The following is a 57,671-nucleotide window of genomic DNA, read 5'->3' on the forward strand; positions in this document are numbered from 1 at the left end:
ATAAAGCATAACCCATATAAAATAGGCCAACCAGTAATCACTACTAGTTGACCTTATAATACGAAAGCGCCCGATTGCTTAATACTTTAAAATCCATAAGTACTGTAAAAATGGTTTCCAAGTTATTTTACTAAAGTCACCCTTTAGCAAAATAAGTTCATATTTATTACCAAGTTATCAAATAATATTCAAGATGCAGAAAAATCGAAAAGGGTGACAAGATGGAAAAGGAAAATCTAAAACTCACATCATCGGAAATAGGAAGTTTGTGGGGAGAGTATGTAAATGGAACAGCTGTTGATATTGTAAATAGATATATGGTCTCTATTATTGAGGATGAGCAAATTAAAGCTATTTTTGAGGATGCTATTAAGACATTCGAAAAGCAAAAACATCAAATCGTTACTTTTATAGAAAATGAGGGATTTCCAGTTCCAATTGGATTTACTGAATCTGACCTCTTTAAAGGGAAACAGAGATTGTTCACCGATATATTATGCCTGAACTATTTACATATCATGACATTACATGGTTTGCTGGGGCACAGCACATCATTAGCTGTCTCCGTTAGAAAAGACTTAAGGGATTTTTACGATTCTTGTGATAATGATGCAAAAAAGATGTATCATCAAACCATTGAATTATTACTTGAAAAGGGAAGTTTCCAAAGAGACCCTTTGTTTTATCCTGCGGAGAACCCTGAATATATCTCCAGCCAAGATTTTACAAATGGGCTTTTTGGAACGGATAGACCATTATCTGCGACAGAAATCATAAGTATTTCATTCAATATTAAAAAAAATATTATGGCTAAAACTCTTTCTATTGCATTCGGTCAAGTCACTCAAACCAAAGAGATAAGAAAGTTTTTAACGGATTCCGAGAAAATTGCAGATGGACAAATAAAATCATTTGCAAAAATAATGCAAACCGATAATTTGCCAGTTCCTAAATCATGGGAAACAGAAGTGACAACTTCAACGGACTCTCCTTTCTCTGATAAATTAATGTTGTATCATACTGGATTCCTATTCCAAGCTGCACAAGCGTATCACGGGGCAGGTTTAGCATCAGCTATGCGAACAGACCTTGTTGCCACTTACGAAAGCACCATTCTACAAAATCTTATGGTTACTAAAAAGTGGTTTAATCTTATGGTAAAAAATAAATGGTTAGAACAGCCGCCACTTGCTCCTAATAGGAAAGAAATTGCTAAAGAAAAGTAAAAGAAATGCAATATGAGTATTTATAAATGAATAGGAGTCCATTTGAAAAACTAATGTGGAGCATTGCCCTTCCAGGGTTTGGGCAGTTTTTAAACGGAAAATATTTTAAAGGCACAGCATTATTGATTCTTGAATTTCTGATCAATGTATAAGCAAATTTTAATCAGGTCATAATTCTAAGTTTTCATGGGGAAATTGATGATGCCATAAAACATGCAGATTATCAGTGGTTGATGTTTTATCCTTGTCTGTACTTTTTTTCTATTTGGGATACAGTAATAGATGCAGGTGGAGGAAAAGACACTTATTCTTTTCTTCCGTATTTGTTCGCTGCGTTTTTTGTAACAGTAGGATTGATTTTTTCCTCAAGCTTAACGATATTTGGAGTTTTATTGGGTCCTGTATGTTGTTTTTCCTGGAACAATAACCGGATTTATTATTAAAAAAACATAAATATCACTTCTTAAAAAACCATCCTCTATCTACTTTTAAAAGGAGGATGGTTTTTATGTGAATAAGCAAGAAGTATTTCATTAAATGGCTCGTTTGTTGAATAAGAAAAATCCTGCATATCAACACAGGATTTTTTTAAAACTTTCTTATAAATGATCAATCTTTTTTACAATATTACATCTATGTTTTATAAAATTAAGTATGAGTTATCTGGAGGTTACCATATCTGCAAAGGGATTATAGTTAATAACGGTCTCTAATATTTGCCTAACGTACTTTTCTACTTCTTCTTGTGTTGGTACAATCTACCTTAATTCTTGTGATGCAAATAAAGCAGCTGCCCAAATGGGTGCCGGTGAATCTTTATCCGGTCTTATTGCGTTACTTCCAGGGGGAGCAGCAATAGCTGGTATTGCGACCAGTATATACATATACCTCAACCCAGAACAATCATCTGTTCAATCTTTATTTTTAATCACTTCAGTATTATTGATATTATTGATTCAAATAATATTAATATTCAAAAATCAAGAAGTAATTAAAGCGAATCTTTTCAAAAAAAAGTCATCAATCTCCCGAATTATTGATACTAAATTGCTAAACCTTATTTTTGTGAATATATAACAAAGTCTTTGATATTAAAAAGACGAATTAAAAAGGAGTCCGTTTAATAATCGGATTCCGTTTCTCTTTTACTTAAGTATTCTCGTAATTAGACATCATTTCTTCTCCATACTATTATTTATTTACAATATTTTGGTACAATGATGAAAATAGAACCTTAAAATTAATAACCTTGATTTATTCAACGGTCGGGCATAATTGTAGAAAAATTAAATCCCAATTTCCATTTATGTCAGTGAGAGATTGGGATTTTCCACTTCCATAATATCCTAAATGTTGTAAATTCGCGTTTTGCTGATGTACCCCTATTCGTTTCTTTAATCCATTTAGTTATAGTGTCAAATTTCGCATCATTTATTGGATTCTTTTTACACTAGTAAATTTTCTTATATTCTTGCTCTAAGTATGAGGTTGTAGCTATTACAGTTCTATCAGCATTCTTGTCTACCATATCAAAATAAAGTGCTTTTACATAGTTTACACTTACTTTATTACCAAAAATAAGCGTTAATTCTAAAAATAAGCGTTAATCCTTATTGGATCAACGCTGCTTGTGATTGAATTTATTTTTTATTCTTCTTTCCATACGGTTTAAGACGTTCCTTTTCAAAAATACTTTAAGGATTAAACCCGTTACTTCAATTGTCGAACATTCCCTCATTGAAGTATTTTATCCCTATATTCGCTATTCTTAACGATTTCCTTAGCATTCATTTTTGTCCAATCTAAAACTGAATGATTCGGATTATTTTCAATGAAACTTTCAGTTATTTGATAACCGATTTTATAATTTGACCATCCTGGAATTCCTTTAGAATAATTCCCTATAAAAAAATCATTATAGATTTTCCAATCCGTTGAATCAGCATTCTCTCTTAGTTCTTTTAAAACTTTCGCCTCTACATCCTCTGGCAGTGGTTCTGTCCAAGGAGGCTTTGCCTCAGGATAAAGAATGTTCGCAAAGGATTCTGCTTTCCCTTCTGTGATCGTTAAATCTAGTACGCTATTCATACTTTGCTCGCGATTATAGAATAGATTAACGGTATGATGATATTCGTGTGCCACAACACGTTTAAGATCCATTTCTGAAACAGTCGGGGCAATCATGAAAACAATTTTTTTTCCAAAATAAGTGAGAGCGTTTACTCCTCTCATCTGATTAATGACAAACCAATCATCAGGATTAACTGGGAATATATAAAGCTTTGTTTCAGCCCCTGATGATAACAGTCCTGCTGATTCTGTTATTGCTTCCTCTATCCATTGATTGATTTGTTCTTGATTTTTAAGTAGCTTCTTCGTGTTTTTTTCTAGCTGCTCTATTTCTGTTGTGGTGGAAAAAGGGTTACCTAATGTAACATCAGAAAGAGCGGACTTTTCTTTAAACGGTTCTAATACAATTTCCGTAAAAACCTTTTTAATGTCCAGCTTAGGATTTTCATTCATGATCTCTGTATATGTAAGTACTTCCTCATAAAAGGAAATGATTTCAAATTCCTGCTTGTTATGTAAAAATCGGTATGTCGTTTGATTAAGTGCACTTTCTTTTTCCTCTACCTCTTTGTTTTGTTCTGTATGGTTTGAACACGCTGAGATGAAAGTAATAAATAGTAATATAACTGATAAATTGATGAAACGTCCCATTGATTCACCCCACAAATTAGTGCCATCAGCATTTAAATTCATACATGAACAATCTATTTTTTACTTGAACATAAGAATCCATTTCAGTTTAAGATTGTTATTCCTTAATTTGTTCCTATCCATAAGAAAGAGCGTAATTCTTCCTGCAGAATTGCGCTCAATCGCTGAATAGGCATAGGATATCTTTCGCTTATATTCAGACTGCAAATTATAATTCCGCAAAATCATGCCATTTGTCTTCATCATTCCGAATTTGTCATAATACGGAACTAAGTCATCATCACAGCATAAATCAATCATATATATCATCAAGTTCCTTTAGTATTCGATTGACCAATTCCCTTCCTATCCCTTGATTTTTGTAGGTTGGCAGCACTTCAAGAAGTGGAATATAGGCTGAGAGAACCCCATCACTAATTGCGGTAATGAATCCAATTACTTGATTAGTTTGTTCATCTATCGCAATAACCACTTTGCTGCTATTTTTTAATAATTTTAGATGCGTATCTGGTTTAGGCGGATTGGGCCAATCTACAAAAAAACCTTTTAACATGTCGGATGAAATCCCATCGAGTGAATTCGTATAGATCATCATATATCAGCTCCTAATGATTAATAACCTATTAGACAGATGATATATATATCAAAAGTAAACTAGCAAAAAATGACCTCCAAGCATTCTAATGAATATCTAAAATATTCTATTTAAATTTCCAAAATCCTTCCATTTGGGTTTAATATAAGAAATATTTTATTAAATAGCTCTGCTATTACTCATTGTTGATATGTATGACAATTCAATAGGCGGAGAATTTCCGCCTATTATAGTAAAAGGAAGCTGAAAAGCAGAAATAAGCGGAGATATTCCGATTAACTGCTCTAAAAAAGACAAAATCCAACGATTTGGATACAAAAAGCGGAAAAACTCCATTTATTTTTAAGGAAATATGGATATTTCCCAATTTAAACGGAATTTTTCCGTTTATTTTTCAAACCAAGTAAAATCCATCCAAAAACACCTTTTATCCACATTAATGACTTATCTCTTTTTTCAGCTGTTAACCAGGTTTCACTATCGTATTTCAAAAATAATCAACAACAAGACTACTCTTTAAGTTTGTATTGTTGCGAATTAGTTCAAGAATATATGTTATGATAGCTTGAAAGACATCTATCATAGGTGATTCTGATGAATAAAAAATCGAAAAAAATACGATCACAACAGCTCGTGCAAGCAGAAAATGTCTATATGAACTCTCCTCGCTTATACCTCGCTTATTTTTATGAGTATAACTTAAAGATGGTTTCCAGAGAGAAAATGCCCAATATACTAAAACAACTATTGCAGCTAGATTTACTAACCCCCTTTCCCTATAACGATACTTCTAAATTACGTGCTGATTTTAAAGAACACTTCCTTGAAGACGACTGCATAAACGGTGACTTAAATACATACTGGATGACTATCTCCGGAAGTTTAAGTTATATTTTGAGGGGATATCCAAAAGAAGTTCCTCAAAGTCAGATAGAGTGGCTCGGATGGTCCTTCTTCGATAGATATAAACAATATCGATTTTTGGAACCGCACATTCATAACTATCCCGTTTTTTATGAAGAATACTGCAATCATGAAAAAGCGCGGATTGTCATCTTGTGTTATTTGTTTCTTGAATCTAGTAATTGCTAAACTATAAATGTGTTGATCCACGATGGATTAACGCATTTTTTTTGTGGATGGTTATTAATCATCTTAGCTATTAAACAATGAATGCTTGATGTTAATCCCTTTCCCAAAATAATATGCCACTGTCATCTGCAATGACAAAATAATTGCCGCTAAATGAAAATCCATAGCAATACAAAAAACCACGGTAAATACGAACACAGTTTTTATTGTATCCTTCAAGAAAACAGTCCTCAAATGGAGGCTGATAGATGATGTCTTCACAAGGGTAAAGAGGAGATACTCTGCGTAAACGATCCCCGGATTTACTGCCGATTGGCAGAAGACTCCCTCCATACTTGCTTGCTAACTTAATCGTTTTATCTTTTAAAATGTCAAACCCTTCACAAATTAACAGCGTTTCATCTAGTTGAAAGTCTTCTGAATAATCTCGAGCAATCTTTTCTGCTTTTGTTAGATCGATAAGTCCTCTGCCATTCGAGGATACGACCAGGCAAAAATCAGATGATTCATCAAACCCAAAATATTCTAGTCCACCAACATTCATGCTCCCCTTATAGGTCCAGCCAGACGGACTTTTAACAGAAGGTATTTTTTCTAATAGGTTAGTAATTTTATTTCTATGTTTTTCAAATGCCTCGCTTTTAAAGTAATCCATTTATGCCCTCCTTTTGTTCATTATTTAATTCATCATAGCAAAATTGCTCCTATCTATGTAGATGACACTCCAGCTTGTACCCTCTCAATCATAGAATATCATTCTAGGAGGTTATTTAGTCCTTTATGACAAAAAAGGGTTGCAAAAAAGGTGATTCATATTTTATATTAGAGTTTATGATTTTTTTTTAACACTCCTAAAATCATAGTCAAAATGTAAGTCATCAGGAATTTTAGGAAGGATGTAGTAGTATGAAAATGTATCTCTATCCTCTGCTAGTCATTATTGCAGCTAGCAGTTTTGGTGTTGTTTCCACCATCATTAAATTGGCCATGCGCAGTGGCTTTTCAGTATCGGAGGCCGTTACTAGTCAATTTTTTATTGGTTTTTGTATCGCCTTATGTATTTTCTTAGTGACAAATAGATCAAAATTTAGCTTTAATGGAGTTAAATTTCTTATTCTTGCGGGGATTTTAACGGGGTTAACCAATATTGTATACGGTCATTCACTGAACTTTTTGCCGGCTTCTTTGGCGGTTGTTCTGCTGTTTCAATTCACATGGATTGGCATGCTGATTTCTTGTATTTCCAAACGGCAATTTCCAAGCCGGATTGAATCGATATCCTTACTCGTATTAGTAGCTGGAACGATCCCAGCAGCTGGGTTGATGGATGTTGATTTATCGCAAATTCCTTTTCAGGGGTGGTTATGGGGGCTAGCTGCTGCTCTATGTTATTCCTTCTTTTTATTTGTGAATGGAAAGGCAACTGCAAGTATGACAGCCTCAAACCGTTTAGTATGGGTTTCTTTTTCTGCGTTTATGATTACGGCCGTCTTTCAGTCTCCAGAAATTATTTGGAACGGTACATTATTCAACGAAGGACTTTGGATGTATGGATTGGCATTAGGATTATTCGGCATGATAATCCCTGTTTTCTTATTCACGATGGCCGTTCCTAAGGTTGGGTTAGGGATGTCATCGATATTGAGTGCGATTGAATTGCCTATCGCTGTAATGGTATCCGTTATCTTATTAAGCGAAACGGTTTCACCTTTGCAAATCGCAGGGATTATAACTATTATTATCGGTACATGTTTACCGACATTGCTAAATAAAAATGGTTTGTTAAGTAAACATAAAATGTCAAAACAAACGATGGCAGGTTAACACTAAGGGACGGTTCTGCTGCTTCAAGGAAGCATGAGAACCGTCCCTTTTCCTTACACAAACCTCCCATATTCCTTCTCAAACAACAGCTTAACCATTCCAACTGGCCCATTCCGGTGTTTTGCAATATCGATTTCAATAAATTTGTTTTCGGTGTTGTCTTTGTTGTAGTATTCGTCCCGGTAGAGAAGCATGATGAGGTCGGCATCTTGTTCAATGCTTCCGGAGTCACGAAGGTCGGACATTTTCGGGCGCTTGTCCATTCTTTGCTCGACTCCTCTTGATAGCTGGGAAAGGAGAATAATCGGAACCTCATATTGCCGGGCAAGCTGTTTTAACTCCTTTGTGATGCTGGCAATCGCAAGGTCATGGCGATCATATTTTCTGGATACGGCGATGAGCTGAAGGTAATCAATCACAACAAGATAGTCTTCATCAGGGAATTCCCGCCGCATTTTCTGGATTTGGGCTCTTAGACCCGAGACGGTTTTCTGTGATGGATCATGAATCTGGAGATGCCATTGATGGAAGACACCTAGAGCCGTATTGGCTTTTGCCTGATCTTCCTCGGTAAATAGTCTGTAGGGATTTTTCCATTTGGCTCCGTCAATTTTTGATAGGCTGCTTAAGATTCGTTTGGCAAGCTGCTTTTTCGGCATTTCAAGTGAAAACACGTCGACAACGCCGCCATTTTTACAGCAATTCATCGCTAACGACAAGGCAAAAGCTGTTTTTCCCATGGATGGCCGAGCTGCCAATACAATTAAATCTCCTTTGCTCCAGCCGCTTGTCATCCGATTGAGAGAGTCGAAACCCGTATCAATCCCATTCAACTCACCTTGGTCCTCATACATTTCGTTAAAAATGTCCATGATCAGATCCTGCTTCGTTTCTTCCTGCGTCATCCCAATTTCCTGGAGCTTGATAAAAGTCTGATAGAATTGCTCCGCCTCGATCAATCTCCCATCATTTAAAAATCTGGCTGCTGCCCGTTTTAACTCGCGAAGCTTATAATGCTCAAGCACGATCTCCTGGTAGTCTTCCAGATGAACGGTTGTCGGGCAGCTTACGGCAAGACTCGTCAAATAGCTGACACCGCCGATTGATTCAATCTGACTGCCAAGCTTATTGACTACTGTGACCACATCAATCCCTTGTGATTCCTGACGCAGCTCAGCCATCGGTTGAAAAATAAGCTGGTTTTTCTTTTGAGAAAAATGATAAGGTTCGAGTATGAGTTCAAATATGCAGTCTGGTTCTAAAAAGACAGCCCCTAGAATCATATTCTCCGCTGCAATCTCCTTACTTTCGGATGGATGGGGATAGCCATTCAGGCGTTGGTTTCCTTCTGGCCAATTGCTGATCTCGTACAATACGCTCCCTCCCTTCCCGCTCCCATTGTTTTGTTTGCTGAAGAAAGTGATTTTTTCTCTCCTGTAACACTGCAATCTCTGCCAGAACCGGCGGAAAGGGATGCCTCGCAATATGAGCGGTCAATTTTTGCATGACAAGCTTACAATCCATTTCCTTCATCACCCTTAGCCACATGAGCACTGTTTCATCGCTGATTTTGAATTGCGGATATACTGATTCAATCGTCGCTAACACTTGAATGACTTCTTTCTTATCCATTGTCCTCAACCCTCTCTATTGGAGGATCCCTTGCATTTCGAGCCGGGCAATGCGGTCCAGAAGGGTTTCTCTTTGAGGTTTCTTCTTTTTCCCTTTAGATTTCTCAAGGCGTGTGACAATCGCCGCCTCATAATAGGCCATGCTGTTGATGCGCTGATTTGGTGATTTTTTCTGATAAGTCGAATAAATATTTTCCATCCAATTAAGAATATTTTCTAGCGGGACGTCAAGCATGGCGACTTTTTCAATTGCATACATGTCCTTCGCTGACAAGAATGCCCCATGATTGCGGAGCTGCAGAAATCGCTCCGTGATGGCATGAGTTCTCGCGGTTTTGTCCCTCTTTTCCTCAATCTGGGGCTCTCCTAGCTGATCCTTCTCTTTTACTACCTTTTCCTCTTTCTTCTCTCTTTCTTGATTTTGTTCCACCTTCGTATCGTCCTCGTTTTCAGATGGTTCTTCCGTCGTTCCGCGAAAAGAAGGGCAAAAAAAATCTACGAATCCTTTTGTTTGAATTTCTTCACAGTTTATTAAAGTAAACAACGTTTCCACATTCGTTTCCTCAACAGTAATTAACCGTTTTTTCACGAGCTTATCCACCGACCGCTTGATAGTGCTCTTGGAATACTGCTTCTCACCTCTGCCTTCACGGTACCCCAGATCCTCCACTAACTTCGAATAGGCCCTTATGTATTGCCCGCGTTTTAACGGGACACCGCTTACCATCCGCCCATCCTCTCTTGTTGCTCGTGTCAGCAGCAACAAATAGAGCCGGAACGGAACAATTTCGTTCCATAAATCAACCTCAATCACATCTCGATTCAATTTCACCCAGCCGCACATATATTTACCACCCTTCCATTTATATTCTCACCTTTTATATATAGAAATGTAGCCAAATTGGACAGGGTCATTCTGTTTACTAAATAAAAATGACCAGGTGCTGTGAACACCTGATCAACGCCAGCTGGAAGCCGTATATGAAATGACTGCCTATAAGGCAAGAATAAATTTAGCCCAAATTTGGGAATATAATATAAATTGTTCCGAAGGTGGATGACATGAACAACTATACAAATGATAACACTGCCAGACGATATAAAGCCCATGTTAGTATTTTTGGAACAACACAATTGCATTTAAGAAATCCTTATATCATTGCATGGTGGTCCGCAGCGTTTCCTGGGTTCGGGCATATGCTTTTATCTAAATACCTTAGAGGCTACGCATTATTTATTTGGGAAGTTATTGTTAATGTTAATGCGCATGTTAATTCTGCAATGATTTATTCCTTTCAAGGGAATATTGACATGGCAAAGGATGTATTAGACACGAGATGGCTTCTTATGTATATTCCTGTTTACCTTTTTGGCATTTGGGACAGCTATCGGACAACAGTAGATATGAATCGAATTTACCTTTTAACAGACAGAGAGGATCACCGTTTTAATAGTTTTGCTATTGGGGCATTAGAGATTAACTACTTAGATAAACGGAATCCAATTGTTTCTTTGATGTGGTCACTGTGTATTCCTGGTCTAGGTCAGTTATATATTCATCGGATTTTAACAGCTATATTTGTCATCGTATGGCTAGTAATTTTTTATTATTTTTCTCATATTCAAGAGGCGATCGTACTTTTGATTTTAGGGGATGTAAAAGAAGCTACTTCCGTGCTGCATTCAGACTGGCTTCTATTTATTCCTTCGCATTATGGGTTTGCTATTTATGATTCCTATATTAATACGGTAGAAAATAATAAACTTTTTGAAAAAGATTTAAGAAAACATTTAACCTTGAATTATCAATCGAAAAAGTTCCAAATACTTAAAGGACAAAAAGTGAAGTGACACATATGCAGCTTTTTTCAACATTTGAAACCACTGGATACTTAGAAATGGCCATTTCAACTTTAGAAAAGAAAGGGATACAAAAAGAAAACATATTTGCTGTTCCACTGGATAATCGAGCAGAAGACAGTAAACTTTTTGATACCCTGCATCGCTCAGACGGTACAAGTCTTATTGATATAGGCATGGCGTTAGCCACAGCATTTTCAGTGATTGGAGCAAGTATCGGATTTAAATTAGCGTGGGGTCCTATATATTGGGGGCTTATTGGCGCATTTGCTGGGTTCGTTCTTGGCTTTTGTATACGCCTTTTTGTGGAATTGGTTGTAAAGAAGAAGAAGAGAGTTTTAAAAGGAAAGCATGCTGAAATCATCTTAATTGTTGATTGTGAAGAATCAAAAGCCGAATTAGTTGAGAATATCCTTTGGAGTCATTTTGCGTTAGGAGTAGCAAAGGTAAAGTGATTAGCACCATGATAATTGTTGAACACTCTGATTAGGTAAAGGTGTTCTGTTTTTTATACATAGAATAAATATAGTCAAAGATAGAAAGCGACAAAATTAACGGCTCCCTAACAATAAGAGAAAGAACAACTCTTACTTAAGGAAAGGAGAGCAGTTCTTTCTTTTTGTGGTGACAATAAAGATTAACGAATTACTAGGCAATTTCATAAATGGTAGATGTTATGTGGTTTATTCCTTGCGCATTAGAATTCGAGAGTATATATTTAAAACCTCTATAGTATCTAACCTTTAAGTGCGGTTGCTATAAATGTCTGCATTTCGGCAAATGTCTTAAACATTTCCTGCCCTTTTCCTCGATCATGTGAGCCATTTGCAAGTACTCGAAGAAGGATTGGATTATCACTCTGATTCAGTTCCTGCATTTTTGCAGCAAATTTTTTAGCATGATAAGGAGGAACATTATTATCAAATTCACCTGTTTGTAAATAAATTGCAGGATACTTGGCTGGTTTTATATTGTGGTACGGTGAATAGGAGAGCATATATTCAAATAAATCTTTATCCATTGGATCGCCATATTCTGTTATATACATGGGACCTCTATCGTCATTTTTAAATCTAATCATGTCTGTATGCGGAACGGATGCGATAACAGCTCCCCATAGGTCGGGGCGAAGTGTGATCAAGGCTGTCATTAATAGTCCTCCATTTGAACCTCCACAAATGGCAATTTTCTTAGGGTTCGTCCAACTTTTCTCGATTAACCATTCTGTTATATCAATAAAGTCAAAAAACACGTTTTTCTTATTCTCCAAATTCCCTTCCCTGTGCCATTGAGTACCATACTCATTTCCCCCACGTATATTGCAATTTACATAGACATATCCCTTTTCTACCCATTCATGAATATCCAAACCTATGAAGAAGTTTTGAAAAGATGGGGGCATTGCATAATTGTAACCACCATATCCATACATTAGAGTAGGGTTATTGCCATCCAATTTAATATCCTTTTTATGAACAATGAAGGCAGGAACTTTAGTCCCATCACGAACTACTATAAACTCTCTTGTAATTGTTATATCATCTTTAACATCTGATTCATCCGTTACAAATACCGTTTTAAGTTCATCGGTTTTCAAGTTATATTTGAGTCTACTTGGAGGGGTTAAGAAAGATTCAAATCCAAAATATACCGTGCCTGACGGTGAAACCATTGTTGAAAGAAACCCTCCTATTCCAGTTACAGTACCCATTTCCGATGGTAAAGTTAGATTTTTAATCCACTCACCCTGATAATCAAACACAGCTAACTCTGAAACAACATCATCCATATAAGAGACTAAAATCATATCCTCATCTGCAATCGCGCCTTGGATAATCTTTTTACACTCAGGGATTACAACTTTTGCATTTTCACAGGTTCCTCCATTCCTTTCTATAGCAATGATATTCCCAAAGGCGCACTTATGGTTCGTAAGAATCAAATGGAAATCGGAGGTTGTACCTATATATTCAAAACCAGCCACGATATTATCGGTTAAGGTTCGTACTTCCCTTTTATCAATATCGATCATTAAAAGCTTACTGTTGACATAATCAGTACATATTTGGGCAAATATGTATTTACTATCCTTCGAAGCAGTTAAGATGATGAAAGGAGAGTTTTCTTTATAAATGAATACTGTTTCTGTGATATCTGTTTTCCAATTATACGTCTTAATATAATTGATATTTATGCATTTATCATGATCAACCTTTGCATCGGAGAAATAAATGGTCTCTCCATCATCCGACCAGACAGCGGAAAAACAATTATCTATTTGTTTTAATAACACTTTTGTTTGATAGTTGTAGACCAATATGGATGGACGTGCTGCACCGTGAGGATTTACAGAAACAATGCAAAATCCATTATCCTTTGGTGAAGGTTTTACACCATATACATTAAATTTTTTTCCAAACATATTGCTATCGGCTACAGTTTCAAGTTCATTATATTCTAAGTCTAAAATAACCGCAGAAAATTCCCCATTCTCATTCATTTTGCCAGCAAATATTTTGTCTCCAAGTTCATATTCACCAGAGTAATCAGGTTTTTTCATTTTATCCATCATCTTCTTTTGAAGTCCTTGAACATTCTCCTTTGTGGAATAGGCAAAATAGTTATCTGTAAAGTTATTTTGTTGTTCGACCCACTCCAATACACCTGGATCCTTTGCATTTTCAAGCCAAACATAGGGGTCAGACAAAATTGTCCCATGATAATTTTCTTTAAATGCTATTTTTGTAGTATGAGGATAAATTGTATTCATTGGGTATACTCCTCTCGATTAAGATTCATTAATAAAGTCCTTTAGAATAACTTTCATCAAGATCTTCTTGAATAGATTCTACACTTTCATTAGGTAGTTTAGAGTGTTCTAATAATATTTTAGAAGCGGATGGTAATGATGCTTTATCCTCCCAAGAATTTGGTTCCCATAGATTTGAACGTTTAAAGGCTTTTGCACAATGTATAAAACATTCCTCAACCTCTATTCCAATACCCAAAAGCGGCTTTTTCCCTTTAAACGACATCTTTTCAAGGAGTTCATCGTCCGTTACTATCATTGCTTTTCCATTTACTCTTAGTGTCTCTCCTATGCCTGGTATAAAAAAGAGAAGACCTACCCTAGGGTTTGATAATATATTTCTTAATGAATCTATTCTCTTATTCCCAGGTCTTTCCGGTATAATTAATTGCATCTTATTTAATACTTGAACGAACCCTTTATTGTCTCCTCTCGGTGAAACATCGCAAAATCCGGATTCATCTGAGGTGGAAATAACTAAAAACGGGGATTTAGAAATGAAATCAGCACAGTTGTGATCAAGGTATGAAATCACTTTCCTTCTTATCAATTCACCTGGAAGTCCTATAATCGATCGTAGTTCTTCTTCCTTGTTAACCTTTTTTAGAAATTGATAGTCTCCCATATTCTCCCCCTAAAATATATCTTTATCTAGAACAAGACGGTATTGTATCAATAATTAACTTTTCACATCCTAAACTTCACCTAAAACAGGTCCACCGCCTTCTGTACAAAAGTACAGATAAGCGACGGACCATTCACATCCTTTTAGCTATGAACTTTATTCTTCTGTAAATAATCCGCAACTAACAAGCCGCATTCTAATTGAATGGCAACAAGCTTTTTAATAGGTACGACCTGGTAATTGATCTTTTCCTCTAATTCCTCACTAAGGTCTTTTAAATGTTCCAATGCACTATCAAATGCTTGTTTTAAAGTACTTTTTTTATCTTGATTTTCTTCGTTGGTTTCTTCCATTTTTGTTAATTCCGTTTCACTTGCCCTCACTAATAGACCATAAGATAGCATTTTATAAAACTTTGTAACTAATAAATTGTCAAATTCTTCAGCCACTGTAGCATTTTTTAGGAAATCGGGATTTTCCGATACCATTGCTTTCGTTGCAGTATTATTTTCTGCGTTATCAGTAAACGCCTCTAATGCGAGTCGGAAAGGATTTCTTTCATCTGAATACGGTTTGATTATATTTAACGTCTTTAAAATATATTTATCTGATTCCTCAGTAAACTCCAAGCTCTTTAAGACTGCATCTTTCCGGCTTAAATCTGATTCTGAAAGATCCTTGATTCTTTCATCAAAAAAGTAGGGCAACTCTGTCAATAGGGTAAATGATCCCCATTTTTCCAGTGCATAATCGGCGCTGCATGTTCCAACATTTATACTTTTTTCAGGATTTTCAATGCCGTATTTTTCTAGATAGTCATAGTTTTGGCGAATTCCCAAGCTTTGATAAATGGCTGGGTCATATGCCACACAATATGGAGCTTCAGGTTCTCCCAAACTAAGTGGAACCCCTTGTTTCGTTGCCGAATTTCGTAAATCATCATAGATGTCTCGAGTTTCTCCAGTAATGTACCAGTACGCTCCTCCAAAACCTGCATTATGCAGCGAATAAATAAATTTTGGTTTTATCTCATCAATGAGATTCATCATAGCCTTGGTTTCAGGGATAGGATTATGGAAATGTAATTTCTTGTAATCAATTGGAAAGGTCCAGTCAACCTGCTGATGTCCAGCAGGTCTGAAAAAGTTTCTTGAGTATTCATATAGTGTGAAGGGACCTTTAAACCAATTTTCGTTTAGCTTTGTACCATCTGCGTCCCATGATTTGACGACATACCATGTATAGTCCAATTCTTTTCGTAGAGCTTCATTGCTAGCAAGTTCCCTTGTAAAGTATTCCAACATCATGGCACCAATAGGCTCATTCGGATGGGGTAATCCGAACATAAGTGCATTATTAGAACCATTCCCAATTTTCAGACAATATAACGGATGGTTATTTCTTGTTCTCCCCATTTCAAAAATATCTACAACTTCTGGAAACTCTTCGGCCAACTTATGGCTGCTAGCATCCATTTCATCGACAGTTAAAAATACCTTATAGTCAGGGATATTATTGATTACATCTTCAAAAAGCTTATTCATTCTATACCTCCTCGTATTTTAGCCAAAGGACAAGCTGCCACTTTATAGAAAGGGATTATTGAATATCAGTATAGGTATACTCTTGCCACCCCCATTTACCGGCCCCATCAATCGGTAAGTTCACATAGGCAGCATTATTGGCGTCATACCCTGCATAAGTGACAATCGGTACAAAAGGCAGATCCTCGGCAAGTAGTGTCTGTGCTTCTTTATAGTATTGAGCTCTCATTTCCTGGTCTCCAGTTGCTGCTCCTTTTGCAGTTAATTCATCAAATTTAGGGTTACTATATTCACCATAGTTACTTCCTACCCCTGTACCATATCGTTTGGCAAGAGCTGCAGGATCTGGACCCATAAACCCACCTTGCATTTCAATCATAAAATCTCTTTCTACGCTAACCTTTTGATTCCATGCATTGAATTCACTTACCTTGAGCTCTATGCCAATTCCTGCTTCTGCTAAGGTTGCTTTCATCAGATTGGCCATATCTGGATAACCACTTCCTTCAAATACATCAAGGGTAATCCCTGTTACATAAAAACCATTAGCATCCTTCTTATAACCTGCATTCTCAAGAATTTTTTTGGCTTCAACAATATTAAATTGAGGGGAGACCTCTTCTGTATTCGCTGCCCAGTCAATTAAGGATGGATACATGCTATACTCCGGTACCTGGACGCCATTATAAACCTTTTTAGAAATTTCCTCCTTATTGATTGCCGTTGCAATAGCTTTTCTCAAATGTACATCTGCCAATGTCTCATTTTTTAGATTAAAAATTATTCGGGCAGGTGAAGGATATTCATTTAATGCCATTCTAATTTTGCCATTTGCCTTCATTTGGTCAACACTGGATGATGGAACATTTTCATAAACATCAATCTCCCCATTAATAAGTGCCTGAATCGCAGTTTGTTCATCAGGTATTATAGAAAAAACAAGTTTATCTAGCTTTGGTTCGCCATCATGATAGTCCTTATTCGGTATCAAGGAAATGTTAACCCCTTGTTTAAATTCAGAAAACTTAAATGGACCAGATCCAATTGGCTCTTTTGAAGCTGGATTATCCTCCCAGCTTTGGCCATTATTAAAGACATGTTCCGGTAAAATGAAAGTAGCATACCAGCCTAGATCAGCAATAAATGAAACATCAGGATCATTTAATTTAAAGACTACGGTGTGATCATCTGGTACTTCAATAGAATTGACGATATCTAGTCTAGAATTAAAATAGTAAGTTTTATTTTCCTTAATAGTGTCGAACGTGTACTTTACATCTTTACTTGTTACTGGCTTTCCGTCATGCCATTTGGCATTATCTTTTAAATGAAAAGTAATAGCTAGCCCATCATCACTTACTTCCCAATCCTTTGCTAAGTCAGGAATGATTTGTTTGGATGCATCTAATTTGACCAATCTATTAAAGATATTTTGCACAATTGCATATGCATTATCATCTGCTATCGTATCAGGGTTAAACGACATTGGATCTCCCCCCGATCTCACAATCAATACTTTGTCACTTTTTGACTCTTTCCCTCCTGTTTCTGTTGAAGTGCCTGAGCACCCTATAGCAATTATTGAAAAGAAAGCTAAGATTAAGATTAGGATATAAATTTTCCTCTTCATACTATCTCTCCTTGTCATAAAATGCATGGAAAATCCTATTAATTTAACCTAAACATTCCATCTCATTCCTTATTAATCATATCAATTTACTTTTTAACAAGTTGAAGGGCCAGAGGTTTCTGTAATCTTACTAATTACCTATTAATAACTTTTCCCATTAATCAACTCCTCACCATTTAATAGTCTATTATTCTAGTAATTAATACCATCTATCACAGGCTACTATGTGTCCCTCACTAACCTCTGTAGCAGCCGGATATTTTTGGAAACATTCTTTCGAAGCCTTAAAACATCGTGAAGCAAAATAACACCCTGGTCCCGGATTAACCGGAGTAGGAGGTTCTCCCTGAATCTTAATAATCTCCCTCTGTTCATCTGGATCAATAGATGAACAGTTAGATATTAAAGCTTGAGTATAGGGATGCTTAGGATTGTTTATGATTGTATCGCTATCCCCATATTCCACCACTTTTCCTAAATACATGACAGCTATTTTGTCTGAAACGTATCGTGTTAAGGCAATATCATGACTGATAAAAATAACAGTGGCATTCTTTTCCTTACTTAATGTTAGGAGCATATTGATAATTTCTGATCGGACGGATACATCCAGCATTGAAACAGGCTCATCAGCAATGATAAATTTAGGTTCAAAAAGCATGGAACGCAGTATGGATATTCGCTGCAATTGTCCACCTGAAAGTTCATGAGAATATCTCTTCATGATCTCATCTGCAGGACGAAGACCACCTGACTCCAATGCCTTTATACATATTTCTCTCCTTTCTGCATTTGTTTTTCCAATCCCATGAATTTTTAAAGGTCTCAATAAAATTTGCTCGATTGTATCTCTTGGGGTAAACGTATCAAAAGGATTTTGAAAAACAATTTGAACCATTCTTCTAAATTTTTTTGTATCTTTCTTCATCAATTCTTTAGTGGAAACACTATCAATATATACATCGCCATTTGTAGGATTTTCTAGTCTTGCTAGAACCTTGCCTAAAGTAGATTTTCCACAACCACTTTCCCCAATCACCCCTAAGATTTCCCCACGTTCCAATTCAATCGAGACCTGATCTACCGCCTTTATCCATTTTCGTTCCTCCCGTATCGACATAAAAAGATTTTTGCTTTTTTGCGGATACCACATGGAAATCTTATCAATCTTTATAAACGGGCTTTTGGTCTTCATTTATTAACTCACCTCCGCTTGAATACAAGTGACACCATACTGTATTCTCATTCATTTCTACACCTAATGGTTTCTCTTGTTTGCATTTTTCCGTAGCCTGTTGACATCGTGGAGCAAAAATACATCCCTCTTGTTTCACTGACAAATTAGGGAGATAACCGCTTATACCAGTTAGTTTTAATTTCTCCCCCTTAAGGGAAGGAAAAGACGATAAAAGCCCTCGTGTATAAGGATGTTTGGGATTCTTTAAAACATCTTTAACATATCCAATCTCCATAAATTCCCCAGCATACATGACTGCAATTTTATTGCATGAAGCGGCCACTACTGATATATCATGGGTAATCATAATTCTTGTTACATCCAAGGTCTGTTCCATTTTTACAATTTCATCTAATATCTGTCCTTGTGTTACTACATCAAGTGCAGTCGTTGCTTCATCCATAATTAATAATTTGGGATTATGGACTAAGCTTATGGCAATTGATACCCTTTGCAGCATTCCTCCTGATAATTCGTGAGGATACAGCGTATACACTCTTTCCGAAAGATTTACCAATCTAAGCAGATAAGTAATTCGGCTGAAAATTTCTTCTTTGCTCGCATTTGGTTTATGCACCCTATAAATATCTTCAATTTGCGGACCAATCCGATGCACAGGACTAAGTGCATTCATGGACTTTTGAAAAACAACCGCAAGTTCATTCCATCTAATGTTTTTCAATTCCTTCTGATTTAATTGAACTAAATCCTTCCCAATAAAATTTGCCTTCCCCGTAATTTGCGTATTTTTTTCAGGCAATAATCTTAAGAGCGCCATTGCTAAAGTAGATTTTCCTGAACCCGATTCTCCTACTATTCCTAAAGAATCACCTTTATTAATTTTCAAGTTAACATTTTTCACTGCATAAACTTTTTTACTTTTATTCACATATGTTACGCTAAAATCCTTGATCTCTAATAATTGATTCATTATTCTCCACCCTTCCCGTTGCTATGTTTCGGGTTCAGAACGTGGTTTAATCCATCACCTAGCAAATAAAATACTGTTACTGTTAGTACTATTGCCACCCCAGCAAAAGTAGCAATCCACCAAGCAGATGTAATATATTGCTTGCCCATAAAGATCATTTGTCCCCAGCTAATTACATTAGGGTCACCAAGCCCTAAGAAGCTGAGCCCTGCTTCTGTTAATATTGCATTTGACATGCCGATTGTCGTATTTGCTAGGACTGGAAAAATACCATTTGGAATAATGTATTTAAATAGAATTTGAGTCTTGCTCTCCCCCATGGTTATAGCGCTCTTTACAAATGTTCTTTCCCTTAAAGAAAGTGCCTGCGCTCTTATGAGCTTGGCATTGCTAGGCCAAGTGGTTAGACCAATTACTATCATAACGTTTGTAATACTATTATCAAAAAGGGCTATTACTAGAAGGATAAGAAAAAATGTAGGCACCATCATGAACGCATTAATACACTCTGAAACAATTAAATCTAGCTTACCGCCAAAGTAGCCAGCAATTCCGCCAATTAAAATACCTAAAACAGCGGATATAAGAGCAGATATAACAGCTACCATCAAGGAGGTTCGTACCCCGTAGATAATCATGCTGAAGACATCTTGGCCCAAATGATTAGTTCCAAGCAGATGTCCATTTACTCCTAGACCATTTAAAATATCTTGACCATAATGATATGGGTCTAACGGAGCAAGAATTGGTGAAAGAATCCCAACAAGCAATAGAAATAGTATGCCGAATACTCCTAATTTGAGCTGTATATCACCATTGATTACTTTAAAGGTTGCATAAGTATTCTTCTTTACGCTTAACATGGCAGGTCCCCCTTTTAGAATCGGATTCGTGGGTCAAATGTGGCATAAACGATATCTACCAGAACCATGACAACTGCAACCGAAATTGACATAATCAGATAGATTCCCATAAGGGTTGGATAATCGCGCTGATTGATTGCAGTTAGCATTAAACTGCCAGTTCCAGGCCAAGCAAAGACGGTTTCAATCAGAGCAACCCCTGTAATTAAATAGGCTAATGAAATGCCAAAAATTGTGATAGTAGGTAAAATAGCATTACGGAGGATATATTTATTAAATATTTTCCTTTCACTCATTCCCGTTGCTCTTAATGTGACGATAAAATCCTCATTAGTCACTTGCAAAATAGATGATTTTGCAATTCTGAAATATATAGGGATTTCCACAAGCACTAATGTGCACACTGGCAAAACCATATGTACGATTACATCCAAAATATAATCGAATCCGGTATGAGCATCACGTGTATTGATCATTCCATAAGAGGGGAGGAGACCCAACACAGATGAAAAGATAATTATTAAAATCAAACCAAGCCAGAAAGCTGGCATAGAGTTAAAAATATATGCTGCTCCTGAAAAGATAACATCAATTTTTGATCCTTCATTTTTGGCAGCATACATACCCATTAATGTTCCAATGATAACAGCCAAAATAGCGGCAGTAAGTACTAATAGAAGAGTTGGAACAATTCTCTCAGTAATCATTGCCATAACCTCTTTATTGTAAATAATTGATATTCCTAAATCCCCCGTTAGGGCATTTTTCAGATATATGGCATACTGGGTTATCATTGGCTTATCAAACCCATATTTTTCTTCCAAAGCCGTACGTAGAATAGGATCATCGTTATCTTTTCCCATAATCGTAGATATAGGATCTCCAGGAGCTAATCTGATAATAATAAAATTTATTGTAAAAACAACAAAAATCGTTAATAGCCCCATGAATACTCTTCTCGTAACATACTTTTTCACTCTATTTCCCCCCCTGTTAAACTTCTTTTTATCTAGAAGTTATAAAAAATATCAAATTCCCCTTCCGATATGAACACGTTCATATTATAATCAAAATATTAGCAACAATTTTTGATAGTGTCAACAGAATATTCTGTCTATTCTAAATTTTTATTTTATGATTCAAAAGACTACTATTTAAGGAGTGAGTTCTATTCCTAAACAAACATTTTTCAATTTGCCAGATGAAAAAAAGCAAAAAATAATAGATGCAACATATAACATTTTTATTTATGAAAAATATGAGGATGTAAACATCCGAGATATCGCTAAAAAAGCCGGTATTTCGATTGGTAGTTTCTATCAATATTTTCATGACAAAGATGATTTGTATTTATACTTTTTTACTTGTATCGAAATGAAATATATGGACAAACAAAAGGAAAAAACAAGCAGTATTTTATTTGGAAAGGAAACAATACCCATCGAGGAAGTATGTACACAAATTGAAGTTGAATTTAATCGCACATGGTATAAGGTCCCTATGGAAGTTATGCAAAAGTTTTACTTTGGGGAGTATAGTAGAGAGCTACATGCTTGTTTAATGGATGAACTTATGGAGTATAAAAATGCTGGAAAATTAAAGGATTCTGTTGACACACAATTTATTTTCCATTTATACACAACATCTATGTTTAATATATTGAACTACTTTAGGGATAACGATATTACGGATGAAAACGAAAGATTGGAAATCAAAAAAAAGTATTATCAAGATATATTTCTTAATGGAATACTAAAAGATTTAGAGGATAAGTGAACATACAAAAAGTTCAACTATAAAACAAAGAAACGGTTCTCCCTGCTTCTATGGAAGCATGAGAACCGTCCCTTGTTTGATTACTCACTCATTATCTACTAATTTAATATTCTTCGATAATGAGTAATAAGCGTATAATCATCTTCATGAACAATCATTATTGCTGTATCAAAAACCTTCCCCAGTAGTGATGCACACATTAATTCTAGAATTCTTCAAGTTCACCTTAGGAAGAAAATAAGAAAGCATAATAGAATTATTTCATATAATAACCTTGTTTAAGCTAACTGATCGATACCTCAATAATGACATTAACCTTATCAAAAAATTGGTTCCTAAGATTTAATCATCAAATTCCAAAATTCTATTTTATTATAACTACTTTTGTATTTTTAAATTCCCTCATCTACATCCAAACTCTTTTTTTATTTTTAATAAATTTCTCTTAATGGACCTGATTTATTTTTTTAGTAAGGCTTGAGTTGTATAAAACTCCCAGTTCCCTTCCCTGTCACCATAATATGACCCTAAAATAATAATCAGCGCACACCCTTGTTAAGATCTGACACCTTTCAAGTATACAAAAATAAGCGCAGTTCCTGAACCTGGCTTCTATATTCGATAGAAGTTAAGTGGATGATGGCTCAGATTCAGTTGAAAACCATGAGAAACGTCCTTCATCAAATGAATGATGGCCTAAAATCGGTTGAAAACCATGGAGAACCTCCTTCATCAAGCAAATGAAGGACCAAACTCGATTGAAAACTATGGGAAACGTCCTTCATCAAGTGAATGAAGGCCAAACTCGGTTGAACACCATGAGTAACCTCCTTCATTAAGTGAATGAAGGCACAAATTCAATCAAAAACTTATCATTTATGGGTTTCAGCTGCTAATTGAGCGTTCTAGAAAAAGGTTTACTGTTAAATTTTAAAGAATATGACAGTTCAAAAGGTACTCAACAATCTGCTAGTAAAAGCGTTATTCTGAACAGAGCCAAATAAAAAGAGATGGCAGCCGCCACCCCTTTAATGTTTTGTGCCACAATCATGCCCGTTTAAGTGAGCATTTGATTTTTACTATCTATCCTTCACGTCTTAAAAGAGGGTGAATGCTGCAACTAAAAGACCAGCAGAAACTTCTTGAAATCCCAGGAGTGATTATTTCCACATTATATTTATTTAATACTTTCTTTAAGTTTTCCCTTTCAGCTTCCCATTGCATCTGTCTTTTTCGGAAAAACTTCTTTATAATTTTCACCTAAGATAATTCTCTCGTTTCTTCTGTTAAGAAATCGTCATCACTTTGATCTTCCTTCGCTGGAAATACAAATTCAGATTGAGCGATAACGACTCTTTTCAAAGGAGCAAATTCACTTTTCACAAAAACATTGCTCACATCAATTCGAATTGCAGTTACGATTAATTTTCTATTACTTCAAAAATATAAGGTGTATTCCGGTAATGGTGGCCATAGTTCAGTCCATATCCCGCTATAAACTTATCTTCTATTACAAACCCTGTATAATCTACATTCATATCCACTTGTCTGCGTGAAGGTTTATCGAGGAATGTACAAGTCTTCATACTTTTTGGGTTTCTTTTTTTCAGAAAATCATAGACTGTTTTCATCGTATGCCCTGAATCTAGGATATCATCTACGATTAAGACATCATAATCGGAAATATCTATCGTCAAACCAGATACAATTTCTACTTTTCCCGTACTTTCTTTTCCGAATCCGTAACTTGAAGTTTCCATAAATTCAATTCTAACAGGAACGGTTATGTGCCGGACAAGGTCTGCTGTGAAAATAAAACTTCCTCTTAATAACGAGATAATAAGGAGATTTTTATCCTCATTTTGGTAGTCACTCGATATCGTTAAACCTAGTTCTTTCACTTTCTCCTCTATTTTTTCTTTACTATACAAAATATTTTTTTTCATTGTTTTCACCTTCCTAGTCATTTTCTATAATTATATGTGTTTCATTTAAAATACGTACTGAATAACCATATTGCTTATAAACAGAATAGCAATCATATATAGTGCTGGGTGAATTTCCTTCCCTTTCCCCATTAAGAGCTTTATTAGCGGATATAAAATAAAGCCGACTGCCATCCCATCTGCAATGCTATAGGTTAATGGAATTAATACAATAATTAATAGTGCTGGAAAGCTCTCTGTTAAGTCTTCCATTGAGATATGAACAATATTTTGCAGCATAAGGAGCCCGATTAATATTAGAATTGGCGAAACGGCACTAGCCGGTACGATTTTAATAACTGGGATAAACAGGATCGAAAGAAGAAACATACATCCAGTAACAATGCTCGTCAATCCTGTTCTTCCACCGGCTGTAATGCCTGCAGCTGCTTCCACTGATGCTACAGTAGGGCTTGTACCAAAAATTCCAGAAGAAAGTACTGAAACAGCCGTAGCCTGGAGAGATTTCTTGCTGCTTTCAGGCCGGTTTAACATGTTGCTATGCCCATGTATCAATCCGATATTTTCAAACACAATGACCATCGCAAAAGAGAGGGATGTTAGCCAGAAAAGAATATTTCCTGCTTATCCCCACGATATTTGGCCAAACACCCCTAGGTATTCATGAAAAGATGGCATTGAAAAGGATACCCCCTCAAAGTTGGCTCCTCCTAGCCATATGGATAGAAATGAAGTAATGATTATGCTTAATAATAGGTTACCTGGTACATTTTTTATAAATAATAAAATAGTAATAAGTAAACCAATAAATGTTACGATCACTGTCGGACTACTTAAATCCCCTATTGCAAGAAGCGTGTGATCAGAACTTGTAATGATCCCAGCATTTTCAAATCCTATTAAAATCAGCAGTATTCCAATTCCAATAGTAATGGCTTCTTTTAAGGAATTAGGAATAGCTGAAGTGATCACTCTTGCCAACGGAGTAAAGGCAATTACAACAAAAATGAGTCCAGAAACAAAAACCATTGCCAGCGCTTCCTGCCAGGAAAAGCCCCCAGATTGAACAATTGTATAGGTAAACATCGCATTAAGACCTATTCCAGGAATAATTAGCAGAGGCGTATTGCTCCAGATGCCCATGATTAAACATCCAATAAAACTGGATAAGATCGTTGCAATGATCCCTGCCTCCATCGGAATTCCTGCTACAGCTAAAATCGTCGCATTAACAATAATGATATAGGCCACTGTTATATATGATATAAGACCAGCAGAAATTTCTTTCCCCATCGTCGTATCATATTGATTAAATTTAAAAAAACGCTCCATATTAATCACCTTCTAACTATGAACATCAAATGAAAACATGGAAGTAATCATAACATGGACTTAGCTATTCGAAAAATATATAATTTATATAGAAACCATATATTTTTTGTATTGAAGGAGAAATAAATGGACATTAAACAATTGCGGTTTTTTATAGCCATAGCTGAGGAAAAGAATATAACAGCGGCTGCCACAAGGCTGCATATGTCGCAGCCGCCTCTAAGCATGCAGTTAAAACAAATAGAAAATGAGCTTGGTGTTCAATTGTTTGAACGAAGCGGGAAGGGTATGGAATTAACGGATAAAGGCAGTGTACTCTACCAAAGAGCATTACATTTGGTGAACAGTATAGAAGAAATAAAACATGAATTAAAGGAAACTGACGAGGGAAAAAGAGGTGTCATTTCAGTAGGGATTAACACCTTATCTCTATCAGGTTTTTCAGAGGTGCTACAAGTCTTCCACAAAAAGTATCCCTTTGTTTCGTTAAAAATTGTTCAAAATGACTCTTTTTATTTAGCAGAAATGATAAAAACAAGAGCGATTGAATTGGCATTTGTACGCCTTCCCTTGGAACATCGTGGACTGACTTACCATCATCTAATGAACGAGCCATTTTTTTTCGTTACAAATAAAGAAACACACACGATTTCATTAGAGGAGATTTCCCATACCCCTCTTATCATTCCAAGTACAGAAGGCTTGGGGATATATAGTACGATTCTTGAGGCATTTACAAGGCAAAACCTCCAACTAAACAAAATGGCTGAGTGCTCAGATATGCATACATTATTGGAATTAGTTAATGGAGGAATAGGGGCAACGATTGTTCCTAAATCTGTTATAGATGTCTATATGGACAAAATCCCCTATTCTATCCCGATCAATAACGCTGATCTGATGTCTTCTTTAGGAGTCATTTGGCTTGAAAATCATTATGTCTCTACACCTGCAAAAAACCTTATAGAATTAATAAAGGAATACTATGGAATTTCACAAAATAATTAAATACTAAAACCTGGAGAAACCACAAATAGCAGCTAAGAAATCAAAATTTCATTAAAGGAGTTACTCCACAATCTGACCCTTAACATAAAAAAAGAGCGTAATTCTTGCTGCAGAATCACGCCCGATAGTTGAAATCGATATTGAACTAAAGCCCCTTTAGCTTAACAAGTAATACTCAATATCTTTCGACTATTTTGTTCTCTGTTCCATTTAGAATTCTCTTTATATTTTGTCGATGGAGAATGATTATTGATACGCTTATTAATAGAGAAAGTCCTATGATAACTTTATCTTCAATTATTAGGCTGTAAATGAATAATGCAATACCCGCCAACATTGAACTTAGTGACACATACTTAGTAAATAACAAAGTTAACACAAACACTACAAAACCAAATAAAACACCTAAAGGCGTCAAAAATAAGAAAACTCCAGTTGCTGTCGCAACTGCTTTTCCACCTTTAAAACTGGCAAAAACAGAAAATATGTGTCCTAATATGGCTAATAAACCACATACAATAGGGTCAACCGTAGAACTAAGTATTAGTGGAAGTAAACATGCAAGTGTACCTTTTAATATATCAGCAATTGCAACAATTACTCCTGCTTTTACTCCTAAAACTCTATAAGCATTAGTTGCACCAAGATTACCACTACCGTAATCACGAATATCTTTCTTATAAAACATTTGACCTATTACTAAAGCAAATGAGATTGAACCTATTAAATAACTTAAAATCAGTGTTAAAATATTCAAAGTAGTATTATCTCCTCATTTATTTTATTATTTTAAGTATTTCTATTTGTTATATATTTTTTCCTGCAACCCTTCTTACGTTAAACTGTATCGATGGTTTATGTACATTACTTCACACACTTAATTGAATTTTAAGATAAATATCCAAATATTTCTTATTGAATGTTATTCAATTAAATGGCCCAATTACTGAAAAAAGCACAATTCCTTTTCAAGAATTGCGCCCGATTGCTGAAAAACCTACCAAAAAAACGTAAAAAAAAACGCACCCTAAAATTGTTCAATCTCGGCTATCACACTTTTCGATATATCAATTGATTCCACAGCGTTTTCATCATATTCTAAACCATGATTAACATTCGGAATTAACTTCGAGATGATATGTGGGTTTTCTATGACTTTGGAATACCTTTCTTCAGTATAATAAGGATCCTTATCACCAATTATGCATAAACTATTATTATGAGTTCTTACCATTGCACTCAATACATCTTCCCTTTGTATTAAAGGAGTCAACCAAACGGCTTAAGCGTCCTTAAAAGTTTCTCTATTTAATTCAGAGCTCATAGCAATCGTTCCAAGTGATTTCCCAATTAAATAGAAATTCTTATATGATTTATTGGATAAAACATAATCAAGGACATTTTTCACGTCCAATTTAATTGCTTCACTTACTTCACTAAAATCTGCATAGTCTTTGTTATTGTATTGATAATTCACTTGCAAAACATCAAACGATTTGTTGATAAATATACCTGTTGAGTAATGAAGAAGAGGTGCCTGTGCGCTATAACCCGCACCTGGTAGAATTATTGCCAAGTTGTTAGAATCTTCGCCTTTGCTCAGTATTTTAAAAGGAATATCTAATCCCTTATACCCTTTAACAGTCTGCGTTTTAACGTTAAACATTAAATCTCCCCCGTTTCTTAAATGCGTATATAGTCCCTACTTGCATAAATTTAATTTCCAATATGAACTGTATAGACTCCTTTTTTATTCAATAATCTGGCCCGATTGTTGAATAAAGTTTTTGAACAAAAGCCCCCGTTAGCTTAAGTACAATTTTTCACAAACTTTTGCACATTAGTGGAATAGGAAGGACTTCGCCACAGCGACCATTAATTTTAAATATGCTAATCTTCTGACTATGGAGGAGCTATATCGTTCCCTTAATCTTGCCATGTCCTCATACTTTCCTTTGGCCGATTGACTAGCTGTCTAATCTTCTTGCCGGAAAGGTTTGAGTGTCCTACCAGCCGGAAGCTTATTCGGCTTGCACTATTTTATGATTAAGTAATAAAAAAAGACCTCTCAGATTTCTGAGAGAACTTAGACTAATATTTTTAGATTAATTATAGGTCTTTTACTATGAGTATTAACATAGCATTATTAAAATTTTAAAGATATAAATGTCTGTCAAGCTAACTATTTTTAACCTCTTTTATATATTCCCATGTTTGCCCTTTGTCTTTTGATTGATAAAGTACACTACTATTACCATTATAGTCTCCATCTGAACCTTGTCCCATCAACAGATTAAAAACTCCATCTTCTTCATAAGGCATACCTGGAGAATCAAAAGGGCTTAAAGATTGTCCATTATCTAATTTCACTATATGAGGTGTAAAATTTACCTTCTTAAATGAAGTACCTCCATCATCCGTACGATATAATGCTCCTTCATTACCTGAAGGATTGACTGCTCCTAAAAATCCAAGTTTGTCATCAATAAAAACTATTCCTGAGGCACTTCCGATTGTCCCGCTAAATGGGTCATTATTTATAACAGTCCATGTTTTTTCCCCATCCATGGTCTTGCTTAGTGAATAAAACGTACTTCCTAATGCTTTATCCGTAACATTTAGTTTAAATCCGACTTCTTTAGATAGATAAAATTGTTCCTTAGTATTCTTTAATTCATTTTTCTTCTCATTAGAATTTACTTGATTTTGAGTAGTAGATGGCTTACTCCAATTCGGATCACCTATTAAGTTATATCTAGCAGGGGTAATCATTTTTTCCTTCCTAGGGATGAATATTGATACTGTATATCCAATTATTTCTGAAGTTGCAACTTCCGGACTATACTCTTTTCCGTCCTTATCAATATTAATGATTCCATTTGTATCATATCCCCAATTTCTTTTTCCATAATAAACCAACCCATACTGATTTTCGTTCCACTCACTAACTTTTTGTTTAATTGGAATAACACTAACAGTTTTAACTAAAGGCTCTACCAACATATCGACATTATAAGTGGGCCCAGCATAACCATTTAATATTAAAGTAATATTTTTTGATTTATTTTTATCAAAAGTTATTAGGTAACTCTCTTCTTTTCCATCTTCATTTTTCCCATATACAAATGTATCAAATGATGTAATTGTTCCATCTGAATTAAATTCAAGGGAAAAATTATTTACCATATATAATTCTTGGGGCAAAGTATGTTCTTTATTTATATCTTCAAAAATACCTTTTACTCCATAATTATATATATTGTTATGTTCAAATTTAACTGACCTTTCATTTTTTAATCGTTCTATATACCATGCAAGTTTACCACCGTAATTTGTTGCACTTTGATAAATGTTCACTCCATATAATAATGTAATTGCAACAAAGATGATAATCGAAATATATTTCCATGACTTCAAATTAGTTAAATTTTTTAATTTATGGTCACTTACTTTTATCATTTTAATTGTAGTAATCAAAATGATCGAAAATAATAAGACTATGCTTAATAATAATATATATAGATTATTATTCATTCTTCCATACCTGCATATTGAAGCTAACTCATGTCCAAAAATCCAGTATCCAATTATGAAGATTGGATTCGTTAATAAAGAAATAAGTACTCTTTTTACATTTCCCCTAAATATGTAAATCACCCCTATTTCATCTAATTTATCTATATTGAGTATACTTTGTTTTACTAGATTTTTTCATGATTCGTGATTATTATTTTATGCATGAAGGTCAATAAAACCCGTGTTTATATAAAAAAGCCCCTTAAAAATAGTCTTAACTGTATAAATTGGAAACAGGAAAAAGGCCGAATTCTAACCTTTTAAGCCCAAAACAGTATCACGGCTTCACAGTGAAGTAGCTCCCAGGAATGTGATATTACTAAATAATCGCTCTTTAAACATTTTTCTTATTCAACTATACTGCCACTTTAGTAAAAATAAAAAAGGAGCAATCTCCTACTTGAAGTGTTGCACCCTTTAATTGAATAACAAGATATGAAATCGTCCAACTCCTTCAAGAAAGGTTCCATAGAGAGGGAACTTAATCGACTTATTACTCCAAGACTGGTTAAATGTTGGTTTATCTTTGTTTCCTGCTCTTGATTTGAATATTTGCTTAGCTTTGAAATAGCCCTATTTAGTGCTTCACCTCCATAATATCCGGCTTCTTCTGCAAAAAAAGCAGCGTGAAATAGTGAGGTTTGCTCCTCAAAATCAAAAAAAAGAGGAGCTTCAATAAAATTGTTCAATAAAGTGTATCCACCGTTATGTCCTGTGTCTGAAATTATAGGTACACCACTTGTTGAAAGTGTATCAATATACCGATACACAGTCCTTATATTCATCTCTAACCTTTCTGAAATTTGTTTTGCAGTAATTTTTTCACCTGAACTAAGCATCCATAGAATTGCTAGTATATTATCAACTTTAGGCATATGAATCCACCTCTATATGAAATTTATTATCTATCTTATAAGTTTATTTTTTCCTTAATTAGTAATAAGTAAATTTCACAGTATTTATCATTAAATTTTAAATTATTTCCTTGAATTAAACTATTCTGTCTTGTTAGTTTAAGTATACTTCTTTACAATCTATTTCCGATTTTTAGTATAACTCATCAATCGCGTTATTCAACAATCTGGCCCAATTGCTGAAAAAGGCACAATTCATCTTATATGAATTGCTCCCATTTATGGAATAACATAAGTGAGTTGTGTTGCCCAAAAACATAAATTTATTTTATGTGTCTTGCTGCATTCTTATTATATTTCTAAAACGTTGATCTTTGATAATTAAAATGGAGGTTAATAAGCAAACAACTGAAATAATCATTAATATAATATAAATCAAACTAACAGAGTGAGCATCTGATACGTATCCAAAGATAGGCGAAACTACGATAACAAAACCCTGGTTAAAAAACATGCGGATACTAGCTACTCGCCCATGATATCCCTTAGTTGTGGCAGATTGCTGAATTGCTTGGAATGTTGTACGAAGCCAAGTCGTTACAAGTCCTAACATAAAACAAGCAATACTAACTATGAGTATATTAACAGCTGTAAACATTAAGTACAGTGCAACCATTAATAATATAATAATAACATTTGAAAAATGAATACCAATACGTTTAATAAGGGATTTGGCATACCAACCTGAAATAACCCCACCTAAAGAGCATAATATTTCTAGTATTCCATAAATAGTTGCATTTTCTTTTAGGATGTCTGTAGTAAATACTGCAAGAAAGCCAATATTAGTGTGAAAGATTAGTTGTCCAATTGCCATAATAATTAATAATTGGATGTAAAATTTATCAGAAAAACAATAGTGAAAACCGTTCTTAATATCTTTTACTATAGAGTTAGGGGATGTAATGATTTCAATTCTTTCTACAGGCAAGCTACGTAATAAAAATAAACTCAATAATAAAGGACACAGTAATATTAAAAATACTATAGCAGCTGGAAACAAAGAAATGAATAAACTTCCTAAAGCCGTACCTGCAATACTACCCACAATGCCTATTGAAGCAGTTTTAGAGAAAACCGTAATTAATTCTTCTTGTGAGAAAATAGAAGTTAGATATGCTTGCATGGATGGACGAAATAATGATCCACATAGCTGAATAATCATGTGAATAAGAATAAGTCCTATAACTAAAAATGGAAAGTCACCATAAGTCAGCAAGGCAATTAATATCAGACTTATTGAAATTATACTTTGAGCTATGATAAGTAAATGCCTTTTTTCCATTCGATCAACCAGTACTCCGAAATATAAATTACTTAAAAAGCTAGGAAGAAATCCTAAGCCAACAAATAACCCAGTGAAAATTGCATTATTCGTAGAGTGATAAAGTATCCATGTCACAATAATAAAATATGCTGATGTGGTAAATTCACTTAAAAATAGAGAAATAGAAATTTTTTGTAAATTATTCACTTAAACCTCCCCTTTCACTTTATAATTATATAGAGGACATGATTAAGTAAAAACGGACAATTTAAAAGGATGGTGTCCCCTTATGAAGAATTTACAGATAGATGAAAAACTAATTGCGTTGTGGGGATTGAAAATAAATAATTTTAAACTACAAGAGCTTAGTAAACACTTTCAATTAAGCGAAAAGCAAATAAAGAGGATTTTGAAGAAATGGGAGGAACAAGGTTTTATTACTTATAAACCTGGTAGTGGAAGAGGTAATGAATCTTCTATTAAATGGCTCATTAATTTAGAAAATATTTTAATCGCTCAAATGAAGCAGAGTTTTTCTCTAAGGGATTTTCGATTATTACACTTACTTCCATCTAATGGGTTTTCAAATCCTTTCTATTCACAGGTATCTAACCTAGTTACAACAAATTTATTTGGAAGCAAATCAGTGTCAGAGGAAATCCTTACATTTCCAATTTTCAGTTCAAAATTAGAATTACATCCACAACGTTTTAATGATGCTGAGAGCGGGTTTGTTATAGGACATGTTTATAGCAGACTTATTAAATTTGATGAAAATAATCAGTTTACTGGTGACTTAGTACATCATTGGTTAGTTTCAGATCCAAATGTATTTCAATTTTATTTAAGAAAAAGTTTAAAGTGGCATGATGGGACTACTGTGGAACTTGATGAAATTGTTAAGTGTTTGTTAATTGGTTTTAATTTGGAAAAACTGAAAGAATTCAAACCTAACCTAATAAGTATTTCCAAATTAAATAATTCAATCATTGAAATACAATACTTAGGTGAAGAAGAAGAACTGCTATATGTTCTAGCGAGGATTGAAATGAGTATTTTTAGGGATAGTGAAGCAGGGTTGATGGGTTGTGGACCATATACTATAGAACAATTAAATGTTTCTGATATGATGCTACAAGCAAATGATTCCTATCATTTAGAGCGTGCTATTATCGACAACGTTCACCTAGTTCAAATACCTTCACATCTTAATAGAAAGTCTTTATTGAACGGAAAAGAAATGGATTATCAAGTTGTATCAGAGTATGCAGGTATTTTTTCAGCCTATATTAGAACAACTGAGTTACTTAAAACCAATAAGGCGATGATGCATCTGATTAGAGAGGCATTTTGCTATTTTAGTAGAACTATAAGTGAAATAGATCACTTAAAACTCCCTATTTATTCTTCAATAATATCGGAAAATGCAAATACTGAGGTATTTCTCCAAAAACCTATTACTATAAAGTATTGTGTAAATAAGAAAGTATTCGTTGATTATTTAGTAGAGGTAATGCATTTATTTAAAGTAAATGTCCATGTGGTTCATGTGCCTGTGACAGAGGCTGTAACATTCGATGATTTATTTATTGAAACTGATATTGTTATTAAGGGGGATATTGTCTATCCTTTACGAGGATATGAGAAATTTAGTAATAAGTGTGAGGAAAGCAATGTGAAATTTGAGGTTTTAGAGCTTTATCACTCTTATAGGGAAGTAATATATCCTAAGTTATTGAAGGTAAGTAAAAACAAAATATTCGGATACCCCTTACTATCAGAATGTTGGGTTTCTATATAGAAAAATTATTCTAACTACAATTTGAGTGCTAGCCTTACATGGCTTGTTGCCCTTTTTATATCTTCAATGTCATTCAAGTGATAATTAATTTAACAAAGGTATTGGCCATAAAATTAACCAATACCTTACCTCCACAATCTGGCCCTATTATTGGATAAGGCACGATTCTTCAAGAATTGTGCCCGCTTGTTGAAGATCATTATTGAACTAAGCACCCGTTAGCACAATAAAATAACTAAGTCTATTACTACAAATCGGAGGGTAACATTCCATATACAATACTATCTGTCCATTCATTTTTATTCCAAAAATCTTGTATGAAATGGGCTTCCTTTCTCATGCCTACTCGTTCACACAATTTTTGTGAAGCTGTATTTCGTGCATCAAGATTAGCTTGTATACGATGTACATTAAATTCATCAAATAATTTAAATACCAAACTACTTACTGCTTCTGTTGCCAAACCTCTCCCAGCAACTTCATTTGAAAAACTATAACCAATCTCAACAGTGTCTTTCATATCTGTATACCATACGGATAGATCACCAACTACTTTAGTCTTGAATATAACTGCCAAACTTAACATTGATTCTTTAGTGAGTACATTGTTTGCTAGCTTCTTATTAAATCTATTCTGCATATCTTCATGAGTCCACTTATTATGTAATAGGTACTTACATGTATCATCATTATTATAAATAGCAAATACATCCTGTAAATCAGTACTCTTAAAAGGTCTAATTATTAGTCTTTCTGTTGTGATTTCCAAGTTAGCTCTCCTCCCTTACATTCATTCTACAAAACATTTTTTATAGGATTTAAACCTCCTTCCTAGATTTTACCTTGATTACTTATTTCACCATAGTAAATTAAAATCCTTCTACCACTAAAACTTCTTTAGTTTAATAGAAATAAGGCCAACCCACGTAAGGCTGACGCTATGTTCCCCTAATTTTCGACCTTCGCCCAAATAATACTATCGAACGTCACTTACTTAAACTCCTAGCCTTACCTCAAGCCACAGCTCATGCGTAATAGGATCAACGTAATGAACTGGCATTAAGTTCATCTTATTCTATAAAAGCGCCCTTTTGAAGAACATCGTTATTGAACTAAAGCACCCATTAGTAAAACTTAAATCCGACATTAAATTTTCTTGTTTTGAATCCCTATTGAATGTTCAGTCTCTAACTCTGGTATACCTTCTTTAAAAATTTCAATGTTGTAATGAATCAAATCATATTTATCAATATTGACTTTTAAATATTCCCGTAGATCTTGTTCACTTTTATTTTCACCCATACCAATCCAAATCGTCGGGTCTGTATCACCTATTTGAAAACTGACTAAACCAAATTCGTCCCATGCAGCCCTAAGAACGATGCAATACGATCAGTTCGTGCTTCTTTACTATCACTAACAATTTCATCATCTTTGATTAAAAAAACATTAACCATTAAAACAACAACAGCACCTACTATTAAGCCAGAAATATATTTTTTCATTCCGTTCCCTCCCTGTATTTATATTACCAAATAAAACCAGCTATTTGTGAAACTATTCTACTATTTAGCATATAAGTAGATTTCTTCACAATCTCACATAATTTCCAGTTTTGCTTAAATTCTTATTCCATTAAATGGCCCTTTTCATGAAGAAAGACGCTTTCCTTATTCAGAAAAGCGCCCGAAAGTTAAACGAGGAAGTAATTTTAAAAGATATTCTTCTAATAACCAAATAAACTCAATTATTTATTTATTTATTTATTATTTCTTTGCTGTAGTAAAAATAATGCTAGACCGATTAAAATGAGTGCAATACCCATACCTTGTTGTAAAGAAATGACCTCATCCAAAATGAAATAAGCAAGTATACATGTTCCAATTGTCTCTCCTAATATACTCATTGAAATAATTGAAGCACTCAGCCATTTTAACAACCAATTAAAAATTGTTTGTCCTAAAATTGTTGCAATAAACGCTAATCCAATAAAGGACCACCATGTTTGTACAGAATATTCGAAGAAGGGTGTTTGCTGACTGAAGGCAAAAACACCTAAAAGTAATGTACTGCTCCCATAACTAATAACTGAGTATGGGATAAGAGATAGACTTTTTCGAATATGCTGGCCAATGAAGAAATAAGCTGTTATGATGCCTGCAGCAATAAAAGCAAGTATATCGCCAAATAATGCCTGTCCGCTAATTTGAAAATCTTGCCATCCAATGACAATACTTCCGGCAATCGCTACTAGACAGCCTATTATAGCCCCTTTACTGAAGCGCTCTTTAAAAAGAAAATAGCCTCCAACCATCGAAAAGAGAGGCTGTAGTGTGACGATTACCGTCGAGCTTGCTACAGATGTGTAATTTAATGATTCAAACCACAATACATAATGGGCTGCTAGAAATATGCCCGATAATAATCCAAGTCCCCATTGTTTTTTTGACAACAAACGTAATTCTTGTCGGTTCTTTTTATTAACTAATAAAAATGGCAAAAGCACTACTACCGCAAAAAACATCCGATAAAATGCCGTAATTGCCGCAGGTGCATCTGCTATTTTTACGAAGATGGCTGAAGTAGATAAAGCAAATACACCAAAAAATAAAATCATGTAATAACTAAGTGGTGATTTCAATTCTGTTTCCCCCTAGATGTTCGTTTACAAAAATAAAATTAATTTATTATAATGTACAAACGTAAGTATAAAATATTTATGTAATTGATAAAAGCATTAATTCAACATGTTTATTATGTCAGCACAAAACAAGTTAAATATACACTATTTAAGAAAGGAGCTTTACTATGATCAATAATCGCCTTGGGCAAACGGTATTAAATTATCGTAAAAAGAATGGGCTGACAATTCGGGAATTCGCCGATTATGCTGGAATCAGCACTTCACTTATTAGCCAAATAGAAAGAGGACAAGCAAATCCCTCGTTAAGTGTACTAGAACTGATTGCGCAAGCGTTAAATGTGCCACTCTATACTCTCTTCATTAATGAAATTGATACGGATTCGCTCATTTCGAGAAAACATGACCGAAAGAAAGTATATCGTGAAGATATTAACCATATTGTCTTTGATGTGTTAACACCAGACTTTATGAAAGCACATATTGAACTCTTAATGATGGAATTAAATGCACACGCAAACACTACGGAAAGTCACTATTCACATGACGATAAAGAAGAAATTGCTGTCGTCATGAAAGGACAAGCGTATGTCGAACTGGAAGGCACCGAATATTTTTTAAATGAAGGAGATGTCGTACGCATTCCACCAAATATTAAACACCGATTTTTGAACAAGAGTGATGAGACGAATCATATTTTATTCGTACTAACTCCATCATTAGTTTAAATCACCCCTTCCTATGAAAGTTTTAAATGTATGAGAGAATTCAACCACTAAAAAGGGGCCGCCCAAAAATCAATCAAATATCGACTTTTGGAACAGCCCCTAAAACGGTGCGATTTAATTTCAAACCTATAACATCTTAAACTTTAACATAGATATCCAATTTTCTTTAAAGGCATTATTCCACAATAGCGCCCGATTGTTGAATATTGGATTGAAGTAAAACACCCCTTTTGTTGAACATGATCTACTCTTTCTTTCTCCCGTAGCTTGCTTTCAAATCTTTTGGATTTAGTGTAGAACCACGAAATAATTCACTTAAAAAAGTATCAAAATCAGGTGCAATTTCTACACTTTTCCATTGTCCATCTTCTGATGAATAATCTTCATAAAAATAAACAACTGATGGATTTTCAATTTTGTTTCTATAATCTAAAACTATCCATGTGTGAATGTCAGTCCACAAAACGATTAGACCTTCAGGTAACCCTTGTTTTTTTGTCCACTCTGCTGACTTTAAAATACCAATTCCTTGTTCTACCCCTTCAAAGTCTATGCCATTTATATAGTCCATAGATGTCCTTTGCTTGTCCTGACCAATGAAAAAGGAAGGATAACTCAATGCACCCCCATTTTTTTCTTTCAATAACTCAATATAAGAATGGGGAAGTTTAAATCCTAATTCCTTTTCTGCCTTTTGGATAGTTAAATCAGTTAAAGGAGGACTAAGTTCCTCATCATCTGTAGCCCAAAAACTCATACCTCTATAAAACTCCATATTATTCACCCCATCACTATCAATGATGTTGTTATACTAACCTTTCCTTATTGAACTAATCTGCCACGTTATTTTAAGTACATAATTTCACAATCGCCTTTAAATTGCAGCTAAGAAATCTAAATTTTCATTAAAGGAGCTACTCCACAATCTGGCCCTTAACATAAAGAAAGTGCGTATTTCATTCTTGCTGCAGAATCACGCTCGATAATTGAAATCGATATTGAACTAAAGCCTTCCGTTAGTGAAAAATATTTTTTTCACCATACAACTTTAGATGATATAACCATTAATTTCAGTTGTTCCTGTACAGACACCCATTCTCAAATTGTAATAACTCATCCAACAATGAAAATAATATTCTTTCAGTCATATATTTTGCCTCAAAGTTAGGTGCTTACTCACCCACCATCCCATCATTGTCGTTATCACGCATATAAGGGTATAACCAATGATCACTCGTTATAGGCATACTGAAACCTGCATCTTTTGCTTCTTTAATTGTCACCTGTCCATTCCCATTAGTATCAATGCTAGAAATATCACCGCTTTTGTTTGAACTAGTTGAGTTAGAAGGCTTGCTCTCTGTTAAACCGAGTGATGCGTTAACTTCATCAGGGTTCACATTGTCAAATGAATCGACAATCTTGTTGCCTCTCAAAGTGTAGGTATACTGATAATGTGAAGGAATCTGCGTTTCCGTATTCGGATATGTGATAATTGCTTCAAAATTAGTGGCTCCACCTGCTTTGCGGATCGCATCTTCCATATAAGCTTGATCTCCATGTCGGTTAAGCGTACTTTCTTGTGGAGTAATATTATAAGCATTGGATACCCCTCCGAGAGAATCTGCAATGATATGTCCTTCATCTAAATCTGCACTTTCGACACCAGGAACCTTTGCTTCATCAGAAAAATATCTGCCAGACGATAATACAGGTTCGTTACTGTCATCTTGTAGAATGATTTCATCAGCAATGACACGTACAAGTTGCCCGTATTCATTAGTAAATGCCCAATATTCACGGTCTCCATAACCAATGTCAACGACAACGTTAGGTTCACGATATCCTGACAAATCACCACCATCAACTTCAATAAGATTGTATCCTGAGAACCGTTCATTATTTGGTTGGGTTGATGTTTCCTCTACTACTGGTTCATCAACAACCGTTGTGCTAGTTTCTTCTTTTTCGCTATTTTTATTTGTATTACCAATGGTTACTTCTTGTTGATCTGTTACTCCATCTGTAACGGATGCATCTTTTTCGTTGGTACAACCAACTATTAAGATAGTCGTTAAAAGTAAGATTAAATAGTTCATTTTCTTTTTCATTTTAGGGCTCTCCTATTATAGTTTCATACTGTTCTAAAAATCTCGGATATTAACATAGATTAACATTGTTAACCTATTGATAATAGTATATTCCAAAATCAACTTAATTACAGTAGATACTTTATTGAAGTGTGCAGTATTAAATCTCAATAAAGGCTTGTACAATTTCAAATTACTATTCGAATAATTATGAAACCCATCGATAACATATAGTTCCATCATTATGGGGGTAACGCTCATAATAGCTTTTCGTGTTTATATAAGGGCACTGTTAAATCTTCATGTTTATTTTTTGACAACAAAGGGAACCCCTCTATTTAGAGAGATTCCCCCTTTTTACCTTATATTGAACGTCACTCCCATTGCTAAGTTTGATTCTTTCGGTTTCATAAGAATTATTACTTATCTCGTTTACCTATGCTTCCGTCCTAAGCCCTAATTCTATATCTTCTATCAGTTCTTCGTCCGAATACTTTTCAGCATCAATATGGGATTCCCAATCAAACAAGGCTAATTTATCTTTTGTATAAAAAAATAAGCATACAAGTTATCCTTGATAGAGCCTCCGATTGCGGAACAGCCAAAGTTATTTATTTCCACTCTCTCCTTAATAGAGAAAAAGAATAGTGATCATAGTAATTCCCTCTAAACAAATGCTTGAAATCTGGTCATTTACATAAAGGAAGAACGTAATTCTTGCTGTAGAATTACGCTCGATAATGGAATAAATTTATATTTTTAATTAAAGCTTAACGTTATTGCTCATTACGTGACTTAACAATTCTGTTGTTCTGTATGATAAATCACTAAATAACAGTCCGTAATATCCCTAGTCATCAGAAACGTTGATTGCAAAGCAAAACATAAAAAATAAGTAATGGTCGTTCGATATCATTCCTTCTACTTTCATTATAACGTAATTTTCATTTTATTTATAGACTGTTCTTTTTGTAACTTCGATACTATACTCTTATATACAAATCTAAAATTATTAGAGGTGTATAGGATGAACGACAAAAAAGATGTCTTAGATAATGGTCCTTTTTTTCATGGCACTAAAGCAGAACTGAAAATTGGAGATTTATTAGTACCACAACACTTATCAAATTACCAAGATAAAAAATCCAACTATATTTATTTTACTGCGACATTAGATGCTGCTAAATGGGGTGCTGAATTAGCAAGATCCACATCAAAGGAAAGAATTTATATTGTAGAACCATTAGGTGATTTTGAAAATGATCCGAACTTAACTGACAAAAGATTTCCTGGAAACCCAACACGTTCTTATAGGTCTACATCTCCTTTGAAAATAATAGCCGAATTAAGTTCATGGGAAAGACATTCCGACGAAGAAATAAATCATATGCTTACATCTTTAAAACAGTTAAGTGAACAAGGTAAAAATGTAATATACGATTAAGCCTTAAAATCTTTAAAGTCATGATCCAATTAGACCAAAAATCAATTTGTGTTTACAATTCGTTTTTGTTTTATTTTATCTATGTCACGCCCCTATCCCTTTCAACAATCTGCTCCTTTTGTGGAATAAGAAAAAATCCTGAGTTAATACAGGATTTTTTAACTAAGTATGAAATTTTCATAAAAAAGTTAGACCATAATGATCCATTTTACGCTCCTGAATTTAGTGCTTCTATCTAAAAGTAATTTTATCTCTTTTATTTTTTCTATGTGCCACTGTTCATGTAAATATATCTATTCGATCCATTGATCAAGAGGTAATTCACCTATGGCAGAATGCTTCACTGATTTTTCTTTCAATATGGCCTTATCTACTTTCGTACTAAGAAAGGCCATCAATTTTCCCTCGAATCGTTTAACAAATCAATTATTTGCAGAACTTCAAATGATTCTATACTTGGTTCAACGATTTTTGGAGCTTTAATCTTTTTCGTTCAATCCAATATTATAAAGTGAACATTTTTACGTTCTATTGGTGTAATTAAATCGGCTTTTAATCCCCATGCAATAGCCTTTATAGATGCCTTTTCCACTAAAACTAAGTGATGGCAAACTTGTGCTATACCCACAGATTCACATCAGGCTTACTATTAAGTTCAGTATCACTTAATAAAGTACTTTCTTTTACTAGGTTATTTCTCGTTTCAGGCAGATTATCACTTACTAATTTATTCATGAGAATTCCCCCTTCTTCAGAAAGTGCTTACTTAGATTTCAATTCTATAAAACTTTTAAATTCACCTTTTATGCCCGCTTTTCTAAATCCTTTGCTGTCTGACTAGTCTCTACTTCTTTTTCATTCTTCAACGTGCCAAATAATACGTCTACAAATGGAGTAGACACACCATACCAATAGTTTTCATTTTTATAGTGATGGAGGATGTGGGTCTTCTTCACCCATTTGCCTAGCTTTGTTTTCGGATTGATTGGACGGTGGGCAACATAATGCTTCCATTCGTATATGAGAAGCATGAGGACTATCCCGCTAATAAACGATACCGTTCCAACCACCGATTGGACGATTATATAGAAGATGCTGGCTGCAATAAGTAAATTAGGTACACTGTACCAGAGAGGAAGGAACAATAAATGTAAGTCATTCGGATGTTTATGATGATCATAATGGAGACGTTTCAATAATTTTAGGAAAAAGGTGTTTTTTGGTGTTTTCAAATGAAAAAAAAAGCGGTGTGTTATATATTCTGTGAACATATAAGAGACGAATCCAATCATAAAGTACAGCATGTATACCCAAGTTATTCCTTTTACGAGGACAAGTGTTGTTGCTATACAAAATACAGCAAGCATAACAAGAATATCAAAATGAAGAAAAAAATCCCGATACAACCCTTTCTTTTTCACTTTGCCTTCACCTCTTCACTTTTTATCTTCCATAGAATTAAGCTTTTTTCCATCATCGTTTTTGTAATCCGTTCTGCTTCTTCTACATCCCCCTTCAAGAGAGAGGTAACAAGTTCATTAAAGTATTGGTTTGAGACAATCCTGTGATGTGGTTCTTTAAAGTATTTTTCGGCCATAGGAATATATATTTCTGTGAAGCTATTGATAAGTAAGCGATAAATTGGATTCGGGGAGAGCTGTGTAAGATTTTGCTGTAGAGCCCAATCAAAAGCAGCATATGATTTCGCATCGTCCTGAAGCTCATCAAGCTTAGCAAATAATGCAAGGACCTTTAGCCGGTTATACACTGCTGCCTCTTTCATATAGATCGGAGTAATCGCAATTCGCAGACCTAGCATGTATTCAATAAATACGTTTGGAATTTCATCATAGCATTGCAGAATATCCACAATCGTCATTAGATTTCCGTGCGACCAATAATCATTCACAACAGCAGGCATTCCTTTACGGGCAGCTATCCATCCATCCCGTTCTAAACGCTGAAGTGCCTCTCTGATTGTCGGTCTGCCGACATGAAATTTCACAGCCATATCTCTTTCCGGTAACAGCGGTTCATTTATTTTGTATTCTCCCTCTAAAATGGCGGAAATGATTTTTTTACAAATTAATTCCGAAGATCGCAGCTTCAAACCTATACTCACCTTCCTGTCTGTTTGGTAAAACCAAAATTCATATTGGTATTACCAATATATTATTGTTTATTGAAACCGGTGTCAATATATTCACAAAATTCAAAAATAATTCCCTGCTACGGTCTTACAGTCGAGGCAGTTCTCCCCTTAAAATTAAGGCTCTATTATAACTGAATGCTAATTTTCTATATTTGAGAAATAAACGGATTAATTCCGTTTAAAATGAAAAAATACCCATATTTTCTTTAAAATAAAGGGAGTTTTTCCGTTTTTAGTATCCAAATCTTTAGATTTTGTCTTCATTGGAGCAGTTAATCGGAATATCTCCGCTTATGAATTCTCATATATACACAAAATCAACAATGAAAAATAACAGAGCCAAAATGAAAACAAAGGGACGGTTCTCCTGCTTAAAAGGAAGCAGAGAACCGTCCCCATGTTTGCTTATTCATTTTTAAAATGAACCTTATAGTTTGCCTTATCCGGACGAGTATAGCTTCTTGCATATTCAATGACCGCTTCTGATTTGTTATAGCTTGTGTTCGTAAATAATAACAATGGAGCAGAAGAATCGACATCTATGAATCGTGCATCCGATTGATCCAATTGGGTCAGATCAAGGGTCTGGTGGGAATAGGAAATCTCAATATTATAAAAATCATAAATCTCATAAATTGAGAACACCGTTAAATCAATATCCTCCAATTCTGGAATCACATACTGCGGTATATAGATTTCTTCAAGTGAATATGGCTCATGATCAATATGGTTGACGCGTTTAATGTAAAAAATCAGATCAGCAGAATCAATATTGAATATCTTTCCATACTTATGCCCAGCCAATCGCAAAGACTTCGCAAGAATATGAGAAGAGGGTTCTGCATTTTTCTTCTTGACCATTTGCGAAAAACCTTCCAAGGTTTCCAAATCCTGCTCTCTTTTCTCCCCTAGAACATAAACACCTTTCCCTTGTATCCTTTTTAGCAGCCCCTCATTTACAAGAGCAGTGATCCCATTTCGAACGGTCAATCGATTAATTCCATAGGATTTTGCCAGTTCATGTTCAGTGGGGATTGCCGTTCCGGGCGGGTATTCGCCATCTTCAATCTTGGTTCTAATAATCTCCCTTAGCTGTAAATACATCGGAGATTGGTAATCTATATTAGACATGGTCCATTTCACTCACTTTCCGCAAGAATTCAATATAACTCACAGACATTCAAGGACTAACATTCATTCCCAAGCACCTTGATATTGAATTGTGATACTGCTGTTCCTCGCTCCCATTCCCATACATTCTTCAATCGGTTTTTTCTGAAGAATTCCACAAATAAAGGCAGCAATGTAACTGTCACCAGCGCCCATTGTATCAACAACCTTACATGGGATGATCCCATATTTGAAGAAGGAGGCACCATCATATACCATACTGCCTTTTTCACCCATCGTCACAATAACCAATTGTGGACCTTTGGCTTGTATGGTTTTCATGTAGTCCCTGATAAACGCATCATCTCCATGATCATAGGAAAAGAAAGCATAATCAACGTGAGGAACGATTTCTTCAACAAGAGGATGGTCCAATTTATCGGCAAAGTCAAAAGCGATTGGAACCCCTTTACTTTTTATCACAGCAAGACTTTTTTCTATTTTCCCCCATATACCTGATACCACGATATCATGTGAGGCCAAAAAGTCGATATCCTCATCTGTCAAAACAAAATGTTCTAGAACTCCTTCATAATAATCACCTAAGACCCTATCATTATCAATGAAATCTACCTCTGTAATTGCGGTCTGTCCAGGCAATTCTCTTACATGTGATACATCGACTTTTTTATTCCTTAAGGCGTCTTTCAATAATTCCCCATAATCATCCGTACCAACCACACCAGTATAAGATGCCTCCACCCCTAGCCTTACACAATACACCGCCACATTGACAGGGTTTCCTCCAGGGAATACCTTCCCTGCCTGTTTATATACATCCATACAATTATCGCCAACTGCCCCGATTCTCATATTACTTTCCTCCTCCAAAACTACTGTTAATGTTTAAGTATGGAAGAAAAACGGATTTGATCAGCTCTTACGACCGACTTGTAAAACTCAATCGGCTTTTCACCTTCAGAAAATACATTACCCGCAATATAGAAAACAGGTGTCCCATTCTCAACTTCTAACAGTTCACCTTCCTGTTCACTCACATAGGTAACGCTTAATGTTTCCGATCCATGGTCAATTTTCACATGATAAACTTCTTCAAGTGTACGGTAAATAGACTCCTGCGAAAAATCATACTGTTCAATCCCCTTGCATAATGAGTAGTCAAAATAGGCAAGTTCCATCATCGCCGGAATCCCATCTATTAATCTCAGACGCTGCAAACAATATATTTTGCTGCCGAGTGTTAATTTCATCCGCTTGGATAACTCCTTATTGCATTCGATAATGTCTGCATATAAAACCTTAGTTGACAATACTTTATTCGCTCTTCTTGCACTTTTTGATAAAGACTCCATATCCTGCAAGTTACGCACCAATTTCTCTGGTGCAACAAATGTTCCAGCCCCGCGCTTACTATAAATAACACCCTCAATAATCAGTCTCTTTATCGCACTGCGCAATGTCGTTCGGCTCGTCCCCAATACTTCGCAAAGGTCCCGTTCCGAGGGAAGTTTATCATGCGGACGCAATTGATTCTGCTGAATATAAGATTCTATTTTTTCCGCTACTTCTTCGCGTGGTTTTAAATAACTACAATCCATAAAACATAACTCCCCCACCATTAGGCATCCATTCATACTTATTACTTAAAATATAGCACAAAAAGTGGAAGAGAATATAATGCAGAAAAACAATAGAAGTCTTATCCTTAACTATTTAGACCAAAATCATCTCTCTGATGAGCAATCAAATTCGCGAAATTCTTCCTAGTTTCCTATACGCATTCCATTAATGCTTTTAAGTTGCTGATCGCCCGGCGAGCATAAAGTCGCGGCTCGTTTATATAGGCCGTTACTAATTCAATTGTCGCTGTGCCTGTATAGCCAATGTGTTTTAGTTCCTGCATGAATTCTTTGAGCGGGAGTACTCCCTCACCTGGAATCACATGTGTATCAGATGTTCCATCACTATCTACGATATGGAGGTGCTGCATTTTATTCTGCAATTTATAAAAATAGGCCAGCATGCTTTCATGCTGCACAAAAGGCGGAACGATATCGCACATCCCTGCTAAATAATCAGATTCAATTTGGCTAAACACCCTTGCTAAATCATTGGCAGTTGTACAAACATTCGATTCCATCGGTGTGAGAGCTTCAAGGATAATTTTATGTTTTATTTTTTCCGCATAATCGGTTAGTTCCCTCATAGATACTATTAATCTATGCCAAATTTCTGGCTCAGAGGTAAGATAACCGGCATGGGCTGGAGACATGAGTGTAAACTCGGCTCCCATCTCTTTTCCCATCTCCATCGCCAGCTTCAAATAGTCGATGGCATCCCTTCTCATCTGTTCCGTTCCAATCATAAAATTAAAGGGATATGCATTATGCTCAGGTGTATAAACCCTTACAGGCATCTCATATTGTTCAATTAATCTTTTCACCATGTGAATATCGCCGCTTTTTAAATCAGGCGCATAGGCATGGGGGCGGCCACCCCAGATCTCTATGTAATCGTATCCAAATCTTTTTGCATCCTCAAAGGCATGTTCTAGCGGATTTCTCTGATAACCCGATGTAAACAATCCGATTTTCATGAAATAATCCTCCTTAAGATTTCATGTCAGGTAAAACGCTTTCATTCCTTCGCTTATAAATCAATAAATAGAATCAAAGATTACTAGGAAGAAATCTTTGATTCTATTTCATGTTCAATTGGTTATTCTAGTAATCTAATTGACGGTAATAACGTCTGATTTCCATTGGATGACAATTGATTTTTTCAATATGTGCATCGATTCGCTGAGTGATCGCACGTAAGACTAGATGAGAGATTCTCCCTCTGAATTGAGGGCTGATTCCCTCCAGCTCATAATCCTTTGTATCAATGATTGTGTACCGTGAACAAATTCTTGGCAGAAAATTTGCTACTCTTTCCGATAACGGACGCTGTTCATCCTCACCTACAAAGACGGTAACAGCTGTATCTCGGTCAATGACTTCCAATGTTCCATGAAGAAACTCGGAGGAATGGATCGATTTTGAGCGGAGCCAGTGCTGCTCTTCCCAATAGCACATGGCATAAGAGTACACTGCGCCCCAATGATTCCCCGCCCCGACAAAATAGTGCATCGAGTCATCATTGTGCGCGAGTGCAAATTGTTCGCCAAAAGAAGCTGCAGCCTTCTCAACGTTAACCAATGCTTTAGCCAAATGCTCGTCTAGTTCTTTGTAGAATTGCTCGTATTCAGGAAAATCTCCGTTATTAAACATCAATCGGTCAGCAACCATAAAGAATTTGATCTGTTCATTCGCTGGATAAGAAATTAGATAATCAACACTTTGGGCAAGTGGCGCTTCTTTGACATCAATGAAACCAACAATGCGAGCACCAACTTCTTTTACCTGAGAAACTGCTCTGACCATTTCCTCTGTGCTTCCTGTTACTGATGAAATAACCACGACTGATTGCTTTGTTAACTTACGGTTTCCGGTGGTCAAGTATTCTGCCGCATTCTCTACGTAAGCAGGCAGCGCACTCTTTCCAGCAATATAAGTGACGGCCTGCAAACTTGAAGCATATGTACCGCCAATCCCCAGATAAAAAATGTTGTCAAACCCTTCAGAATAAATCTTGTCTACTATTTTCTCGACCTCACTTCGTAATTGAAGTGCTCCATTCACGCTTTCAATTTGTTTCGCTTCGTTAAACTTTAACATAGCATTTGTCCGCCTTTCCTTTGAGACTCACTATTTAGTAACCATGAGGTCTGTAAAGATGTGCCGCATCCTCCTCATGATAACTAGATGTAATAATAGTTTTTTAATACCAATTTTGTTATGTTGATTTTTAAATTATATCATTTGAAATATTTTAGGGTCAATTAAATATTTTAACAATTCACAAAACCGGTATAAACTCTAGTTATAAGTGACTTTCGTTTTATTATATAGAAGATATAATTTTATCGGAAATTGGTATTAAAAATCTATATTTTTATTCATATAAAAAAGACATGAGGATTCCCCTCATGTCTAACATGTTTTATTTTTAAACGGCTGCCTGTTTATTTTTTCTTTCCCAATAATAATAGGCAGGAAGACCAGTTGCTACGGCAATCACTGCGGAAATAATCCCAGGGATTGGCGCCCACATAAAGGTAGAAACAATCAAGGTTGCAGTAACAATCATGGCAATCGAAGCCATTAAATACCCCATTGGCATTTTCCACATTGGATGATACCCTGATTTCTTACGGCGCAGAACAAAGACTGTCCCAAATGTCAGGAAGTTTTTCAACAGAGCAACAATAGTGAAATAGCCTAATAAATCACTTAACGATGAAGCAAAAACAAGCACAATCGCAATCGCACATTGAATAAGAATTGAAATATGCGGTGTACTCCATTTAGGATGCACTTTCGCAAAAGATTTAAAGAATAAACCATCCTTAGCCATCGCATACGGCATGCGCGGCTGGAACATAATACAGCTTGATAGAGACCCGATGATAACAATAATCGCCATAATCGCAGTTAGTGATCCTGCAGCAGAGCCAATTCCCGGAATTTGGGCCATTGCATCTGAAACTGGCGCACTGCTTGTTGCTAATTGATCGATTGGCAGCAAACCAGTAATGGTTATACTTAAGAGAACATACAGAACAGTAATAAGTACACCACTTATAATAAGTGCCCTAGGCATCGTTTTCTTAGGATTTTTAATTTCCCCTGTCATATAACAAACAGAAGCCATTCCATCAAATGACCAAGTCGTTGCTGAGATCCCTGCTACTAATGCCAAAATGCCAACTGGAACGGCTTCTGCTCCTGACGGTTTGGCACTCATTAAATCCGGGCTGAAGTAGAAAAAGCCAACTCCAATTAATATAGCAAACATAACTATCTTAAATGCTGTAATAAATGTTTGGAATTTACCGCCGCCTTCAACACTGCGGAGATGCATTAGCATGAACACAATAATAAGGAAAACTGCGATAAATTTCATCGTTAATGGTGAAAAACCAACAAAATAAGCTAAATAGTTGGTAATGGCGATGGCCATAATCGAAATGGATGGCGGGTCTGTAGCCCAGAAGCTAATCCATCCACATAAGAATGCCATCGGGCGGGAACCTGCTTCTCTAAAATAAATGTATTGACCGCCATTTTCCGGATAAGCAGTGGCCAGTTCTGCATAGCATAGATTTGCTGGTATATTAATTAACCCGCCAATTAAAAAGGCCAGGATAACAAATAAAGCCGTCCCGCTTGCTGCAGCAACTTCTCCCAATGATGAAAAAATACCAGAACCAATAGTTGTACCGACACTAATGGCAATTGCAGCGCTTAAACCTAATTTCCGCTGTAGACCGCCAGCACTTTTCTCTTCAACATTTTGCGCAACTTTTGCTACCTCACTCGCCATTGCACTATTCTCCTTTTCTAAGTATCTATCAACATTGGAAACAAAAAAGGGATTAAAAATCGTGTAAGCGATATCAATTTAAAGAATACATAAAATGCTGGATGCGGCAGTCCAACCATTTCTTCAAAATGTATTAATCAAGTTTACTATAAATTAATACCACTTTGATTACAAATTAGCATATATCCTATAAAAATACAATATTATTGTAATAAAACGAGTGCAACCCGCCTGAATAGTTCAGTAAATAGCTGGCTAAATCAGTATTTAAATGTATAGAACATATAATAGGTCTTAATGATGCTAAGTTTATAGATGATTAACTAATAAAATGAGTCCAATTTTAATGAAATAGGATTGGATACCGACCATCGCGCAACAAAAATAAACCTAGTATTTGCAGTATGCAACACTAGGTTTATGAAATATATTATTCGTTTCCTATACCATATTCCTTCTTATTTTCAGCACCTTCTAAAGAGCTAATCATTCTTTATCCATGCCTCTTTACTTTCTAGTGAAGGCAGCACCAGCACCTTGCTTTGGCCTCCGTCTAAGAAGGAGTGAAACCGCCTCTCTATTTATCGCAAAATCAATATTCAGTGCAGGCAAACTCATATTCCTAATGCTGCTTTTCAGGCTCTGCCACGCTTAGTCCCTCTTGATACTGGAAGTGTAAATTCCCTGCTATGGCTGCAAGTACTAGAAGAAACACAGCAAATATTTGACAAAACCTGCTGTTTCTTTAATAAGGCGTTTGTCTGCACTGAATCGCATCATTTTTTTGTAGCCAGTCCATTCATCACCCACTTGATCACTAGTGCATCGTCAATATACCCGACCGCAAATAGATAATCTGGGATACAGTCAACCGCTGCTATAAAGTAGAGGAGGGCGCCTCCCATCAGAGATAGCTCCGTCTTCGAGCCTCTTTTCTGGGTAAAGCTCTCGTACATTTTTTTCAAATATTGAATAATAGGCCCAATGCTCCCCACTTTTTCAACTTTCTCTTCGAATTTGCTGACTATCGTTTCTTTCCCTTCCTCTGTTTGAGAAAATTGTTCGTACTTTTCTAATTCCTTTTTTACCTCTTCCAGCCTAAACTCTTTATCTACTAAATCATTGGATTCAAGGATGAATTGAATATCGCCAATTGAATCATTCCGGTATGATTGCTCCCGATCAACCGGATACCCTGCATCCTCATATAATTCGAAAATCGGTGCGCCAAGATGGTCTGCAAACCGCTGCAAATGCTCGGGGGTTGCTTTTCGCTTCCCATTGATGATCTTTGAGATGATAGCAGTATCTATGCCCGTTATCTGGCTTAATTTCCTCATGGATAAAGAGCGTTCCTTCAGCAAGCCCTTTAGGCGCAGGCCAATTTTATTACTTTTATTTTCCATACTCATTTTCCTTTCTAGCCAAAGATAAAAAATCTCCAAAGCCTTCAGTATCCATTCTTTTAAATGTTACTTCAGCCCTCTTATGTACGGATAGACCACCGCCATCTCCCAATATTCTTGAACGAAATAGCTTTATGAAATGATCCTATGATCTCCTGTCCACACCAACATCTGTATATCAATAATGATGGTTCATTCAAAAATTAAGTTATTTCTCCTTTTTATCCTCAGTATCCTCCGTAATCTCTTTCGTTGCTTTTTTAAATTCTTGTAATGATTTCCCCAATGATCTGCCGATTTCCGGAAGCTTTTTTGGACCAAATACGATAAGCGCTACAGTTAGAATTAATATTAAGCCAGGTACCCCGATATTTGATAACATTAGATCTTCTCCTATCTCTTGAACGTCTTACATACAAGGTTTATTACCTATTCCTTAAGATGCGTGCGGCCACTTTCCTTTTCACTTCGATTGAATCAGGCTCTTTTTGTTTGCAAAATAACTCTTCCATATCTAATTAAAATATAAATATCCGTTGACGTTTTGTCAACATTGTCAACGTTTAATTTTCTGTATCGTTAATGAAAAATGGTGAAATTACCGAAGAGATAGTCATACAGTTTTAAAAATAGGGGGAGTAAGATGAAGGACGGGATTTCGAGAGTTTTCACTTTGCTGGAGAAAGGTAAGATTGGCAGCGAAAACGCCAGTCAACAAGGGAAGGACAGCCTGATCTTGTAAAAATAAAAAAAACATCCCATTTGAAAATAAAATTCGCGTTAACTCGGTAAAAGGTGAACCTGTAAATGTGAATTTACCGATTAATCTCATAAAAGCTGCCATGCAGATTCTTGATTAAAGGGGGAGCTAGAGCGCCCCCTCATTTGCTCCTTTGTTTAAGCGTATCCTGAGCATACTATGCAGTAGTCCTCTCCAATTCCCCTTTCTTCTTCGCTTTCATCTTATTATTCAAAGTGATTCTCTTAATAAATCCTGCCAGCCCAGATGGAAATCCAAGCAGAACCACGATATACAAGAACCCAAGAATAATCGTCCATCTTTCAAAAATGGGGTAAGTCATCGCAAGCTCTGATAGATAATGCCTGAGGAACTCGATAATTCCTGCTCCTGCAATAGCACCTGCCAGGGTTCCGATTCCTCCGATCATTGTCATTAAGAGCGCATCCAGCGTAACTTCAATGGAAAAGACATTTGTATTGATGAATCTTAGGGATACAGCATAAAGCGCTCCGCTAAAGGAAGCTGCCACCCCAGCCGTTACACTGGCAATCAGTTTATAATGCAGCGATTTATACCCTAATGCCTCTGCACGATACTCATTTTGAGAGATGGCTTTTAACACCTTGCCAGTAGATGATTCCGTGAAAAGCTTAAGCAGGAGGAAGACGACTGCTACACTTAAGAGCGTTATATAATAGAAGGAAGTACGGTCTTTGAATACATCAGGCACACTGAATGTAAATCCGTCTCCTCCATGTGTCAGACCGCGCCACTTCTCAGCAAGGACTAAGAACAGCTGTGAAACAGCCAGTGTCAGCATTGCATAAAAATGGCTTTTGAGCCGTAAGGATAATAAGCCAATGATATAGCTTACCAAGGCAGACAGGATGATCCCTATAACCAAACCGATGATAAAATTAAACAGAGTTGCTTCTAAATGATTAAAGATGATTGCTGTACTATAAGCACCTATCCCAAAGAACATACAATGCCCAAAGGACACTATGCCTGTATATCCTAAAAGAATATCAAAGCTCATTGCAAAGATTGCAAAGATGAAGATTTGTGTTAACAAAATCAGCATGCTGCGGGAGTCGTTGACAAACGGGAATAGCATCATAAACAGCAGAATTGCAAGTCCCCAATATAGCGGGACTTTATGAAAAAGACCTCTCATACAGCACTCCCCTTTTCTCCCATCAGACCTGTTGGTTTTACAAGTAACACGATAGCCAAAAGGAGCATATTCAATGCGAGTGACAAATCAGGGATATAGTATGCCATGAATGCTCCAGCAACTCCTACAATCAGAGAAGCAAGTGCCGATCCCTGCAGGCTGCCCATTCCTCCTATGATCACCACAATAAAAGCCAATATAGCGTACTGCATGCCCATTTCCGCAAAGACCACTCCTGAATATGGCGCCAAAAGCGCTCCTCCTAAAGCAGCCAGCGCGGCGCCTAGCAGGAATACGAAAGTAAAAAGCCCCTTAACATTGATTCCAAGCGCTTGAACCATTTCCTTATCCATCACTCCAGCCCTGATCATCAGACCGATCTGAGTCCTGCTGAGCAGCAGCCATAATGCCATATACAGAAGCAGTCCAACCACGATGACAAATACGCGATATTTAATGATGATGATTCCATCAAACTGATAGCTTCCTTCCAGCCACCCTGGCAGGTTTACCCGTATTGGATTCGGTCCCCAGAAGATTTTGATGCTTTCTGATAAAACGAGCATCCCACCTAAAGTTATCAGGAGCTGTCTGACATGATTCCCATAAACAGGGCGGATAAGGAACCTCTCCAATACCCAGCCCAATGCCATTCCGATACCAACGGCACCAACAATCGCCAATAGAAAACTGTTCGTCTCTTTAAAAATCCATGCGCCTGAAAACGCACCCCAAACGAATAGCCCGCCATGGGCAAAATTCAATACACTCATCAGTCCAAAGATTAAAGTAAGTCCGGCAGCTAGCAAGAAAATAAGCAGCCCTGTTGAGACCCCGTTGACCAATAAATTAATAAAGACTTCCATCTCCAGCCCCCCTTCATTGCTTATGCTATGCCCAAGTATTTCTGACAGGTTTCCTTGTCATCTTTTAAGTCCTGCATCATGCCTTCATGGACGATTTTTCCGTCATCCATAATGTAAAAATAATCACCTATCTCGCTTGCCATCAGAAAGTTTTGTTCAACAAGCAGAATCGTCGTTTTTTCCTTCATTTTTAGAATTGATTCCATCAGCTTTTCTACCATAATCGGGGACAGGCCTTTGCTTGGCTCATCGATCAGCAACAATCCATCCCCATTGATATACGCCCTGGCAATCGCCAGCATCTGCTTTTGTCCTCCGGAAAGCAATCCGCTTTTTTTGCGCCAGTATTTCTTTAGATCTGGGAATAGATCCAGCATCCATTCCATTTTCTCTTCCGCTTCTCCTGTGCTCTTTGCCTTAGCTAGATTAAGCGTTTCCTCCACTGTCAGGGCACTGAATATCCCCTGATTTTCAGGCACATATCCGATTCCTTTTCTTGATATCAGATGGGTAGAAATCCCGCTAATCCGCTGGCTGTTATAATGCACAAAGCCACTGGTGGATGGATTGAAGCCCATGATGGAGCGAAGGGTTGTCGTTTTACCCGCTCCATTTCTGCCGAACAGGACAGTGATGCTTCCTTCTTCAACGGACATGGACACTCCCTGCAGGATGTGATATTGCCCTAAATAAGTTTCTAGATTATCCAATTTTAATAGACTCACGATGCAAGCCTCCTAAATATGCCGTCTGAACTCTTTGATCCTTAATGATTTCCTGCGGGTTGCCGCTAGCCAGAAGCTCGCCATTGAATAAAACCACAAGAATATCTGACAGATGCATGACCATCTCCATTTTGTGTTCAATTAATACAATCGTGTACCTGTCTTCCTTCTTAATGTTCTCGATCACTTCCAGTATGGCAGGGATCTCTTCAATCGAAATGCCTGCTGTTGGTTCATCGAGAAGCAGCAGCTCAGTTTTGAGAGCAAGCAGCATGGCAAGCTCCAGCTTTCTTTTTTCCCCGTGCGCAAGATCCTGGGCCAGCACATGTTCCTTGCCATTCAGCATACACTTTGTCATGTAAGCCTTTGCTTCATCCTGTTGGCGGCTCAAAGCAGACAGCCTCGGATAGATCGAGTAGTAATCTTTGCTTGAGGATTGGATGGCCAATCTGATATTCTCCAGAACAGTCAGCTCAGGAAAAATATTTGTGAGCTGGAAGGAGCGGCCAATGCCCCGTCTTGCCCGTAAAGGGACAGAAAGCTTTGTTACATTATCGTTCTTAAAATAAATCTCTCCTTTTGTTGGTGTAATCTGTCCGCTCAGCAAATTAAACAGTGTCGTCTTACCCGCCCCATTTGGGCCGATAATGGAGATCAGCTTTCCACACGCTATTTCCAGGTTCACATCTTTTATGACATCATGCTCACCGAAGGAAACTGATAGGTCTTTCGTTTCCAAGATATTTTCCAACTTGGCGATCCCTCCCTGGTGATTTATCGGGCTGGTAGATCCCCACTTAAGAAGCAGAAGGAATAAAAAATTCTAAGCGGGGGATATACAGCCCGTAAATGCCCGACGACGGACAGGATGTCCTAGTCAGGCGAAGGCCACAGGACGTGGCGTTTATGAGCTTGATTGGTTTAACTAACAATCATTGGGGATGAAGAAAAACCCCCAATGATTGAAGTTTTATTATATATCTAATTATTCCGATTTTTTATTCACCATTTCTGATCGGTGGCTCTGTTTCCTCCATATTCAATTCCCTGATTAGAACCGGAACTGGATGGTCCACGCCTTCCTGCTCCTCAAGGGTTACCGCATAGAGAGACTGCAATGCCTGATGGTCTTCTGCCCGGAATTTCATCATCCCTTTAGGTGTTTCGAACTCCATATTTTCCATTGTACTAATTAAGGCATCCACATCTTTGTCGCCATCTGTTTTCTTAAGAGCTTCCACTATGGAGATGGCAGCCGTCATCCCGCCGGCAGTAAACAGATCCGGTATTTCTCCATCAAATTTTTTCTTATGCTGTTCCACCAGCCAATCATTCACTTTATTATCAGGCAGCGAATGGTAATAAATAGAAAAGCCGCTCATGCCCATTAAGGAATCCATTGTTTTTAACGAAGCGATATCCTGTGCGGCAGTAGATATCTTAATCCCCTGCTCCTCGAGCTGCATATCCTTTAACTGCTTCCATGGTGCATTGGATCCTGCCCAAACAATATAGAGGTAGTCAGGCTTTTCATTAATGATGCTTTGAATGTTCGCAGTGAAATCAGTGGAATTTGGATCTGCATATTGCTCATTCACAATTGTGGCACCAAGCTTCTCTGCACCCTCTTTAAAGGCAGCGATTCCTTCTCTGCCATAGGCATTGTCCTGTGCGAAGGTAGCGATTTTCACATTCTTTTCAGCAATTGCTGCAGCACCTGCGACTGCATCCTGTGAGGAGTTTCTTCCTGTCCTGAAAATGTACTTGTTCCAGTTCTGACCGGTGATGCTATCCGCTACCGCGGGTTCCACCACCATGATTTTTTCGTATTCTTCAGCTAGCGGCAATACGGCCAGCGTATCTCCTGAGCTTGACGAACCAACTAAGAAGTCCACACCATCCTCTTCAAGCAGCTTTGTCGCCTTTCTTACCGCCACATCTGGTTTTGTTTCAGTATCTTCCACGATAAACTCGATCTTCTTGCCTGCTGCTTTATTCGATCCTTCTGTTGCATACGCAAGACCTAGTTCAAATCCCGCCACTGTTTGCTTTCCGTACGTCTCCAGTGGACCGGTTAAGGAAGCAAGGACACCGATTTTGATTGTTTCTTCATCTGAACTTGCCTTGTCTCCGGAACATCCAGCGATGAATAAAAGAGCGAGTACGACGATGAGCGCTAATATAGACTTAAAGCCATATACCTGACACTTCATTTCCCATTCCCCCTGTCTTTATTTCCTTTATTGAAAAACTGTATTTTATGAAGAAGCCCGTCTGCTATGATGATGTTCCCATTGCTGTCTATATCAAGACCTTGGGGAGAAAAGAACTGCCCGTCTTCTCCGCTGAACGAACCAAATTGTTCTATAAACATTCCATTCTCATCGTAGACATTCATGCGGTTATTTGAAGTATCGGTCACATAAACACGATCCTGATCATCAATAGCTATTCCAGTAGGCAAGAACAAATCACCCGGTTCTTCACCCCAATTCTCCAGCGGGTCTAGGTGGCCGCTTCCGTTGTTCGTACCCCACTTAGCAATAAACTGGCCATTGTTATCGAATTTCTGAACACGATTGTTAATTCGGTCTACTACGTACACATTGTCTTTTGAATCGATTGCGAGCTGCATCGGCTGAGAAAATTCCCCATTGCCAGTTCCTTTTCTGCCCCATTCTTTCATGTAAACGAAAAAGGAATTAAACTTTTGAATTCGATTGTTTTCCGAATCTGACACAAAGATATTGCCTTTACTATCAACAGCCACACCGCTCGGGAATTGGAAAAAGCCACTTATTGTTCCTAGAGATCCATAGGCTGCAAGGAAGGTCCCTGAATTAGAAAACTTTTGAATTCGATGATTCACTGAGTCCGCGACATATACATTGTCATAACGGTCAACCGCTATTTGTCTCGGTACGAAAAATTGGC

51 protein-coding genes and 5 pseudogenes (1 of these 56 running past the window's edge) are annotated in these 57,671 nt (G+C 36.2%); 12 read left to right on the top strand and 44 right to left on the bottom strand.

Features of this window, described 5'->3' with window-relative positions; all coding sequences use genetic code 11:
* The first annotated feature begins 221 nt into the window (after positions 1-221).
* The 3 genes and pseudogenes from ASU02_RS15760 (at position 222) to ASU02_RS15770 (ending at position 2,303) form a co-directional block, all read left to right on the top strand.
* Positions 222-1,226: a DUF3231 family protein gene (locus ASU02_RS15760; RefSeq protein ID WP_057765312.1), complete on the top strand. Its 1,005-nt coding sequence runs from the start codon at positions 222-224 to the stop codon at positions 1,224-1,226.
* Between the two features lie 26 nt (positions 1,227-1,252).
* A pseudogene (locus ASU02_RS15765) lies at positions 1,253-1,679 on the top strand (hypothetical protein).
* Positions 1,680-2,024: 345 nt separating this feature from the next.
* Positions 2,025-2,303, top strand: a complete 279-nt coding sequence (locus tag ASU02_RS15770) for a hypothetical protein (RefSeq protein ID WP_057765314.1) — start codon at positions 2,025-2,027, stop codon at positions 2,301-2,303.
* Positions 2,304-2,960: 657 nt separating this feature from the next.
* On the opposite strand, the gene ASU02_RS15775 is transcribed toward ASU02_RS15770, so the two are convergent.
* Positions 2,961-3,947, bottom strand: a complete 987-nt coding sequence (locus tag ASU02_RS15775) for a DUF2268 domain-containing protein (RefSeq protein WP_057765316.1) — start codon at positions 3,945-3,947, stop codon at positions 2,961-2,963.
* A 198-nt stretch (positions 3,948-4,145) separates the two neighbouring features.
* A pseudogene (locus tag ASU02_RS15780) lies at positions 4,146-4,539 on the bottom strand (GNAT family N-acetyltransferase); the annotation flags it as partial.
* Between the two features lie 597 nt (positions 4,540-5,136).
* On the opposite strand from ASU02_RS15780, the gene ASU02_RS15785 reads away from it, so the two are divergent.
* Entirely contained in the window at positions 5,137-5,634 is a 498-nt protein-coding gene (locus ASU02_RS15785; protein ID WP_232426267.1) for a YxiJ-like family protein, read from the top strand.
* Positions 5,635-5,725: 91 nt separating this feature from the next.
* Here ASU02_RS15785 and ASU02_RS15790 read toward each other — a convergent pair whose 3' ends face one another.
* Positions 5,726-6,289, bottom strand: coding sequence for a hypothetical protein (locus ASU02_RS15790; RefSeq protein WP_057765318.1), 564 nt, complete (start codon positions 6,287-6,289; stop codon positions 5,726-5,728).
* A gap of 257 nt (positions 6,290-6,546) precedes the next feature.
* On the opposite strand from ASU02_RS15790, the gene ASU02_RS15795 reads away from it, so the two are divergent.
* Positions 6,547-7,458, top strand: a complete 912-nt coding sequence (locus ASU02_RS15795) for an EamA family transporter (protein ID WP_057765540.1) — start codon at positions 6,547-6,549, stop codon at positions 7,456-7,458.
* Positions 7,459-7,511: 53 nt separating this feature from the next.
* Here the strand turns inward: ASU02_RS15795 and dnaB are convergent, their stop codons facing one another.
* Genes dnaB through ASU02_RS15810 form a run of 3 tightly spaced genes read right to left on the bottom strand, consistent with a single transcriptional unit; the run spans position 7,512 to position 9,933 of the window.
* Positions 7,512-8,831 (bottom strand): replicative DNA helicase, encoded by a 1,320-nt coding sequence (gene dnaB, locus ASU02_RS15800; RefSeq protein ID WP_232426268.1) that lies wholly within the window; start codon positions 8,829-8,831, stop codon positions 7,512-7,514.
* Entirely contained in the window at positions 8,761-9,090 is a 330-nt protein-coding gene (locus ASU02_RS15805) for a replicative helicase loader/inhibitor (protein ID WP_057765322.1), read from the bottom strand. The genes dnaB and ASU02_RS15805 overlap by 71 nt, the downstream gene beginning before the upstream one ends.
* 15 nt (positions 9,091-9,105) lie before the next feature.
* Positions 9,106-9,933: a hypothetical protein gene (locus ASU02_RS15810; RefSeq protein WP_057765324.1), complete on the bottom strand. Its 828-nt coding sequence runs from the start codon at positions 9,931-9,933 to the stop codon at positions 9,106-9,108.
* Positions 9,934-10,151: 218 nt separating this feature from the next.
* On the opposite strand from ASU02_RS15810, the gene ASU02_RS15815 reads away from it, so the two are divergent.
* Together ASU02_RS15815 and ASU02_RS15820 are read left to right on the top strand one after the other, a co-directional pair.
* Positions 10,152-10,940, top strand: coding sequence for a hypothetical protein (locus ASU02_RS15815; RefSeq protein ID WP_057765325.1), 789 nt, complete (start codon positions 10,152-10,154; stop codon positions 10,938-10,940).
* 5 nt (positions 10,941-10,945) lie between these two features.
* On the top strand, positions 10,946-11,404 hold the full coding sequence (locus ASU02_RS15820) for a hypothetical protein (protein WP_057765542.1): 459 nt from the start codon (positions 10,946-10,948) through the stop codon (positions 11,402-11,404).
* A gap of 281 nt (positions 11,405-11,685) precedes the next feature.
* Here the strand turns inward: ASU02_RS15820 and ASU02_RS15825 are convergent, their stop codons facing one another.
* The 8 genes from ASU02_RS15825 to ASU02_RS15860 all read right to left on the bottom strand — a co-directional run bounded on the left by ASU02_RS15825 (position 11,686) and on the right by ASU02_RS15860 (position 21,565).
* Positions 11,686-13,719: a prolyl oligopeptidase family serine peptidase gene (locus ASU02_RS15825; protein ID WP_057765327.1), complete on the bottom strand. Its 2,034-nt coding sequence runs from the start codon at positions 13,717-13,719 to the stop codon at positions 11,686-11,688.
* A gap of 28 nt (positions 13,720-13,747) precedes the next feature.
* On the bottom strand, positions 13,748-14,383 hold the full coding sequence (locus ASU02_RS15830; RefSeq protein WP_057765330.1) for a pyridoxamine 5'-phosphate oxidase family protein: 636 nt from the start codon (positions 14,381-14,383) through the stop codon (positions 13,748-13,750).
* 143 nt (positions 14,384-14,526) lie between these two features.
* Positions 14,527-15,927, bottom strand: coding sequence for a M14 family zinc carboxypeptidase (locus ASU02_RS15835; protein ID WP_057765332.1), 1,401 nt, complete (start codon positions 15,925-15,927; stop codon positions 14,527-14,529).
* A 55-nt stretch (positions 15,928-15,982) separates the two neighbouring features.
* A complete protein-coding gene (locus ASU02_RS15840; protein ID WP_057765334.1) occupies positions 15,983-17,557 on the bottom strand; it encodes an ABC transporter substrate-binding protein in 1,575 nt (524 codons plus the stop codon).
* Between the two features lie 199 nt (positions 17,558-17,756).
* Positions 17,757-18,752, bottom strand: coding sequence for an oligopeptide/dipeptide ABC transporter ATP-binding protein (locus tag ASU02_RS15845; protein ID WP_057765336.1), 996 nt, complete (start codon positions 18,750-18,752; stop codon positions 17,757-17,759).
* A complete protein-coding gene (locus ASU02_RS15850; RefSeq protein WP_057765338.1) occupies positions 18,721-19,725 on the bottom strand; it encodes an ABC transporter ATP-binding protein in 1,005 nt (334 codons plus the stop codon). The genes ASU02_RS15845 and ASU02_RS15850 overlap by 32 nt, the downstream gene beginning before the upstream one ends.
* Positions 19,725-20,588, bottom strand: a complete 864-nt coding sequence (locus tag ASU02_RS15855; protein WP_057765340.1) for an ABC transporter permease — start codon at positions 20,586-20,588, stop codon at positions 19,725-19,727. The genes ASU02_RS15850 and ASU02_RS15855 overlap by 1 nt, the downstream gene beginning before the upstream one ends.
* Positions 20,589-20,602: 14 nt before the next feature.
* Positions 20,603-21,565, bottom strand: coding sequence for an ABC transporter permease (locus tag ASU02_RS15860; RefSeq protein ID WP_057765342.1), 963 nt, complete (start codon positions 21,563-21,565; stop codon positions 20,603-20,605).
* A gap of 217 nt (positions 21,566-21,782) precedes the next feature.
* On the opposite strand from ASU02_RS15860, the gene ASU02_RS15865 reads away from it, so the two are divergent.
* Positions 21,783-22,364, top strand: coding sequence for a TetR/AcrR family transcriptional regulator (locus ASU02_RS15865; RefSeq protein WP_057765344.1), 582 nt, complete (start codon positions 21,783-21,785; stop codon positions 22,362-22,364).
* A gap of 1,260 nt (positions 22,365-23,624) precedes the next feature.
* Here the strand turns inward: ASU02_RS15865 and ASU02_RS27235 are convergent.
* The 3 genes and pseudogenes from ASU02_RS27235 to ASU02_RS15875 all read right to left on the bottom strand — a co-directional run bounded on the left by ASU02_RS27235 (position 23,625) and on the right by ASU02_RS15875 (position 25,642).
* Complete coding sequence (locus tag ASU02_RS27235; RefSeq protein WP_269745990.1) at positions 23,625-23,747, bottom strand: hypothetical protein; 123 nt, start codon at positions 23,745-23,747, stop codon at positions 23,625-23,627.
* Positions 23,748-23,785: 38 nt separating this feature from the next.
* Positions 23,786-24,310, bottom strand: a complete 525-nt coding sequence (gene hpt / locus ASU02_RS15870) for a hypoxanthine phosphoribosyltransferase (protein ID WP_057765346.1) — start codon at positions 24,308-24,310, stop codon at positions 23,786-23,788.
* A gap of 45 nt (positions 24,311-24,355) precedes the next feature.
* Positions 24,356-25,642: pseudogene (locus ASU02_RS15875) on the bottom strand (NCS2 family permease).
* A 126-nt stretch (positions 25,643-25,768) separates the two neighbouring features.
* Here ASU02_RS15875 and ASU02_RS15880 point away from each other — a divergent pair.
* Complete coding sequence (locus ASU02_RS15880) at positions 25,769-26,650, top strand: LysR family transcriptional regulator (protein ID WP_057765347.1); 882 nt, start codon at positions 25,769-25,771, stop codon at positions 26,648-26,650.
* Between the two features lie 175 nt (positions 26,651-26,825).
* On the opposite strand, the gene plsY is transcribed toward ASU02_RS15880, so the two are convergent.
* The 5 genes and pseudogenes from plsY to ASU02_RS15905 form a co-directional block, all read right to left on the bottom strand.
* Entirely contained in the window at positions 26,826-27,407 is a 582-nt protein-coding gene (gene plsY, locus ASU02_RS15885; RefSeq protein ID WP_057765349.1) for a glycerol-3-phosphate 1-O-acyltransferase PlsY, read from the bottom strand.
* A gap of 525 nt (positions 27,408-27,932) precedes the next feature.
* A complete protein-coding gene (locus tag ASU02_RS27005; protein WP_232426269.1) occupies positions 27,933-28,316 on the bottom strand; it encodes an alpha/beta hydrolase in 384 nt (127 codons plus the stop codon).
* A gap of 512 nt (positions 28,317-28,828) precedes the next feature.
* Entirely contained in the window at positions 28,829-30,307 is a 1,479-nt protein-coding gene (locus ASU02_RS15895) for a WD40/YVTN/BNR-like repeat-containing protein (RefSeq protein WP_057765351.1), read from the bottom strand.
* Between the two features lie 335 nt (positions 30,308-30,642).
* Positions 30,643-31,101 (bottom strand): annotated as a pseudogene (locus ASU02_RS15900) (helix-turn-helix transcriptional regulator); the annotation flags it as partial.
* Positions 31,102-31,408: 307 nt separating this feature from the next.
* A complete protein-coding gene (locus ASU02_RS15905; RefSeq protein WP_057765353.1) occupies positions 31,409-32,614 on the bottom strand; it encodes an MFS transporter in 1,206 nt (401 codons plus the stop codon).
* 82 nt (positions 32,615-32,696) lie between these two features.
* Here ASU02_RS15905 and ASU02_RS15910 point away from each other — a divergent pair, with 82 nt between their 5' ends.
* On the top strand, positions 32,697-34,208 hold the full coding sequence (locus ASU02_RS15910) for an ABC transporter substrate-binding protein (protein ID WP_057765355.1): 1,512 nt from the start codon (positions 32,697-32,699) through the stop codon (positions 34,206-34,208).
* Positions 34,209-34,455: 247 nt separating this feature from the next.
* Here ASU02_RS15910 and ASU02_RS15915 read toward each other — a convergent pair whose 3' ends face one another.
* The 3 genes from ASU02_RS15915 to ASU02_RS15920 all read right to left on the bottom strand — a co-directional run bounded on the left by ASU02_RS15915 (position 34,456) and on the right by ASU02_RS15920 (position 36,849).
* The gene (locus ASU02_RS15915) at positions 34,456-34,977 is read right to left on the bottom strand and encodes a GNAT family N-acetyltransferase (protein WP_057765357.1); all 522 of its coding nucleotides are present in this window, start codon (positions 34,975-34,977) and stop codon (positions 34,456-34,458) included.
* Between the two features lie 577 nt (positions 34,978-35,554).
* On the bottom strand, positions 35,555-35,713 hold the full coding sequence (locus ASU02_RS26445) for a hypothetical protein (RefSeq protein ID WP_157684519.1): 159 nt from the start codon (positions 35,711-35,713) through the stop codon (positions 35,555-35,557).
* 254 nt (positions 35,714-35,967) lie between these two features.
* Positions 35,968-36,849, bottom strand: a complete 882-nt coding sequence (locus tag ASU02_RS15920; RefSeq protein ID WP_057765359.1) for a DMT family transporter — start codon at positions 36,847-36,849, stop codon at positions 35,968-35,970.
* A 167-nt stretch (positions 36,850-37,016) separates the two neighbouring features.
* On the opposite strand from ASU02_RS15920, the gene ASU02_RS15925 reads away from it, so the two are divergent.
* Positions 37,017-37,577, top strand: coding sequence for a helix-turn-helix domain-containing protein (locus ASU02_RS15925; RefSeq protein ID WP_057765361.1), 561 nt, complete (start codon positions 37,017-37,019; stop codon positions 37,575-37,577).
* A gap of 244 nt (positions 37,578-37,821) precedes the next feature.
* On the opposite strand, the gene ASU02_RS15930 is transcribed toward ASU02_RS15925, so the two are convergent.
* Both ASU02_RS15930 and ASU02_RS15935 read right to left on the bottom strand, forming a co-directional pair.
* Positions 37,822-38,352: an SMI1/KNR4 family protein gene (locus ASU02_RS15930; RefSeq protein WP_057765363.1), complete on the bottom strand. Its 531-nt coding sequence runs from the start codon at positions 38,350-38,352 to the stop codon at positions 37,822-37,824.
* 397 nt (positions 38,353-38,749) lie between these two features.
* Entirely contained in the window at positions 38,750-39,688 is a 939-nt protein-coding gene (locus tag ASU02_RS15935; protein ID WP_057765366.1) for a DNA/RNA non-specific endonuclease, read from the bottom strand.
* Positions 39,689-40,694: 1,006 nt separating this feature from the next.
* Between ASU02_RS15935 and arr the strand changes: the two genes are divergently transcribed.
* Entirely contained in the window at positions 40,695-41,111 is a 417-nt protein-coding gene (arr, locus tag ASU02_RS15940; RefSeq protein WP_057765368.1) for an NAD(+)--rifampin ADP-ribosyltransferase, read from the top strand.
* A 188-nt stretch (positions 41,112-41,299) separates the two neighbouring features.
* Here the strand turns inward: arr and ASU02_RS15945 are convergent.
* From ASU02_RS15945 to ASU02_RS16025, 17 genes and pseudogenes are all read right to left on the bottom strand, one after another.
* Positions 41,300-41,846: pseudogene (locus ASU02_RS15945) on the bottom strand (DinB family protein).
* 68 nt (positions 41,847-41,914) lie between these two features.
* Positions 41,915-42,532 (bottom strand): sterol desaturase family protein, encoded by a 618-nt coding sequence (locus ASU02_RS15950; RefSeq protein WP_057765370.1) that lies wholly within the window; start codon positions 42,530-42,532, stop codon positions 41,915-41,917.
* A complete protein-coding gene (locus tag ASU02_RS15955; protein WP_057765544.1) occupies positions 42,529-43,227 on the bottom strand; it encodes a GntR family transcriptional regulator in 699 nt (232 codons plus the stop codon). Before ASU02_RS15955 ends, ASU02_RS15950 begins: the two co-directional genes overlap by 4 nt.
* Before the next feature lie 441 nt (positions 43,228-43,668).
* Positions 43,669-44,394, bottom strand: coding sequence for a GntR family transcriptional regulator (locus ASU02_RS15960; protein ID WP_057765372.1), 726 nt, complete (start codon positions 44,392-44,394; stop codon positions 43,669-43,671).
* 63 nt (positions 44,395-44,457) lie between these two features.
* On the bottom strand, positions 44,458-45,246 hold the full coding sequence (frlD, locus tag ASU02_RS15965; RefSeq protein WP_057765374.1) for a fructoselysine 6-kinase: 789 nt from the start codon (positions 45,244-45,246) through the stop codon (positions 44,458-44,460).
* 26 nt (positions 45,247-45,272) lie between these two features.
* Positions 45,273-45,992: a GntR family transcriptional regulator gene (locus ASU02_RS15970; protein WP_057765376.1), complete on the bottom strand. Its 720-nt coding sequence runs from the start codon at positions 45,990-45,992 to the stop codon at positions 45,273-45,275.
* Positions 45,993-46,165: 173 nt separating this feature from the next.
* On the bottom strand, positions 46,166-46,990 hold the full coding sequence (frlC, locus tag ASU02_RS15975; RefSeq protein WP_057765377.1) for a fructoselysine 3-epimerase: 825 nt from the start codon (positions 46,988-46,990) through the stop codon (positions 46,166-46,168).
* A gap of 127 nt (positions 46,991-47,117) precedes the next feature.
* A complete protein-coding gene (locus tag ASU02_RS15980) occupies positions 47,118-48,113 on the bottom strand; it encodes an SIS domain-containing protein (RefSeq protein ID WP_057765378.1) in 996 nt (331 codons plus the stop codon).
* Positions 48,114-48,444: 331 nt separating this feature from the next.
* The gene (locus tag ASU02_RS15985; protein WP_057765379.1) at positions 48,445-49,821 is read right to left on the bottom strand and encodes an amino acid permease; all 1,377 of its coding nucleotides are present in this window, start codon (positions 49,819-49,821) and stop codon (positions 48,445-48,447) included.
* 776 nt (positions 49,822-50,597) lie between these two features.
* Positions 50,598-51,233 carry a DUF1232 domain-containing protein gene (locus ASU02_RS15990; RefSeq protein WP_057765380.1) on the bottom strand — a complete coding sequence of 212 codons (636 nt, stop codon included), beginning with the start codon at positions 51,231-51,233 and terminating at the stop codon, positions 50,598-50,600.
* A gap of 202 nt (positions 51,234-51,435) precedes the next feature.
* On the bottom strand, positions 51,436-51,609 hold the full coding sequence (locus tag ASU02_RS25950; protein ID WP_082631828.1) for a twin-arginine translocase TatA/TatE family subunit: 174 nt from the start codon (positions 51,607-51,609) through the stop codon (positions 51,436-51,438).
* Between the two features lie 535 nt (positions 51,610-52,144).
* Positions 52,145-53,101: a branched-chain amino acid ABC transporter permease gene (locus ASU02_RS16000; RefSeq protein WP_057765546.1), complete on the bottom strand. Its 957-nt coding sequence runs from the start codon at positions 53,099-53,101 to the stop codon at positions 52,145-52,147.
* Between the two features lie 41 nt (positions 53,102-53,142).
* Positions 53,143-54,012 (bottom strand): branched-chain amino acid ABC transporter permease, encoded by an 870-nt coding sequence (locus ASU02_RS16005; protein WP_057765384.1) that lies wholly within the window; start codon positions 54,010-54,012, stop codon positions 53,143-53,145.
* Positions 54,013-54,032: 20 nt separating this feature from the next.
* Complete coding sequence (locus tag ASU02_RS16010) at positions 54,033-54,737, bottom strand: ABC transporter ATP-binding protein (RefSeq protein WP_057765386.1); 705 nt, start codon at positions 54,735-54,737, stop codon at positions 54,033-54,035.
* Positions 54,715-55,488 carry an ABC transporter ATP-binding protein gene (locus ASU02_RS16015; RefSeq protein WP_057765389.1) on the bottom strand — a complete coding sequence of 258 codons (774 nt, stop codon included), beginning with the start codon at positions 55,486-55,488 and terminating at the stop codon, positions 54,715-54,717. Before ASU02_RS16015 ends, ASU02_RS16010 begins: the two co-directional genes overlap by 23 nt.
* A gap of 247 nt (positions 55,489-55,735) precedes the next feature.
* Positions 55,736-56,950: a substrate-binding domain-containing protein gene (locus ASU02_RS16020; RefSeq protein ID WP_057765390.1), complete on the bottom strand. Its 1,215-nt coding sequence runs from the start codon at positions 56,948-56,950 to the stop codon at positions 55,736-55,738.
* Positions 56,947-57,671, bottom strand: the final stretch of a protein-coding gene (locus ASU02_RS16025) for a 6-bladed beta-propeller (protein ID WP_057765391.1). Its footprint extends 1,144 nt past the window's final position; the window shows 725 of its 1,869 coding nt (coding positions 1,145-1,869); its start codon lies off the right edge, out of view — the gene reads right to left on this strand; it ends in the stop codon at positions 56,947-56,949. The genes ASU02_RS16020 and ASU02_RS16025 overlap by 4 nt, the downstream gene beginning before the upstream one ends.

It is taken from the genome of Cytobacillus praedii, assembly GCF_001439605.1.
Classification (GTDB): domain Bacteria; phylum Bacillota; class Bacilli; order Bacillales; family Cytobacillaceae; genus Cytobacillus; species Cytobacillus praedii.

Excerpts from the sequence above, each read along its gene's own strand:
- ASU02_RS15785 (WP_232426267.1), top strand. The coding sequence starts at position 5,137 with ATGAATAAAAAATCGAAAAAAATACGATCACAACAGCTCGTGCAAGCA.
- ASU02_RS16005 (WP_057765384.1), bottom strand. The coding sequence starts at position 54,012 with ATGGAAGTCTTTATTAATTTATTGGTCAACGGGGTCTCAACAGGGCTG.
- ASU02_RS15775 (WP_057765316.1), bottom strand. The coding sequence starts at position 3,947 with ATGGGACGTTTCATCAATTTATCAGTTATATTACTATTTATTACTTTC.
- ASU02_RS15820 (WP_057765542.1), top strand. The coding sequence starts at position 10,946 with ATGCAGCTTTTTTCAACATTTGAAACCACTGGATACTTAGAAATGGCC.
- ASU02_RS15825 (WP_057765327.1), bottom strand. The coding sequence starts at position 13,719 with ATGAATACAATTTATCCTCATACTACAAAAATAGCATTTAAAGAAAAT.
- frlC (WP_057765377.1), bottom strand. The coding sequence starts at position 46,990 with ATGAAAATCGGATTGTTTACATCGGGTTATCAGAGAAATCCGCTAGAA.
- hpt (WP_057765346.1), bottom strand. The coding sequence starts at position 24,310 with ATGAAAAAAAATATTTTGTATAGTAAAGAAAAAATAGAGGAGAAAGTG.
- ASU02_RS15935 (WP_057765366.1), bottom strand. The coding sequence starts at position 39,688 with ATGAAAAAGAAAATGAACTATTTAATCTTACTTTTAACGACTATCTTA.
- ASU02_RS15980 (WP_057765378.1), bottom strand. The coding sequence starts at position 48,113 with ATGTTAAAGTTTAACGAAGCGAAACAAATTGAAAGCGTGAATGGAGCA.
- ASU02_RS15850 (WP_057765338.1), bottom strand. The coding sequence starts at position 19,725 with ATGAATCAATTATTAGAGATCAAGGATTTTAGCGTAACATATGTGAAT.
- ASU02_RS15835 (WP_057765332.1), bottom strand. The coding sequence starts at position 15,927 with ATGAATAAGCTTTTTGAAGATGTAATCAATAATATCCCTGACTATAAG.
- ASU02_RS16020 (WP_057765390.1), bottom strand. The coding sequence starts at position 56,950 with ATGAAGTGTCAGGTATATGGCTTTAAGTCTATATTAGCGCTCATCGTC.
- ASU02_RS15815 (WP_057765325.1), top strand. The coding sequence starts at position 10,152 with ATGAACAACTATACAAATGATAACACTGCCAGACGATATAAAGCCCAT.
- ASU02_RS15830 (WP_057765330.1), bottom strand. The coding sequence starts at position 14,383 with ATGGGAGACTATCAATTTCTAAAAAAGGTTAACAAGGAAGAAGAACTA.
- ASU02_RS15930 (WP_057765363.1), bottom strand. The coding sequence starts at position 38,352 with ATGGAGTTTTATAGAGGTATGAGTTTTTGGGCTACAGATGATGAGGAA.
- ASU02_RS15760 (WP_057765312.1), top strand. The coding sequence starts at position 222 with ATGGAAAAGGAAAATCTAAAACTCACATCATCGGAAATAGGAAGTTTG.
- ASU02_RS15985 (WP_057765379.1), bottom strand. The coding sequence starts at position 49,821 with ATGGCGAGTGAGGTAGCAAAAGTTGCGCAAAATGTTGAAGAGAAAAGT.
- ASU02_RS15925 (WP_057765361.1), top strand. The coding sequence starts at position 37,017 with ATGATCAATAATCGCCTTGGGCAAACGGTATTAAATTATCGTAAAAAG.
- ASU02_RS15960 (WP_057765372.1), bottom strand. The coding sequence starts at position 44,394 with ATGTCTAATATAGATTACCAATCTCCGATGTATTTACAGCTAAGGGAG.
- ASU02_RS15855 (WP_057765340.1), bottom strand. The coding sequence starts at position 20,588 with ATGTTAAGCGTAAAGAAGAATACTTATGCAACCTTTAAAGTAATCAAT.
- ASU02_RS15790 (WP_057765318.1), bottom strand. The coding sequence starts at position 6,289 with ATGGATTACTTTAAAAGCGAGGCATTTGAAAAACATAGAAATAAAATT.
- ASU02_RS15770 (WP_057765314.1), top strand. The coding sequence starts at position 2,025 with ATGGGTGCCGGTGAATCTTTATCCGGTCTTATTGCGTTACTTCCAGGG.
- ASU02_RS15810 (WP_057765324.1), bottom strand. The coding sequence starts at position 9,933 with ATGTGCGGCTGGGTGAAATTGAATCGAGATGTGATTGAGGTTGATTTA.
- frlD (WP_057765374.1), bottom strand. The coding sequence starts at position 45,246 with ATGAGAATCGGGGCAGTTGGCGATAATTGTATGGATGTATATAAACAG.
- ASU02_RS15970 (WP_057765376.1), bottom strand. The coding sequence starts at position 45,992 with ATGGATTGTAGTTATTTAAAACCACGCGAAGAAGTAGCGGAAAAAATA.
- ASU02_RS25950 (WP_082631828.1), bottom strand. The coding sequence starts at position 51,609 with ATGTTATCAAATATCGGGGTACCTGGCTTAATATTAATTCTAACTGTA.
- ASU02_RS15880 (WP_057765347.1), top strand. The coding sequence starts at position 25,769 with ATGGACATTAAACAATTGCGGTTTTTTATAGCCATAGCTGAGGAAAAG.
- arr (WP_057765368.1), top strand. The coding sequence starts at position 40,695 with ATGAACGACAAAAAAGATGTCTTAGATAATGGTCCTTTTTTTCATGGC.
- ASU02_RS15910 (WP_057765355.1), top strand. The coding sequence starts at position 32,697 with ATGAAGAATTTACAGATAGATGAAAAACTAATTGCGTTGTGGGGATTG.
- ASU02_RS15840 (WP_057765334.1), bottom strand. The coding sequence starts at position 17,557 with ATGAAGAGGAAAATTTATATCCTAATCTTAATCTTAGCTTTCTTTTCA.
- ASU02_RS15845 (WP_057765336.1), bottom strand. The coding sequence starts at position 18,752 with ATGAAGACCAAAAGCCCGTTTATAAAGATTGATAAGATTTCCATGTGG.
- ASU02_RS15795 (WP_057765540.1), top strand. The coding sequence starts at position 6,547 with ATGTATCTCTATCCTCTGCTAGTCATTATTGCAGCTAGCAGTTTTGGT.
- ASU02_RS15805 (WP_057765322.1), bottom strand. The coding sequence starts at position 9,090 with ATGGATAAGAAAGAAGTCATTCAAGTGTTAGCGACGATTGAATCAGTA.
- ASU02_RS15990 (WP_057765380.1), bottom strand. The coding sequence starts at position 51,233 with ATGAGTATGGAAAATAAAAGTAATAAAATTGGCCTGCGCCTAAAGGGC.
- ASU02_RS26445 (WP_157684519.1), bottom strand. The coding sequence starts at position 35,713 with ATGAAAAAATATATTTCTGGCTTAATAGTAGGTGCTGTTGTTGTTTTA.
- ASU02_RS27005 (WP_232426269.1), bottom strand. The coding sequence starts at position 28,316 with ATGTTTAACGTTAAAACGCAGACTGTTAAAGGGTATAAGGGATTAGAT.